Origin of the sequence: Leifsonia sp. P73, from assembly GCF_051059105.1 — a bacterium.
GTDB lineage: Bacteria > Actinomycetota > Actinomycetes > Actinomycetales > Microbacteriaceae > Leifsonia.
Window position 1 is genome coordinate 2,013,544 of sequence record NZ_CP194931.1, and the last position, 55,669, is coordinate 2,069,212.

The window sequence follows — 55,669 nt, forward strand, 5'->3', positions numbered from 1 at the left end:
CTCTGGAGGCCAAGACCCGGCCGGTCGGAACCGAGCGCGTCGTCATCGAGGTGCAGCCGCGCGGGAAGGGCTGCCTGGTGCGGATGGAGGAGCACGCGATCACCGGGATCGCCGCCCGCATCCCCACCCTCGTCGTCGACCCGATCCTGTGGGTGCGCAACCGGGAGGCGCTGCGCAGGCTCGAATGGGTGGCGCGCGGGATCAGCCGGCAGAAGGCGCGCTCCGGGAGCTGAGCACGTGACGAAACGTGCGTGAAACAGCGGCTGGCTAGCATCGCCGCATGACCACGCGCGTGTCCGCCGAGCCCGCCCGCTCCCCCGGCGTCGCCGAGCTGCTGCGCCTGAGCGACGAGTTCACCTTCGCGCTCTACCCGGCCGAGAGCTGCTACCTGCTCGACATCTCGGAGCTGGAGCGTCCGGGCGTGACCGTGTTCGTCGGCCGCGACGACGACGGCACGGCGCTCGGCATGGCCGCGCTCGTCCGGAAGACCGACGGCAGCGCCGAGCTCAAGCGCATGTTCGTCCACGCGGACGCGCGGGGACGCGGGCTGGCCGGCAGCCTGCTCGGCGCCGTGGAGGCCGAGGCCGCCCGCGCCGGCGTCGCGACCCTGCAGCTCGAGACCGGCCCGCTGCAGCACGCCGCGATCGCGCTGTACGAGCGCCGCGGCTACGCGCGCATCCCGAACTTCGGCGACTACGTGGGCGACCCGCACTCGGTCTGCTACGCGAAGGACCTCTGACCGGCGTCAGGTGCGCTGCGCGACCTTCTTCTTGAGGAAGATCAGCGGCAGCAGCCAGCCGCCGAGCGCGGTCACGACCCAGACGACGAGCGCGGCGAGGATCCAGGTCAGGACGTCGTCCACCCGGATGCCGCCCGGCAGCAGCGAGGCGACCAGCAGGGCGACGAGCGTCGACACCAGCCCGATCCCGCCGAGCAGCGCGGACGCGTACTTCCGGGCGAGATTGAAGATGAAAGGCGCGAGGATGCTCTGGGCCACCGCGAACACCAGCACGGCGACCAGGAGGCCCTCCCAGTCGAGGTGGAACCCGGGAAGCACCCAGGAGGCCACCAGCAGGCCGAGCGCCGCGGTGACCACGAAGATCGCCGCACGGATCAGGAATCTCACCATGCCCGAAGGGTAGCGGCCTCCCGAGCGGGCGAGAACACCCCTTCTCGCCGCCGCATCGGGCCGCTAGCCTGGCGCCACCGTCGAGCAGGGGGCCACCGTGACCGAGCAGAAGACCACGCCGCGAACGACCACCCTCCGGGGCTGGACGATCGCACTCCTCGTCCTGGGCTGCGCGCTCGTCCTCATCGCCGGCGGGACGATCGCCGGAGCCTTCGCGTTCGCCGCGATCTCGGCCGGCCGCAGCGGCACGTGCGACGCCGCCCAGGTCGCGGACGACGTGCTCCCGAGCGTGGTCACCATCGCCGTGACGGGCGCGCGCGGATCGAGCAACGGCAGCGGCGAGATCATCACGGAGGACGGCTACATCCTCACGAACAACCACGTCATCTCGGACGCGGCGTCCGGCGCGAAGCTCGCGGTGCGGTTCAGCGACGGCCACGAGCTCCCCGCCGAGCTCACCGGCCGCGACCCGAAGACCGACCTGGCCGTCATCAAGGTGAAGGACGACGAGCCGCTGCCGGTCATCGCGACGGGAGACTCCGGCTCGCTCGCCGTCGGCCAGCCCGTGGTCGCGCTCGGCGCCCCGCTCGGCCTCTCCTCGACCGTGACGGCGGGCATCGTCAGCGCGCTGGGGCGGACCGTCCCCGTGCCGAGCGACGACGACAGGAACGCCATCCTGGCCGGCGCCATCCAGACCGATGCGTCGATCAACCCGGGCAACTCGGGAGGCGCGCTCGTGGACTGCGCGGGCCGCCTCGTCGGCGTCCCCACGGCCATCGCGACGGTGCCGGGCTCCAACGGCCAGGCGAGCACCGGCAGCGTGGGGATCGGGTTCGCCGTGCCGGAGTCGCTGGCGCTGCCGATCGCGCACGAGCTGATCGCGCACGGCGAGGTCACGCATCCGGACGCCGGACTCACCGTGGTGCCGATCCCGCCCGCCGCGGCGGCCGCGTTCGGGGTGGACGGCGGGCTGTTCGTGCAGTCGGTCGTCTCGGGCGGCCCGGCGCAGCAGGCCGGCCTCCGGGTCGGCGACGTGGTCACCGCCGTGAACGGCAACCCGGCGACCGACATCGACGTGCTGACCGCGATCCAGGTCACCAGCAAGCCCGGCGACGAGATCAAGGTCGACTACCTCCGCGACGGCACATCCCACACCACCACAGTCACCCTCCGCTAGCCACCGGCCTCCGTCGAGGGGCACGTAAACGCCCCTAAAACGGCGTTTTAGGGGCGTCTACGTGCCCTTCGGCGGCTTGCGGAGCGGGTCAGCTGCCGCGGATGCGGCGGGAGAGCTCGGCGGCGGCGTCGCGGACGCGCGCGGCGAGCGCGTCCCAGTCGGCGGGCGGGATGTTCTCGCGGGGGAAGGTGACGGCGATCCCGGCGGCCGGCCAGCCCGCGTGGTCGCGCACCGACACGGCGACGGAGGCGAAGCCGGGTGTCACGTCGCCGTCCTCGGTGGCGTAGCCGCGCTCGCGCGCCTCCGCGACCAGCCGGCGCAGCTCGGCGTACGAGTGCGGGCCGGCGCCGGTGCGGTCCTCGAACGCGTCGGCGTCCGGGTACAGCGCGCGCAGCTGCCCGACGGGGAGCGAGGCCAGCAGCGCACGGCCGCTCGCCGTCAGGTGCGCAGGGAGGCGGACGCCCACGTCGGTGACGAGGCGCGGCCTCCGGGGGCCCGCTCCTCCACGATGTAGACGACATCCCTCCCGTGCAGCACCGCGACATGGCCGGACTCGCCGATCGCGTCCACCAGCGCGGCGACGATGGGCCGGCCGAGCCGGCTGAGCGGCTGCTGGCGGGAGAACCCGCTCGACAGCTCGTAGGCGGCGACGCCGAGGCCGTAGCGCCGCGCCTCGGGGAAGTGCAGGACGAAGCCGTGCTCGGTCAGCACGGTCAGCAGGTGGTAGACGGTCGAGCGCGGGAGGCCGAGGGCGGAGGCGATCCCGGCGGCGGGGACGGGGCCGCGCTGCGTGGCGAGGTAGGCGAGGACGCGAAGGGTGTTCTCCGCCGCGGGGACCTTGCTCATGGACGCTCCTGTCTGGTATCCCGGACACGGATGAGCCTAACCCCCGGGCGCGCCGGACGGCCTCCGGCGCATGATCGGAGCATGTCCGCCTTCACCACCGGTTCCACCCCCGCAACCACCTCCCGCGCCGCTGTCGACGCCGCGCCCGTCACCGTCGGCGCGCGCCCGCTCACCATCGCCGAGGTCGTCGCGGTGGCCAGGCACGACGCCCCCGTGCGCCTCGACGTCGCCGCGCTCGACGCCGTCGAAGCCTCCCGCGCCATCATCGAAGCGCTCGCCGACGACGTCGAGCCGCACTACGGGATCTCCACCGGCTTCGGCGCGCTGGCGACCACGTTCATCCCCGAGGAGCGCCGCGCGCAGCTGCAGGCCTCCCTCGTCCGCTCGCACGCGGCCGGGTCCGGCCCCGAGGTCGAGCGGGAGGTCGTCCGCGCCCTCATGCTGCTGCGCCTGGCGACGCTGATGACCGGACGGACCGGAGCCCAGCGCCGCACGGTCGAGACCTACGCCGCGCTGCTCAACGCCGGCATCACCCCGCTCGTGCGCGAGTACGGGTCGCTCGGCTGCTCGGGCGACCTCGCGCCGCTGGCGCACTGCGCGCTCGCCGCGATGGGCGAGGGCCAGGTGCGTGTCGACGGACGGCTCGTGGAGGCCTCCGACGCCCTCGCCGCCGCCGGCATCGAGCCCGTGGTGCTCGCCGAGAAGGAGGGCCTCGCGCTCATCAACGGCACCGACGGGATGCTCGGGATGCTCTCGCTCGCGCTGCACGACCTCGGCGCCCTGCTCACCACAGCCGACATCACCGCGGCGATGAGCGTGGAGGCGCTGCTCGGCACCGACGCCGTGTTCGCCGCCGACCTCCAGCGGCTGCGCCCCCAGGCCGGCCAGGCGGTCTCCGCCGCCAACCTCCGCGCGCTGCTCGCGGGCTCCCCGCTGGTGGCGAGCCACAAGGGACCGGAGTGCACGCGCGTGCAGGACGCCTACTCGCTGCGCTGCTCGCCGCAGGTGAACGGCGGCGCCCGGGACACGGTCGCCCACGCGACGATGATCGCCGAGCGCGAGCTGGCCTCCGCGATCGACAACCCGGTGCTCACGCCGGACGGGCGGGTGGAGTCGAACGGCAACTTCCACGGCGCGCCCGTCGCGTACGTGCTCGACTTCCTGGCGATCGTCGTCGCGGACGTCGCGAGCATGTCGGAGCGGCGGACCGACCGCTTCCTCGACCCGGCGCGCAACCAGGGGCTGCCGCCGTTCCTCGCGCACGAGGTGGGCGTGGACTCCGGCCTGATGATCGCGCAGTACACGGCGGCCGGGATCGTGTCGGAGCTCAAGCGCCTGGCGGTGCCCGCGTCGGCGGACAGCATCCCGTCGTCCGCGATGCAGGAGGACCACGTGTCGATGGGCTGGGCCGCCGCCCGCAAGCTGCGTCGCGCGATCGACGGCCTGACCCGCGTTCTCGCGATCGAGCTGATGACCGCCTCCCGCGGCGCCGACCTGCGCGCCCCGCTGCGCCAGGGCCCGGCGACCGGCGCGGTCACCGCGGCTCTGCGCGCGACCGTCCTGGGCCCCGGCCCCGACCGCCACCTCTCCCCCGAGATCGAGGCCGCCGTCGCCTTCGTCGCCTCCGGCGCCGCCGTCGCAGCCGCCTCCGCCACCACCCCCCTCCACTAACCCCCTCCATCTCTCCCGGAGTTATGCACGCGACACGCCGAGGCGAGGCGTACACAACTCCGGAACGGATGGTCATCGAACGTAAGGAGCACGACATGCAGGGATCGCGACCGGTGCGGGCGCCGCGCGGGACGGAGCTCAGCGCGAAGAGCTGGCAGACCGAGGCGCCGCTGCGGATGCTGATGAACAACCTCGACCCCGAGGTGGCCGAGCGGCCCGACGACCTGGTCGTCTACGGCGGCACCGGCCGCGCCGCGCGGAGCTGGGAGGCATTCGACGCGATCGTCGCCACCCTCCGCGACCTGGAGGCCGACGAGACGCTGCTCGTGCAGTCCGGCAAGCCGGTCGGCGTGTTCCGCACGCACGAGTGGGCGCCGCGCGTGCTCATCGCCAACTCCAACCTGGTCGGCGACTGGGCGACCTGGCCCGAGTTCCGCCGCCTGGAGGCCCTGGGCCTGACCATGTACGGCCAGATGACCGCGGGCTCCTGGATCTACATCGGCTCGCAGGGCATCCTCCAGGGCACCTACGAGACGTTCGCGGCCGTGGGCGACAAGCGGTTCGGCGGCTCCCTCGCCGGCACGCTGACCCTCACCGGCGGCTGCGGCGGCATGGGCGGAGCCCAGCCGCTCGCCGTCACCCTCAACGGCGGCGCCGTCCTCATCGTGGATGTCGACCGCACCCGCCTGCAGCGCCGCGTCGAGCACGGCTACCTGGACGAGCTGACCGACGACCTCGACGACGCCGTCGCCCGCGTCACCGCCGCCAAGGACGAGCGCCGCGCCCTCTCGGTCGGCCTGGTCGGCAACGCCGCCACGGTCTTCCCCGAGCTGCTGCGCCGCGGCGTCCCGATCGACATCGTCACCGACCAGACCAGCGCGCACGACCCGCTGAGCTACCTCCCCGAGGGCGTCACCGTCGAGGAGTGGCACGAGCGCGCCGCCGCCGACCCCGAGGCGTTCACCATCGCCGCGCGCCTCTCGATGGCGAAGCAGGTGGAGGCCATGGTCGGCTTCCTCGACGCCGGCGCCGAGGTGTTCGACTACGGCAACTCCATCCGCACGGAGGCTCAGCTCGGCGGCTACGACCGCGCGTTCGCCTTCCCCGGCTTCGTTCCCGCCTACATCCGGCCGCAGTTCGAGGAGGGCCGCGGCCCGTTCCGCTGGGCGGCGCTCTCGGGCGACCCGGCGGACATCGCCGCGACCGACCGCGCGATCCTGGAGCTGTTCCCCGACGACGAGAAGCTGCGCCGCTGGATCACCCAGGCCGGCGAGAAGGTCCACTTCGAGGGCCTCCCGGCCCGGATCTGCTGGCTCGGCTACAAGGAGCGCCACCTCGCGGGCCTGAAGTTCAACGAGATGGTCGCCTCCGGCGAGCTCTCGGCCCCGATCGTGATCGGCCGCGACCACCTCGACTCCGGCTCGGTGGCCTCCCCGTACCGGGAGACCGAGTCGATGAAGGACGGCTCGGACGCGATCGCCGACTGGCCGCTCCTCAACGCGCTGCTCAACACCGCCTCCGGTGCGACCTGGGTGTCGCTGCACCACGGCGGCGGCGTCGGGATCGGCCGCAGCATCCACGCCGGGCAGGTGGTCGTCGCGGACGGCACCCCGCTCGCCGCGCAGAAGATCGAGCGCGTGCTCACCAACGACCCGGGCACCGGCGTGATGCGGCACGTGGACGCCGGATACGAGCACGCAGCGGACGTCGCGCGCGAGCGCGGGCTGCGCATCCCGATGGCCGAAGCCTCCGACACCGTCTCGGGGCCGGTCGCCTGATGTCCCGCGCGACGCTGCTGACCGGGATCGGCGAACTCGTCACCCTGGACCCCGCCCACCCCGGACCGCTCGGCATCCTCCCCGACGCGGCCCTGCTGGAGGTGGACGGGCGGGTCGAGTGGACCGGGCCCGCGTCGGCGGCGCCGCGCGGAGACGCCGACGACGTCGTGGACGCGGGCGGCGCGGCCGTCATCCCCGGCTTCGTAGACAGCCACACGCACCTCGTCTTCGGCGGCGACCGCTCCGCGGAGTTCGAGGCACGGATGGCCGGCCGACCGTATTCCGCCGGCGGCATACGGAGCACCGTGGCCGCGACGAGGGCGGCCTCCGACGACGAGCTGCGCCGCCGGCTGGCGGGCTTCGTGCGCGAGCTGAACGCGCAGGGCACCACGACCTTCGAGATCAAGAGCGGCTACGGCCTGACCGTGGAGGACGAGGCCCGCATCCTCCGGCTCGCCCGCGAGGTCACGCAGGAGACCACATTCCTCGGCGCGCATGTGGTGCCGGCCGAGTACGCCTCGGACCCGGAGGCGTACGTGGACCTGGTCACCGGCCCGATGCTGGACGCCTGCGCGCCGTACTCCCGCTGGGTCGACGTCTTCTGCGAGACGGGCGCGTTCACCGTGCCGCAGTCCCGGCGCATCCTGGAGGCCGGCGCCGCCCGCGGCCTCGGCGTGCGCGTCCACGCGAGCCAGCTCGGCCCGGGGGACGGCGTCGCGCTGGCCGTCGAACTGGACGCCGCGAGCGTCGACCACGGCACCTACCTCACCGACCGCGACGTGTCCCTCCTCGCGGGCTCGCGGACGGTCGCGACCCTCCTGCCCGGCGTCGAGTTCTCGACCAGGCACCCGTACCCGGACGCCCGCCGCCTCCTCGACGCCGGCGTACGCGTGGCGCTGGCGAGCGACTGCAACCCCGGTTCGTCGTTCACCTCGTCCATGCCCTTCTGCATCGCCGTCGCGGTGCGCGACATGGGGATGACGGTCGCGGAGGCGCTGCGGGCGGCGACGCTCGGCGGCGCGGAGGCGCTGCGCCGGGAGGACGTCGGGCACCTGCGGCCGGGCGCGCGGGCGGACTATGTCGTGCTCGACGCGCCGTCGTACGTGCACCTCGCCTATCGGCCCGGGGTGCCGCTGGTGGCTCGCACGCACGTCGCCTGACGCGGTGATGGGTTACCCTGGAGTGTGACATTCCAGGACAATCCCACCGTGACTGATACCGATACCCGCGGACCACGTGCGCGCAAGGCAGCGCTGTTCCTGACGATCGTGGTCCTGGCGGTCTCCGCGGTGTTCGGCGCGGTGCTGATCGTCGTCGGCGACCAGGCGAACATCGCCGGCCGCGCCTGGCTGACGCTGCTGCTCGTCGGCGCCTTCGCCGGAGCCGTCGCGCTGGACGCGACAGTGTCGGACGGCCCCAACCGCTGGTACCTGCCGGCGTCGACCATCACGAACGCCGTCCTGGTCGCGGTGGGGCTGCTGAAGCTGTGGAACGGCGCCCTCCAGCCCGACGACACCTCTGACGCCCTGGTCTGGGCGGTGCAGTTCTGGCGCTTCGTGGGGGTCGTGGTGCTGGCGCGCCTGGCGCTGCTGCTGACGCAGGTATACGGACTGCGCTTCGTGACGCGGGCTACCTCGCGGGTGTCGTGGATCGGCGGAGTCGTCACGCTGGCTCTCGCCTGGGCGACGGCACTGGTGCTCGCCCTCCCGGCAATCCTCCCGGCGGCGACCTGGCCGGACTGGTGGTGGCGGCTGGCGTCGGCGACCACCCTCGTCGCGGCGGTGGCGGCGGTGATCCCGCTGCTCGTGCGGGCGTTCGAGGCGAAACCGGCGGAGCGCGGAGGCCGGTCGACGGGTCCGGAGCTGCGGAGTTATCCGCCGTATGCGTTCCCGGCGACGGGCGACGCAGTGCAGCCGCTGCGACCCGGCGCTGTTCCCCCTCCGCAGCAGGTGGGCGCGGTTCCACTACCGCCGCAGGCTGGCGCGGTCCCCGATGCGCCGCAGACGTATGCGCCTCAGCATTGGGCGCAGCCGGCCGAAACGCCACTGCCGCCACACTCAAGTGTGCATCGTCAACCGCAACAGCCGGGCGCTGCCCCGCCGCAGCCGGGCGCAGACCCTCAGGCCCAGCTGGTCGCCGCTCCGCCCGCGTCGAGCGTGCCTCCGCCGACCGCCTCCGGCTTCCCGCCGCCGCAGTAGACGCAGAGCCTCAGCGCGAGGCCAGGCCCGCGGCGGCCTCGAGGACGAGCAGCGCGGCCAGGCGCACCGTGCGCTGGTCGGGCGCGTCCGCGGTGGCGTCGACCTCCGCGATGTCGATGGAGCGGACGCGGGAGTCCGCACCCGCCAGCCGCGCGAACCTCCGCAGCTCCCACGCCGCCAGGCCTCCCGGTACCGACGCGGGGCAGCCGGGGGCGACGGAGCGGTCGCACACGTCCACGTCCAGGTCCACGTGGACGGGGCCGCCGGCAGCGCCCGCGACCTCCAACGCCTCGGCCATCACGTCGTCGATGGGGCGGCGGTGGAGGTCGTCGCGCGGGATGACGGTGATCCCGTACTCCTGCGCCCGCAGCGCGTACTCCGCCGAGTTGGCGAAGTCGGCGATGCCGATCTGCACGATCCGGCGGCCGTCGAGCCCGGCCTCCACGAGGCGGCGCACCGGCGAGCCGTTGGAGACGCCGTCGCGGAGGTCGTGGTGGGCGTCGAGCGTCACGAGCCCGGCTGTCGGCACGTCGTCACCCCAGGCGCCGAGCGCGGCCGGGACGGTGAGGGAGTTGTCGCCGCCGACCGCGACGGTCAGGCGCGAGCGCGAGACGGCCTCCTGCACCGCCTCGATCGCCCGGCGCTCGCCCTCGGGGCCGTCCGGCTCCTCCACGTCGCCGGCGTCGGCGAACCGCAGCGCCTCGACCGCCAGCTCGGGAACGTGCAGCGAGTACCGCCGCAACGCCTCCCGCACGGCGCCCGGCGTCGCGTGCGCGCCGGTCGGGGACAGCGACGTGCGCCAGGTCGGGAGGCCGACCATCGCCAGATCGACCTGCGCGTCCGGGAGGTCGGCCAGCGACGGCCAGGAGCCGGCGCGGGGCCACAGGGGATCGACGGAGAGGCTCATACCGCGACGCTAGCAACGCCCGCCCGCGACGGCGCGCGCCGCCCTGCCTCCGTTGTCTGGGATCCCGGACGCTTACCCTTCGCCACAGGATCGAGGGGCACGTAAACGCCCCTAAAAGTGCGTTTTAAGGGCGTTTACGTGCCCCTCGGCGGGATGGTGATGGGTGCGAAGTGACGTGGCCAGCTCAGAGCTGCCGGCCGCCCGCGGGGGTCGTGAACACCGGAGGCTCCGGCGACTCGCCGTCCGGGGCGCCTTCGCCCGGGGCGCCCGCAGCAGCATCGGCCGAGCCGCCGCCCTTCGCCGCCCGGCGGGCGATGCGACGCTCGCGCGCACCCTCCACCAGGTTGTACAGCGTCGGCAGCACCACGAGGGTCAGCACGGTGGACGAGATCAGGCCGCCGATCACCACGATGGCGAGCGGCTGCGAGATGAAACCGCCATGTCCGGTCACACCCAGCGCCATCGGCGTCAGGGCGGCGATCGTCGCGAGCGCGGTCATCAGGATGGGCCGCAGACGACGGGAGGCGCCGTGCACGACCGCGTCGCTGACCGTCAGACCGCGGGCGCGGTACTGGTTGACGAGGTCGATGAGCACGATCGCGTTGGTCACCACGATGCCGATCAGCATCAGCACGCCGATCAGCGACGCGACGCCGAGCGGGATGCCGGAGGCGAGCTGCAGCAGGATGGCGCCGGTCGCCGCGAACGGCACCGAGACCAGCAGGAGCAGCGGCTGGCGCAGCGAGCGGAACGTCGCCACCATGACGATGTAGACGATCAGGATCGCCGCCAGCAGCGCGAGCCCGAGCTGACCGAACGCGCTCGACTGGCTGGACGAGACGCCTCCGATCTTCGCCGTGGCGCCGGCCGGGAGGTCGGCGCTCTTGAGCGCGGCGTTGACGTCCGCGTTGGCGGTCGTCAGGTTGTCGGTGGCCGGCGTGGCCGTGACCGCAGCGGTGCGCAGACCGCGCTGGGTGGTCACCGTCGACGGGCCCTTGGCCTCGGCGACGGTCGCCACAGAGCTCAGCGGCACGACGCCCTTGGCGGTCGGGATCGGCAGGTCGGACAGCCCGGCGACCGTGGTCGGCGGGTTGTCGCTCTGCAGGTAGATGTTGAGCGTCGAGTTCTCGATCGCCACGGAGCCGATCTGGGTCGGCTGCATCGCCTGGGAGACGAGCGTGCCGACCGCCACCTCGCTGAGGCCGGCCTCCGCCGCCTTCGTCCGGTCGACGGCGACCGACACGTAGGGCAGCGACGCGCTCAGGTTGTCGGTGACCTGCTTGAGCGAGTCGTGCTTCTTCAGCTCCGTCACGACCGAGTCCGTCGCCTTCTGGAGGTCGGCGTTGGAGCTCGCGGTGATGTCCACCTCGATGTCGGTCGATCCGCCGAACCCGCTCGACGCGGACACCGTGATGTCGCCGGCGCCGGTGATCGACGCCATCTCGTTCTGGATCGTGGTCTGCAGCTTGTCCTGGTCGGCGTTCGCGTCGGTCGTGACCGAGAACGTCGTCGCGCCGCCTCCGCCGGTGAACGCGTCGCGCAGCGACGATCCGCTGGAGCCGATCGAGACCTGCACGGTCTTCACGCCGTCGGTGTGCAGGAGCTTGTCCTCCACCTTCCGCGCGGCGTCGTCCTTCGCCTGGAGGCTCGCGCCCGGGTCGAGGGTCTGCGACACGGTCAGCGAGTTCTGGCCGCTGGAACCGAGGAAGTTGGTCTTGAGCAGCGGGAACGAGAAGAAGGTCAGGACCAGCACGACCACAGCGGCGACGACGGTCAGCACGGAGTGCTTCAGCGTCCAGCGGATGATCGGGAGGTAGCCCTTCTGCAGGCGAGACGGGTGCTCGAGCTCGTCGTGCCCGGAGGTGGCGGCCTCCGCGACCGAGAGGTGAGCGGCCTCGTCGTCGAACTGCTCCCCGCCCTCGTGCTTGCGGGCCTTCGGCGCGCGCAGGAACCAGTACGCGAGCACCGGCACGATCGTGAGCGCGACGAGCAGCGAGGACAGCAGCGCGATGGTGACCGTCAGCGCGAACGGCCGGAACAGCTCGCCCGTGACGTCGCCGACGAACGCCAGCGGCAGGAACACCGCGACGGTCGTGATCGTGGACGCTGTGATCGCCCCGCCGACCTCCCGCACCGCGCGGATGATCGTGACCGCCCGGTCCACGCCGGGCACGAGTTGCCGTTTGATGTTCTCGATGACGACGATCGAGTCGTCCACGACGCGGCCGATCGCGATGGTGAGCGCGCCGAGCGTGATGATGTTGAGCGTGTAACCGCTCGCCCACATCACGATGAACGTGATGAGCACGCTGGTCGGGATGCTGACCACGGTGACGAGGGTGGAGCGCACCGACAGCAGGAACACCAGGATGACGATGACCGCCATCGCGAGGCCGAGCAGGCCCTCCTCGGCGAGTGAGTTGATCGACTGCGTGATGAACGGCGCCTGGTCGAAGACGACGGTGATCGTGGCGTTGTGGCCGAGCTTGGTCTCCAGGCCCGGGATGAGCGCGGACACCGCGTGGGACACCGCGACGGTGTTGGCGGAGGGCAGCTTGGTCACCGCGATGGTGAGCGCGGGCTTGCCGTTGACGCGGGAGAGCGAGCTGACCGGGTCGTCGTTCTGCACGACCGTGGCGACGTCGCCGATCGTGTGCGGCGTGGAGTTCGCGGCGGCCGCAGCGGCGGCGGCCTGGCTGGAGGCCGCGCTTCCCGCGGTCGCCCCTCCCGAAGCCGCGCCGGCGGCACCGCCGGTCGCGCCGGTCGCCCCCGGCGAAGCCGTCGCGCCCGTGGACGACGTGATGAGCGGCAGCGCCTGGATGTCCGCCACCGACGTGAGCTGCGCCCCCGACTGGATCGTGAGCGTCTGGCCGTTCTCGGTGATCGACCCGCCGGGCAGCAGCACGCCGTTCTGCTGCAGCGCGTCCTTGATCGCCGACGCACTGAGTCCCGCGGCCGCGAGTTTTGCGGTGTCGGGGGTGATGGTGATGCGCTGGCCGACCTCGCCGACGAGCTGTGCGTCGTTGACGCCGCTGACCGCCTTGATGTCGGGCAGGGCGAGCTTGGTGATGTCGTCGCCCAGGGTGCGCTGATCGGTGTCGCTGCTGACCGCGAGCTGGATGACGGGGAGGTCGTCGATGGAGCCGGAGAGCACCTGCGGGTTCACGCCGGACGGCAGGGTCGACTTGATGCGGTTGATGGCCTGGTCGATCTTCTGCTCGGCCGTCGCCAGGTCGGTGCCGTACGTGAACTTCGCCGTGATGATCGACTGGTTGGTGCTGCTGACCGCGGACGTGGAGTCGAGGTCGGGCACGCCCTGGATGGCGGCCTCCACCGGCGTGCTCACGTCATGGTTGACCACCTCGGGCGACGCGCCGGGGTAGCTCGACAGCACGACGAGCTGCGGGAACGTGATCGACGGCGCGAGCTCCTGCTTGAGGTTGCCGAGCGCGACCCCGCCGAAGATGGCGGCGACGATCGTGACGAGCGCGATGAGGGCGCGGTTCTTCATGCTGAGAACGGCGAGATAGTGCACGGAGGGTCCCCTCGGCGGATGTGATTGAACTGGCGGCGACGACGGAGGCGCTGGAGAAGTCTCTCATTGCAGGCTGTGCAATTTCCTCATGCCGTGGTATGACCTGAGCCCGGCACCGGGGTCCGACACGTCAGCGTCGGAGCCTCACTTCAGCCCCCGGATCAGCGTCACGAGCAGCGTCTCCAGGCTCTCGCGGAAGTCGATCCGGAAGCGCGCGAGCGCAGGGTCGAGCTCGTAGGCCTCCGCCATGCCGGGCGAGAGCCGGCAGGTCGACCAGATGCCGCCGATCCCGAGGGTCACCGCGCCGACGAAGACCAGCGTGCCGCGGGGGTCGTCGCCGATCCACGGCACCGCCAGCGCGCCGAGCCGGGCCGCGTCCGCCAGCAGCGCGCGCTTGTAGGCGAGCGCGACGGGACCGGAGATGTTGTGCTCCAGGATGCCGGGCGCGGCCGCGCACAGTTCCGCGAAGACGGGACGGGCGGCGGCGGTCTCCGCCACGGCCGCCGCGAGGGACTCGGGCGTGCGGTCGGCGGTGGCGGCCAGTCGCTCCTCCAGCGCGTCGAGCCAGGCCGCGAACTCGCGGCCGTAGAGCTCCAGCAGAACGGCCTCCCGCGACTCGAAGTAGCGGAGGACGTTCGACTTCGCGAGTCCGACACGGCGCGCGAGCTCGTTGAGGCTGAGATCGGCGACGCGGGTGTCGGCCAGCATGGCCGCAGCCGCCGTGAGGATGTCCTCCCTGCGCCGCGCGCGCTGCTCCTCGCTGCGCGCCCGGCTGAACGTCGCCTGGGACATCACCCTCCCTCTTGCTAACAGACCGGTGGTCTATTACTGTGATCCCTAACAGACCATCGGTTCATTATTTCACGACCCGCGGAGGAAATCGTGTACAACGTCCCCGACCAGACCGGACGCCACATCGTCGTCACCGGCGCCAACAGCGGCACCGGCAAGGAGGCCACCGCCCGGCTCGCCGCCGCGGGCGCCCGCGTGACCATGGCCGTGCGCAACCTGGAGAAGGGCGAGGCCGCGCGCGCCGAGCTCCTGGAGCGCGTCCCCGGCGCCGACCTCCGGCTGCGCAGGATCGACCTCGCCGACCTCGCCAGCGTGCGCGCCTTCGCGGACGGGATGCTGGCCGACGGCGAGGAGGTGGACACGCTCGTCAACAACGCCGGCGTGATGATCCCGCCGAAGCGGATCGAGACGGTCGACGGGTACGAGCTGCAGTTCCAGAGCAACTTCCTCGGGCCGTTCCTGCTGACGAACCTGCTGCTGCCGCGCCTCCTGGAATCGCCGAAGCCCCGAGTGGCGACGATGTCGAGCGGGACGGCCGACTTCGGCTCGATCCACTTCCGCGACCTCCAGTTCGAGCGCCGGTACAGCGCGCCACGCGCGTACGCGCAGTCCAAGCTCGCCGACCTCCTGATGACCCTGCGCCTCGCCCAGCTCTCCGAGGAGCGCGGCTGGGGACTGCTCAGCACGGCGGCGCACCCCGGTTACACGCGCACCAACCTGCAGACCGCCGGGCGCAACCTCGCCCGCGGGGACGAGAAGCAGCTCCAGCCGTCCAGCCGCACCCTCCTCCCCTCGCAGGGCGTGGAGCAGGGGGCCGAGCCGCTGCTGTTCGCCGCTGCCGACCCCGCCGCGGTGCAGGGCGCATACTACGGGCCGTCGCGGATGGCGCTGGTGGGGCCGACCCACCGGGCCCGCCTCCCGCGGAGTGCGCGTGGCCGCGACCTCCCCTCCTCGCTGTGGGCGGTGGCTGCGGAGCTGACGGGTGTGGATGCTCAGACCACGTTGGGGAGCGCCGTCGCGTCGTAGTACGGCGCGGGCTCCGCAGACGCCACCGCCCACGCACGCTCCAGCGCGGCGAAGGCACGCCGCGTCTCGTCCTCGCTGTACGTGATCGGCACGCGCAGGAACCGCTCGAACGCCCCGTCCAGCCCGAACCGCGGGCCGGCGGCGATGAGGAGGCCGTGGTTGCGCGCGGCGAGCGCAAGCGACGAGCTGACCGGCGCGCCGATCCCGATCCACGCCGCGAGGCCGCCGTGCAACCGGGGGATGCGCCACTCGGGGAAGACCTCCCCTGCCAGGCGGCGCACGGTCTCCCGCCCCGAGGCGAGCTGCACGCGGCGCTCCTCGAGGATCTCGGCCGCCTGCGGCAGCATCCGCGCGACCACGAGCTGCTCGATCATCGGCGTGCCGAGGTCGGTGGACGGCTTGGCCGCGATCAGCCGCTGGATCAGCGGGCGCTCGGCGCGGATCCAGCCGATCCGGAGGCCGCCCCAGAGGCTCTTGCTGGCTGAGCCGATGAGCAGCACCGGCGGGTCCCCCGCGTTGCGGTGAGCGTAGGTCGGCAGCGGCAGATACTCACCCGGCCGGTCGATGTCGAGGTCTGCCGTCGTCTCGTCGCCGACCACGACTGTCCCGTGCGCGGCCGCGGCGGTGAGAATGCGCTCGCGCGTAGCCGGCGACATGGACGCGCCGGTCGGGTTGTGGAAGTCCGGGATCAGGTACGCCAGCGCCGGGCTCGCCCGGCGGATCGCCTGCTCGGCGGCGTCGGCGTCCCAGCCGTCGTCCTCCGCCGGCTCCCGGCCGTCCGGGCCGAGGGCGTGCGGGGCGTCGTCCGGCGGCGTAACCGTGATCGGGAGGAGCCGGGCGCCCGCGAGCCGCAGGGCCTCCGTCGCGTGCGGGTAGGTGGGCAGCTCGACGAGCGCGCGGTCGCCGCGCGACAGGAAGGTGCGGGCGATGAGCGCGATGGCCTGCTGCGCGCCGACCGTCACGAGCACCTGGTCGGCCGTGGTCGGGAGGCCTCGCTCGGCGTACCGGTCGGCGATGGCCTGGCGGAGGTGCGGCAGGCCGACCGGGTCGTAGCCGGAGTCCGGGAGGAAGTGCGGCAGCTCCTCGGCGGCGGCGGCGCGGCGGCCGGGAGGGAGGCCGCGGCGGGCAGGGCCGCTTTGGTGAAGTCGAGCATCCCCTCGCCGCCGGTCATCGGCAGGGCCAGCGCGGGCCCGGGGAGGCGCGCGACGCTGCCGGAGCCGCGCACGCTGTCGAGGAAGCCGCCCTCGCGGAGCTGCCGGTAGGCCGAGCTGACCGTGGTGCGGCTCAGGTCGAGCCGGCCCGCGAGGTCTCGCTCGGCCGGGAGTCGCGTGCCGATCGGGATGCGGCCGTCCAGCACGAGCAGGCGGACGCGGTCGGCCAGCGACTGGTAGCCGGGGGCCGCACCGCGCCAGTCGCCGAGCAGGGCTTCGAGCGAGCGGGCGGAGAGTTGAGCGTCGGGCATGCGGGCCACTTTATCCGGATTGGCATCTTGATGTAAGGCCAATCGAGCGATTGGATTATCAGCATGTCCCGGTTCCTCCTCACCCGCCGCCTCGGCCAGCTCCTGGTCGGACTGTTCCTGTACGGCATCGCCATCGCGCTGATGGTGCGGGCGGGGATCGGCGTCTCGCCGTGGGACGTGCTGGCGCAGGGCGTTTCGTACAAGACGGGCATCCCGTTCGGGCTGGTGACCAACCTGGTCGGCCTCGTCGTGCTGGCCTTCTGGATCCCGCTGCGGCAGCGGCCGGGGCTCGGGACCGTGCTCAACGTCCTCCTGGTCGGGCCGAGCGCGCAGCTCGGGCTCTGGATCATCCCGCAGCAGACCGTACTGTGGGCGCAGGTGCTGGTGTTCGCGGCCGGGCTGCTCCTGCTCGCCGTCGCCACCGGCCTCTACATCGGGCCGAAGCTGGGGCCGGGCCCGCGCGACGGGCTGATGACCGGCCTCCACGCCCGCACCGGCCGGCCGATCTGGGCCGTGCGGACCGCGATCGAGGTCACCGTGCTCATCATCGGCTGGTTCCTCGGCGGCAACGTCGGCGTCGGGACGCTCGCGTTCGCGCTGCTCGTCGGGCCGCTGTGCAGCCTCACCCTCCCGTTCTTCGCCATCCGGCTGCCGGAGCCCGCGCCCGCGGACGCCGAGCTGGAGGGCGAGCTCGAAGGCACGGCGGAGCAGGGCCCCGGCCTCCGCGCGGAGGGTGCGGACGAGCGGGATGCCGTCCGTTTCGACGTGCGAGACGGCATCCTGCTCGAATCCGACGCGGCGACCCGTTCGCGCGCGGCCGACCGCGCGGCCTCCCCGCTGGTGCGCGGCCCGCAGCCCGACCGCGCCCCCGCCGAGCCGCCCGCGCCGCGCCCCGGCGCCCGCCTCATCGAGGCCCACTGGCTCGACGACCGCCTCACCTGCCGCACCCGCACCCGCACCCGCCGCGCCTAGGCAGCAAACTCTCCCGGAGTTATGTACGCGACACGCCGGGTGCGAACGTACACAACTCCGGAATCGATTGCTGGGTTACGCGAGGTGTGTGGCGGCGTAGACGCGGAGCGCGTCGCGCACGAAGGTGGCGCCCTCGGCGCCGCCGTAGTTGGCGGCGAAGCGCGGGTCGGCGACGTACATGTCGCCGAGCCCGGTCAGGTACGCGGCCGGCGGGGCGCCCGTGCCGTAGCCGGGCGTGCCCGGGATGTCGGCCAGCCAGTCGGCGTGCCGGCGGGCGAGCGCCTGCGCCTCCTCCGACGCCGGGTCGACCCCGCGCGCGGCGGCAGCCGTCCAGTCGGCGGCGAGCGCTTTCTGCCGCTGCTGCCAGCCGGCGCGCTCCTCGGCGGTCATCCCGCGCCACCAGCGGTCGGACGACGCATACGCCTCCTTCCCCCAGCGCTGCTCGACCTCCTCCTTGTACTGGGTGTGGTCGAAGCCGTCGAACATCTCCTCAGCCACGATCTCCCCTCCTTCCTCCACAGCGTGGATCGTCGACTCGACCGACGCGATCTGCCGCGCCAGCCGTTCCCGCTCGCCGCGCAGCCACGTCAGGTGGTCGCGCAGGGCGGGGACCGCATCCCGTCTGTCGTCGAGCACGCGGGCGATGGCCGGGAGGCCGAGCCCGAGGTCCCGCAGCAGGAGGATGCGCTGCAGCCGCACGAGGGAGTCGCGGTCGTAGTGGCGGTAGCCGTTCGCGGCGACCCGGCTGGGCGGGAGCAGGCCGAGCTCGTCGTAGTGACGCAGCGTCCTGCTCGTCGTGCCGGCGATGCGCGCGATGTCCTGGATGCTCCAGTCCACGGTCGCCTCCACCATGTCCGTCTCCTCTCGTGGGTGCAGAAACCACCGTAAAGGTTGACGTTACGTCAAGGTCAAGCGCGGCGCGATACTGTCGTGGATGTGCGCGAGCTCCGTTCCCTGACCACCGTCGCCCCCGGCATCCTGTTCGTCGAGGGCCCGGCCTCCAACTGGACCGTCTTCCACGGACGCGGGCACGTCGAGCTGGTGGACTGCGGCTACCCGGCCGACCGCCCGCTGGTCGAGGAGTCGATCCGCTCGACCGGGCTCGACGTGTCGGCGCTCACGCGCATCATCGTCACGCACGGGCACTCCGACCACCTGGGCGCGGCGCGCGACTACAGCGAGCGCTCCGGCGTGGAGGTGCTGGCCGCCGCGAGCGAGCTGCCGAACGTCCGCCGCGAGGTGACCGAGCAGGTCACCGTCGTCGACCTGATGCCGGTCGCCCTCCGCCGTGGCACCATCCCCTGGGCCGTCGCGGCCATCCGCGCGGGCGGCCTGGGCGACGTCGGAGTCCCGGCCGCGCAGGCGATCACGGCCGACGTGATCGCGCTGTCGACCGGCCACCGCCTGGAGGTGCTGCCCACTCCCGGCCACACGACGGGCCACGCCTGCTTCTTCGAGCCGGACGCCGAGGTGCTCGTCACGGGCGACGCGCTCGTGACCGGGCACGCGCTGCTCGCCGACGCGGGGGAGCTGCAGCAGCTGCCGGCGTTCTTCCATCACGACGCCGACGGGGCGCAGGCGAGCGCGCGGCGGCTCAGCCTGTGCGACGCGCGCTGGGTGCTGCCGGGCCACGGGCCGGCGGTGCAGTTGTAGCGAGCGTTACCGCTTCGCCTTGACCGGCGCTGCCGAGTCCTGCGTCGTCCGCTCGTCGGCGGCCACCGGCGGCACCGCCAGCTCCCCGGGCGCTGCGAACTCGCTCTCCCCGAGCGTGATCGGCGTGTTGTGGATGTGGATGCGCGCACGCGCCGCCGACGCCGGCGCCAGCGGACGCCGCGCGACCGGGCGCACCGGCTCGCCGCGACGGTCCTGACCCGGCAGCGGGCGGGACCGGCGGCCGTAGATCAGCGACGACGAGTCGAGCAGCCACGGCACGAGCGCGACGGTGACGCCGTGGCACAGCATGAGCTGCTTGCTCAGCCGGCGGGCGCGGTGGTTGTGCAGCAGCGACTCCCACCAATGGCCGACGATGTACTGCGGCAGGTAGACCGTCACGACCTCGGAGCCGTGCTCCTCGCGGCGGTGCTTCAGGTACTTCATCACCGGGACGCCGAAATCGCGGTACGGCGAATCGATGACGGTGAGCGGTACGTGGATGTTCTGCTCGATCCACTGTCGCTGCAGCTTCTCGGTGGCCTCCTCCTCGATGGAGACATGCACGGCCTCGATCGAGTCGTGGCGGGCGGCGATCGCGTAGTCCAGCGCCTTGAGGGCCGGCTTCTGCATCTTGCCGATCAGCACCACCGCGTGGTCGCCGACGCTGCCGAAGGTCGTGACCGGGTCGACCTCGATCTCCTTCTCGACGTCCCGGTAGTACCGGTTCACGCCGAGCATGAGGAACCAGAGGATCGGCATGAAGATGAAGACGAGGTACGCGCCGTGCGTGAACTTCGTGATCGTGACGACGATGAGCACGACGAAGGTCAGCGTCGCGCCGAAGGCGTTGATGCAGAGCGACCGGACGATGCTGCTGCGCTCGCGCTGGCTCAGCACCGCGGCCCCGTCCTTGCCGCTGCCGCGCAGCATCGAGACCCAGTGCTTCACCATCCCGGACTGGCCGAGGGTGAACGACACGAACACGCCGATGATGTAGAGCTGGATGAGTTGCGTCAAGTTCGCCTGGTAGACGAGCAGCAGGACCGTCGCGGCGAGCGCCAGCAGGATCATCCCGTTCGAGTAGACCAGGCGGTCGCCGCGGGTGTTGAGCGCCTTCGGGGCGTACGAGTCGCGGGCGAGCACCGAGCCGAGCAGCGGGAAGCCGTTGAACGCGGTGTTCGCGGCGAGCAGCAGCACGACCGCGGTGGCGGCCTGCACGATGAAGAAGAAGAAGGTGTTGTTGCCGAACGTCGCCGCGGCGATCTGCGCGATGAGCGAGCGCTGCGGGGAGGTCGCGCACTGCGCCCAGCCCTGGAGGTCGCACGGGTTCTCCGCGTAGTGCACGCCGCTGATCAGCGCCGTGACGGTGAGGCCGGCGAACAGGACGATCGCGATGCCGCCCATCAGCGCGAGCGTGGTGCGGGCGTTGCGGATCTTGGGGGTGCGGAACGCGGGCACGCCGTTGGCGACGGCCTCCACACCGGTCAGCGCGGAGCAGCCGCTGGAGAACGCGCGCAGGAGCAGCAGCACCATCGCGGCCTGCGTGATGCTGCTGGAGTGCACGGTGAAGCCGGCCGACTCGGCGACCGGCGCGTGGCCGAACGCGGTGCGGACCAGCGCCGTGACGACCATCACGAAGATGCTGCCGATGAAGATGTAGGTGGGGAGCGCGAACGCCTTGCTCGACTCCCGCACGCCGCGGAGGTTGACCGCGACGAGGATGATCACGCAGACCACGGCGAGCTCCACCCGCCACGATGCGAGGAACGGCAGCGCCGAGATCACGTTGTCCACGCCGGACGCGACCGACACGGCCACGGTCAGCACGTAGTCGACCAGGAGGGCGGAGGCCACGACCAGGCCGGCCTTCTCACCGAGATTCTTGTGCGCCACCTCGTAGTCGCCGCCTCCCGAGGGGTAGGCCTTGACGAGCTGGCGGTAGCTGAGCACCACCGTGATCATCAGGACGACGACGGCCGCCGCGACCCAGGGGGCGAACGTCAGGAACGACAGGCCGCCGAGCAGCAGGATCATCAGGAGTTCCTGCGGAGCGTAGGCGACGCTGGAGAGTGCGTCTGACGCGAAGATCGGGAGCGCGAGGTGCTTCGGGAGTAGCTGTCCTTCGAGTTTTTCGCTCGGAAGCGGGTCGCCGATCAGCCACCGCTTCGGGGATCTCCCCTCATTTGTCACGAGGGACGAGAATACTCGCTGCCAAAACGCTGTCAAATCGGCGCGTCGCGTCGGCGCCGGACGGCGATTCCGCGAACACTGGGTCCGCACCCCGCGGAGCATCCGTTGCCGCGGATTCTCGCGGGAGTCGGCTCGTCATCGGCCTCACTGGGAGCGAGATGAGCATGAGCTGGGACTTTCTGGAGATCTCTTCCGAAAACCGCTCTCACCGGGCGGTTCAGCCGCGGCCGATCGCCTCGACGATCGCGCGCCGCACGCGGGTCAGCTCCTCTTTGAGAAGGGGCACGACGTTCTCCGGGAGCGCGCCGCGAGCGGCCTGCGAGCGAAGGTCCGTGCGCAGCTGCTGGCGGAACTCGTTGATCGCGACCTCCGCCTCCCGTGCCGCGGCGTTGGCGGCCGAGCGGGCGTCGCGGCCTGCCTCGCGCGCCTCCTGCCGCGGGTCGACCCGCGTGGCGTCGCGCTTCGCCTCCCGCGCCGCCGAGGCCAGCTCGGCGCGCAGGGTGCGCATGGCGTCGTTCACGCCCGCGCGGACCTCGTCGGCGAGCCGGCGGACGGAGTCGGTGACCTCGTCCTCGATCGCGTCCAGCTCGGGCTCGCGGGCGGCGAGCTCGGCACGCCCGGCGTCGGTGATCGCGTAGACGGTCTTGCGGCCGTCGGTGGTCTTGGTGACCAGCCCCTCCTCCTCCAGCTTCGCCAGCCGGGGGTAGATGGTGCCCGCACTTGGCACGTAGGTGCCGCCGAACCGGTCGCTCAGCGCCTGGATCAGCTCGTAGCCGTGGCGCGGCTCCTCCGCCAGGAGACTCAGCAGGTAGAGCCGGAGGCTGCCGTGGGCGAAGACGGGAGTCACGCCGACGCCTCCCCGCGAGCCGTCGAGCTGCGGAGCACCGAGACGGCGCCGGAGACGGAGTTGACGGTGATGTCGACCCAGGAGCCGTCGAGGCTGCCGGTGGTCGCGGTGTACCCCTTTCCGGCGGAGCCGACGACCATCACGTTGTCGAGCTGGACGCGGCCGGACACGGTGTTCGCCCGGTAGCGGGCGCCGAGGGCCTCCGGGATGCGGATGGTCGTGTCGCCCGAGACGGTGTTGATCTGCACCTCGTCCGGGGTGCCGGCGAGGTCCACCATGATGTCGGCGGAGACACCGTCGGCGCTGAAGCGCGGGATCGTGCCGGTCGCGGTGATGTCCCCCGAGACCGTGTGCGCGCTGATGCGGCCGGTGTGGCCGCGCGCGGACAGTTCGCCGCTGACCGAGTTGAGCTCGAGGTTGCCCACGAGGCCGTCGATGACGACATCGCCGGAGACCGTGCTGAGCCGGGCGTCGGTCTTCAGGCCCGAGATGAGGGCGCCGGCGGAGACCACGCCGAACTTGAGGACGACGTCGCGCGGCACCAGCACGCTGATGTCGGCGCGGGCGCTGGATCTCATCGACTTGAAGACGTCGATGAAGTTGTCCCAGCGCAGCTGCGGGTGGTCGATCTCCAGACGGTCCTCGTCGATGCTGACCTTGAGGTCGCGGCCGGACACCGAGTGGACCTCGACCCGCGCTCCCGGCTCGTCGTGTCCGATGATGTCGATCTGGCCGCCCAGCAGCCCGACCTTGAGGGAGCGGACCAGCTCCACGTCGATCGTGCGGTTCTCGCCGGGCTGGATGAGCCACTTCTCCTGTGCCATGCTCCTGCGCTCCTTGCTTCGGTGACTCGCGATATATCGCGATTGTTGACGTATTCACGATATATCGCGAGTTGAACAAGCGCAAGCGCCCGCTCCCAATCTCAGGGTCGGCTCAGGGACATCCCCCACCCACCCCTCCATCAATTCCGGAGTTGTGCACGCAACACGCCGGGCCGCGGCGTACATAACTCCGGAATTGATGGAGGGGGTCAGCGGCGCGGGCGGGCGAGCCAGGGGTGCAGGAGGCGCGTGACGAACGGGAGCAGGTAGTACGTCATGGTCGGCGTCAGCAGGAGGGTCGTGATGAGCACGGTGGCGAGCGGCCAGAGCTGGTGCCAGCCGGGCACCAGATAGAACGTGACGTAGGTGAAGGCCAGCGAGAGCGGGAAGAATCCGAGCCAGATTGTGACGGCCTGCTTCCAGCGCGGCGGGGCGGCGGGGACGCCGGGCTCCGGCTCGTCGAACCAGCCCTCGATGCCGGTGCGGCGCTCCACGCGCGACACCTCGACCAGCTCGCGGCCCTCGTACAGCCACTCGGCGCGGGCCTCCGAGGACTCCCAGACCTCCAGCGACGCGGCGTCGGCGAAGCGGTACAGCATGTGCCACTCGTGCGAGTGGGCGTTCGCGCGCACCCAGCCGGAGCCGAGGAAGCCCTCATAGCCGTTGGCGAGGTTGACGCCCGCCTGGACCCAGTGCGTCACCTCGGGGAGGCGATCGGGGTCGACCCTGCGGGTGATGGAGACGGTGACGGGGATGCGCGGGGGAAGCCCGGGTTCTGCGCTTGTGGCGCGGAGACGTTCGGCTCTTGTGGAGTCATGCGTCCATTGTCGCCGCCGCGGGTTACGACCGCGTTTCGGCGCCGGCGGCGCTCAGCGCGGCCCGAGGAGGGTGCCGCCGTCGCGCACGACGAGCTGGGGCGTCACCAGGCGGTGCCGCGGGTCGTCGACGCTGGATCGCGCCCTACCGCCGTGGGCGCCGGTCAGCAGTTCGAGCACGCCCGCGGCCACCTCGTCCAGCGGCTGGCGCACGCTGGAGAAGCCGAGTGACGCTGCCACCGGGGTGTCGTCGTAGCCGATCACCGGGATGCGGCCTCCCGTCGCCGTCAGGGCGCCGAGCGCCAGCGAGTCGGAGGCGCAGACGACGGCCTCCACGTCGGCGCGAGCGGCGAGCGTCCGCATGGCCTCCGCGCCGAAGGTCACGCCGTCCTCGGAGGCCTCCTCCAGCGTCGAGAGTGTCGCAGCGTCGACCGCGTGCGCCTCCCGCATCGCCTCCAGCCACCCCGCCCGGCGGTCGTCGCCGGTGCCGGAGCCGGCCGGCCAGCCGAGGTAGCCGATCCGGCGGAGGCCGCGCGCGAGGAAGTGGTCGGTCGCCTCGTGCAGCCCCGAGCGGCCGTCCACGTCCACCCACAGGTGCAGCGGATCGGTCATGTCGTCGATGCCCCACGGCCGGCCGAACGTGACGAACGACTGGCCGTGCTCGATCAGCCACTCCGTGCGTGGGTCGCCGTGGAAGGTGGAGGTCAGCACGAACGCGTCCACGTCCGCGCCGTCGGAGAGCCGGCGGAACTGCTCGATCTCGTCCTCCGGGCCGTCCGCTGTGAAGAGCAGCACGCGCAGGCCCTTGCGGTCGGCCTGCTCGGTGAGGGCGTGCAGGAAGCGGTCGAGCACGCTGCCCGAGATGCCGTCCCTGGTCATCGGGTCGAGCCGGATGCCGATGGTGGAGCTCTTCTGCGTGCGGAGCCGGCGGGCGGAGGCGTGCGGCCGGTAGCCGAGCGAGCGGATGGCCTCCTCGACGCGCTCGCGGGTCTCCGGGCGGACGATCGCCGGGGTGTTCAGCACGTTGGAGACGGTCTGCCGCGAGACGCCCGCGGCGTCGGCGACGTCGCTGACGGTCGGCTGTGCGCCCATGCTGGCTCCTTCCCCGGCGCGCTCCGGCCCGGTCGGAGACGCCGTCTCAGACCTTACCGCTGCGCGTTCGCGCTGGCCCGCTGCCCCGCTTGACACGTCCCGAAGGCCGTGACTATGGTGACAGCGTCCCCGTTTGATCGTTCAAAATGCACTGTAGCATCATCGAATTTGATCGATCAAAGAGGAGTCCCACCCGGAACGAGACCATAGGAGGTCGGATGCGCGCAGAGCAGCGGGCGATCCCAGCGCTCCCTCCGCGATGTCCTCCACAGGTCCGCGTCCCACGCGAACGTTCCACGACTTCGGCGACCGACACCGCGTGAGCCCGGCCGTTCGGGCACACTCACACCAAGGAGAGAAACACATGCGAAGAATCACATCCCGCTGGCTCGCGGGCGGCGCCGTCGCCGCTGCGGCCGCACTCGCCCTCACCGCCTGCGGCTCCGGCTTCGGCGGCAGCGGCAGCGGCAGCAGCGACACCGGCAAGCTGACCTCGTCGAACAAGGCGCTGACGGTCATGATCGGCTCCTCCGGCGACGCCGAGACGGCCGCCGTCAAGTCCGCCGTCGGCGACTGGTCGAAGAGCTCCGGCACCAAGGCCAGCGTCGTGGCGGCGAGCGACCTCAACCAGCAGCTCTCGCAGGGCTTCGCGGCGAAGAAGCCGGCGGATGTGTTCTACCTCTCGACCGACGCGCTCGCCGGCTACGCCTCCAACGGCTCCCTGCTCGCGTACGGCGACCAGCTCGGCAACAAGGGCGACTTCTACCCGAGCCTGGTCAAGTCCTTCACCTACAACGGCAAGTTCTACTGCGCGCCGAAGGACTTCTCCACGCTCCAGCTCATCATCAACAAGGACATGTGGAGCGCCGCCGGCCTCACCGACAGCGACATCCCCAAGACCTGGGACCAGCTCCAGGCCGTCTCCAAGAAGCTCACCGGCAACGGCCACGTCGGCCTCGGCATCTCGGGTGAGTACGCTCGCATCGGCTCCTTCATGGTGCAGGCGGGTGGCAACCTGATGAACGACGACAGCACCAAGGCGACCGCGAACAGCGACGCCAACGTCAAGGCGCTCGACTTCGTCAAGACGATGCTCAACGCGGGCGACCTCAAGTACGCCAAGGACCTCGGCGCGGGCTGGGGCGGCGAGGCGTTCGGCAAGGGCCTGGCCGCGATGACCATCGAGGGCAACTGGATCACCGGCGCCATGAAGTCGGACTACCCGAACATCAAGTACCAGGTCGCCGAGCTCCCCGCCGGCCCCGCCGGCAAGGGCACCCTCCAGTTCACCAACTGCTGGGGCATCGCCGCCGACAGCCCCAACCAGGCCGCCGCGCTCAAGCTCGTCGAGAAGCTGACCAGCAAGAGCGACCAGCTCGCCTTCTCGCAGGCGTTCGGTCCGATGCCGTCGATCAAGTCGGCCGCGAGCGAGTGGAAGTCGGCCAACCCCGACCTGGTGCCGTTCCTCAACGCCGCCGACTACGCCAAGGGCGTGCCGACCGCCAAGGGCGCGGCCGACGTCGTGACCGACCTCAACAGCAAGCTGGAGACGCTGGCCACGAGCGACCCGAAGACGATCCTCGACGCCACGCAGAAGAACCTCGAAGCGCTGAAGTAAGGATCGCAGACACCATGTCGCAAGCCACGAGTCGGTCTCGCCGTTCCGGAATCCGGCGCGGCGAGGCCGCCTCGGGGTGGTTGTTCACCGCCCCGGTCATCCTGCTGCTCGGCGTGTTCCTCGTCATCCCGGTGCTCATGGCGCTGTGGGTCAGCTTCTCCGACTGGGGAGGGCGCGGCAGCCCCTTCGCCTCCGACGTGAACTTCGTCGGGCTCAAGAACTACTCGACCCTGCTGGCCGGCGGCGGGCTCGCCGAGTCGGACTTCGGCATGGCGCTGAAGAACAACGCCTGGTACGTCGTCCTGGTCGTCCCGATCCAGACGGCCATCGCGCTCTTCCTCGCGGTGCTCGTCAACCGGGCCGTCCTTCGCGGGCGCGGCTTCTTCCGCACCGCCTTCTACTTCCCGTCGGTGACCAGCTCGGTCGCCATCACCGTGCTGTGGCTGTTCCTGTTCAGCACGACGGGCGCGGTGAACAAGGTGCTCTCCTGGTTCGGCGTCAACGGGCCGAACTGGTTCAACGACCCGAGCGGCATCATCCACAACCTCCTCGGCCTGTTCGGCGTCACCAGCGGGCCCGCCGCCCTCACCCAGAACACGCTGCTCGGCGTCTCCTGGTGGGACTGGCTGGGCGGGCCGTCCGTCGCGATGACGGCGTACATCATCATGGCCGTGTTCACCACGAGCGGCACGTTCATGCTGCTCTTCATCGCGGCCCTGCAGAACCTCGGCGGCGACATCACCGAGGCCGCCATGATGGACGGCGCCAACGGCTGGCAGCGCTTCTGGCGCATCACCCTCCCCCAGCTCCGCCCGACGCTCTTCACCGTCCTCACCCTCGGCCTCATCGGCTGCTGGCAGGTCTTCGACCAGATCTACACCGGCAGCAAGGGCGCGCCGAGCAAGACCACGCTGACCCCGGCGTACCTCTCGTACCAGACCTCGTTCACGAATCAGGAGTGGGGTCAGGGCGCCGCGATCGCGTTCATCCTGTTCATCATCATCGTGCTGTTCACGATCTTCCAGCGCTGGGTGCTGCGCGAGCGCACAGTGTCCAAGCGGCGCATGCGGCCGTACGACGCGCTGGTCATCGCGGCGACCGCGCCGAACAACTCGTCCGGCTCCGCCATGAAGGGAGGCCAGCGATGACCGCCACCACGACCACCACCTCCCCCGCCACCGCGACCTCGCCGGGCGCTCAGGCTCCGCGTCCGGTGCGCCGGCGCCGCCGCACGAGCGGCAGCATCGCCGCTACGTCCGTCAGCTACGCCATCCTGGTCGTGCTCGCGGTCGTGTACATCATGCCGTTCCTCATCCAGGTGGCCACGTCGTTCAAGACCGACGCGGACGCGACGGCCAACCCGGTGTCGCTCATCCCCCAGGTGTGGACGACGGCGGCGTACACGAAGCTGTTCCTCAACTCGGACTTCCCGATCTGGTTCATGAACTCGGCGATCGTCACGGTGTTCGTAACCCTCGGCCGCGTGTTCTTCGACTCGCTCGCCGGCTACGCCCTCGCGCGGCTGCACTTCCGCGGGCGCGGGTTCGTGTTCGCCGCGCTGGTCGCGGTCATGTCGGTGCCGATGGTCGTGCTGCTCATCCCGAAGTTCCTCGTGATCAACCAGCTCGGCATGTACGACTCGTACACCGGCATGATCCTGCCGCTGCTCACGGACGCGGCAGGCGTCTTCATCATGAAGGGCTTCTTCGAGTCGATCCCGGCGAGCGTGGAGGAGCAGGCGCGCATCGACGGTGCAGGCACCTTCCGGGTGTTCTGGTCGATCGTGCTGCCGATGGCGCGGCCCGCGCTCATCACGATCATCATCCTGTCGTTCCAGGGGTCGTGGAACGAGCTCGCGCACTTCATCGTGTCGACGCAGGACCCGGCCCTCACCACGCTGACCAAGGGCGTCGCGGGCCTGGCGAGCGGCCAGCTCAGCCAGGGCAGCCAGTACCCGATCAAGCTCGCCGCCGCCGCGATCATGACCATCCCGGTCGCCGTGCTGTTCTTCGTCTTCCAGCGCCGCATCATGAACTCCAGCGACGGAGCGGTGAAGGAGTGACGGCCATCGCACCGACCATCCTGGCCACCTGCGGAGGCCTGGTCGCCGGAGACTGGACGGACTCGCTCTACGGGCCGCTCCTGCACCACGCGATCGAACTGGCGCAGGTCGTCGGACGCCGGCCCCGGGTGACCCATGTCAACACCGCGGGCGGCGACCAGCGGCACGTCGAGGGCGCCGAGCTGGAGGCCGCGCGCCTCGCGGGCGTCGAGGCCAGCCACGTGCGCTTCTTCCCGCACCCGAACACCCCGGACCTGCGGGAGCACATCCTCTCCCAGGACGTCGTGTGGGTCAGCGGCGGGAGCCTGCTCAACCTGCTGGCCGTCTGGCGCGCCCACGGGCTCGACGAGATCCTGACCGAGGCGTGGCAGCGCGGCGTCGTGCTGGCGGGCGGCTCGGCGGGCGGCCTGTGCTGGCACGAGGGCGGCACGACGGCCTCCCGCGGCCCGGACATCTCCGCGCTGGCCGACGGGCTCGGCCTGGCGCCGGGTTCGCTCGCGGTGCACTACGACTCCGACCCGCGCAGGCGGCCGGCGCATCAGGCGGCGGTCGCCTCCGGCGAACTGCCGGGCGGCTACGCCCTCGAAGAAGGCACCGGGCTCGTCTACCAGGGCACCACGCTCGTGGACGTCGTCTCCGAGCGGGAGGGCGCGGCGGTCTGGCACGTGCAGCCGACGGACGCCGATGGGCGGCGCGGTCTGACCGAGACGCGGATCGAGCCGCGCGTGCTCCCTGAGCTCCCATCCCCTACATGCCCACTCCCACTCATATCCCCGATCGAGGAGGCGCGAACGCCACGATGACCCAGCCGCTCCAACCCCTGCTGCACGACAGCGTCGTGGTGCTCACCGCGCCCAGCCAAGCCTGGTCCGCCGCGGACGGCGCCATCGACGGCGGCGGGATCCACGGGTTCTTCCACTCGGACCTCCGGGTGCTCGACCGCATCCTCCTGACCGTCGGCGGCGACGTGCCCGAGCACATCGCCACCGCCGGCCCCGACGCCGCGAGCGCGGTCTTCACCTTGCTCGCCCGCCGGATCGACGATGCCACGGCCGACCCGCGCGTCCGGCTGGACCGCACGCGCACGGTCGTGGCGGGGAGCCTGCGGGAGCGGATCGTGCTGCGCAACGCCCTCCGCACCCCGATCGCGACGACCGTCGAGGTCGCGGTCCGCGGCGACTTCACGCCCATGCAGACGATCAAGGCCGGGCTGGCGGGCGCGGAGCACCCCGTGTCGGCCGAATCCGCCGAGGAGGGCGTCGTCTTCCGCTCAGGCCCCGTGACCGCGCGGCTGGTCGCGCCCGAGGCGCGCGTAGCGGTCGACGGCCAGGACGCCGCGCTCGTCTGGGACGTCGAGGTGCCGGCTCACGGCGAGGTCGCACTGGGGTGGACCATCGACGTGGACGACCCGACCGCGGTCGTCGCGGGCGCGGCGCCCTCGGCCGAGTGGGCCGCGTTCCGGGCCACCACGGGCGACTCCCGCCTCGCGTCCTGGCTCGACCGGGCGCTCGCCGACCTCCAGTCGCTGCGGATGTCCACCACCGCGCGCCCGGACGACACCTTCCTCGCCGCCGGCGCCCCTGGTTCTTCACGCTCTTCGGCCGCGACTCGCTGTGGGCCGCGCGTCTGCTGCTGCCGCTCGGCACCGACCTCGCCGCCTCCACGCTCCGCGTGCTGGCGCACTTCCAGGGCACGGAGACCGTCGCCGAGACCGCCGAGCAGCCCGGCAAGATCATGCACGAGCTGCGGCCGGCCGCGCTCACCATCCCGGGCGAGGGCGTCGTGCTGCCGCCGCTCTACTACGGCACGGTCGACGCGACCGCGCTCTGGATCAGCCTCCTCCACGACGCGTGGAAGTGGGGCCTGCCCGACGACGAGGTGCGCGAGCTGCTGCCCGCGATGCAGGCGGCGCTCGCCTGGATGCGCGACTACGGCGACAGCGACGGCGACGGCTTCCTCGAGTACGTGGACACCACCGGTCACGGCCTGGCCAACCAGGGCTGGAAGGACTCCGGCGATTCCATTCAGTGGAAGGACGGCACCCTCGCGGACGGTCCGATCGCGCTCTGCGAGGTCCAGGGCTACGCCTACGAGGCCGCAGTCGGCGGCGCCGAGCTGCTCGACGCGTTCGGCCTGGAGGGCGCCGACGAGTGGCGCGACTGGGCCGCGCAGCTCAAGACCCGCTTCGCCGAGACGTTCTGGATCGACGACCCGGCCGGCGCCTACCCCGCCGTCGCGCTCGACGCCGCCAAGCGCAAGGTCGACACGGTCACCAGCAACATCGGCCACCTGCTCGGCACCGGCATCCTCACCCCGGAGCAGTCGACCGTGATCGCGCGCCGGCTGGCGTCGCCCGAGCTATCGTCCGGCTACGGTCTGCGCACGATGTCGACGGACTCCGGCGGCTACTGGCCGCTCAGTTACCACGGCGGCTCGGTCTGGGCGCACGACACCGCGATCGCGATCGTGGGGCTGTCGCGTGACGGCCACACGGCAGAGGCCGACCTCCTCGCCGACGGCCTGCTGGCCGCGGCGGACGGCTTCGGCTACCGGATGCCCGAACTCCACTCGGGCGACTCCGCCGAGCAGAGCAGCGCGCCGATCCCGTACCCGGCCGCCTGCCGCCCGCAGGCCTGGTCGGCGGCCGCGGCGGTCGCGGTCCTCTCCGCCCGCCTCGGCCTCCGCGCCGACGCTCAGACGGGCTCGCTCGACGTCCGCCCGACGCCCGGCGCCGGCGGCATCCGGGTCAGCGGCCTCCGCTTCGCGGGCGCCCCCCGCGACCTGGAGGTCTGACCCCGCAGATTCGTGCCGAATGTCGCCTTAGCCGCGGCGAAAAGCGACATTCGGCACGAATCCGACGTCGAACAGGGCTAGATCTGGGCCATGATCTGGCGGGCGATGACGCGGCCGGCGCGGTTCGCGCCGATCGTGCTCGCCTGCGGGCCGTAGCCCGCCAGGAAGATGCGCGAGTCCTGCCACGAGGCACCGGACGCCACCGTGAGGCCGCCGGCCTTCTCGCGCAGCTTCAACGGCGCGAGGTGCCTCAGCTCCGGGCGGAAGCCGGTCGCCCAGATGATCGTGTCCGCCTTCGTCGCCGAGCCGTCCGCCCAGACGACGCGGTCTGGCTCGATGCGGGAGAACATCTCCCGCTCCACGAGCAGCCCGCGGTCGATCCCGGCCGCGACGCGGCGCGTGCGCGGCACGCCCGTTCCGCTCACGATGCTGGGCAGCGCCAGGCCCGCGCGGGCCGCCGCGTCCTGGGCGGAGACCGCGGCCACGCCGCCCTCGATCGTCAGTTCCGACTCGTTGCGGAAGTCCACCGGGCGGCGCGTCGCCCAGGTCAGGCTCTCGGCGACGCCCTCCAGCTCCAGCAGGAAGCCGATCGCGCTCGTCCCGCCGCCGACCACCACGACCGCCTGCCCGGCGAGCTCCTCCGCCGACACGTACGACGACGTGTGTACGTGACGGCCCGCGAAGTCGTTCATCCCCGGATACCACGGGATGAACGGCGCCCCCCAGGTGCCGGACGCGTTCACGACGACCCGGGTGCGCGTCTCGCCGCGGTCGTGCGCGACCACCAGGTCCGCGCCCCGGTCGTACACGCGCGAGACCGTCACCGGCCGCTGCACCTCCAGGCCGTAGTGCTCCTCGTAGCGGCGGTAGTAGCCGGCGACGATGTCCTTGGCCGGGAGGGCGCGGTCGGCGGTCTCGAAGCTGAGACCCAGCTCCGCCATCCCTGGGAGGTCGTTCACGTGGTGGGCGCTGCCGAGACGCAGCGCGTCCCACCGGTGCTGCCAGGCTCCGCCGGTGCCCGGGCCGCGGTCGAGGATGACGAAATCCTGTCCGGGGACCAGCTCGAACCGGCGCAGGTAGTAGGCGACCGCCAGCCCGGCCTGCCCGGCGCCGACGATCACCACCTGGGTGTCGGTCATGCCACTGATCACGCGCTCATTCCATCATCCGACGCTGTGCGGGAACTCGGGGTCCACGAGGGTCACCATGCTAAACTCGACGCTAGTTTTCACTATTTCTGTTGGATCCCCGGGTGCCATTCCCCGGGCAGGACCAAAAGGGGGTCACGCATGGGGCGCGGCCGTCAAAAGGCAAAGCACACCAAGATCGCTCGTCAGTTGAAGTCGTTCAGCCCGAACGTCAACTACGACGCGCTCGAGCGTGAGCTCACCGGACATTCCCACCACGACGACGAGCACCAGTACGACGCGTGGGCCGACTACGACCCGGATGGCGACGACGACACCTCAGGGTACGACGACGCCGACGAGGACGAGTACGAGGACACCGAGTCCGAGACGCCCAAGCGCGCCTGAGCGCGACCAGGTCATCCCCGCGATCACCCGAGCGGGCGGCGTGACCCGCTGACGATCCGTCGACCGAACGTCCGCGCGCTCAGAGCCACCCCTGCCGCGTCGCGATCGCGACCGCCTCGGAGCGGTTGCGGGCGCCCGTCTTGCCGATCGCGCTCGACAGGTGGTTGCGCACGGTCCCGTCGCTGAGGTGGAGGCGGCGTGCTATGTCGGTGATCGTCCCGCCCTGGCCCGCCACCGCGAGAACCTCGGCCTCCCGCACCGTCAGCGGCGAGGCCCCTGACGCCAGCGACTCGGCGGCCAGCGCGGGGTCGACGACGCGCAGGCCGGAGGCGACGCGGCGGACGGCGTCGGCGAGCTGGCCGGAGGGAGTGTCCTTCACGATGAACCCCGCGGCGCCGGCCTCCATCGCCCGCCGCAGGTAGCCCGGGCGGCCGAAGGTCGTCACGATCAGGGAGCGGCACGACGACAGGTCACGCGCGAGCTGCGCCGCGACCTGGATGCCGTCGAGCCCGGGCATCTCCACGTCGAGCAACGCGACGTCGGCGGCGGAGGTGCGCGCGGCGTCGAGCACCTCGTCGCCGCGGCCGACCTGCGCCACGACCTCCAGGTCGCTTTCGAGGGCGAGGAGGGCGGCGAGGGCGCCGCGGACGAGGGCCTGGTCGTCGGCGAGCAGCAGGCGGATGGTCACGCGGTCCTCCTCACCGTCAGTAGGGTCCCGCCGCGCGGCCCGGCCTCGACTGTCACCGCGGCCCCGAACTCGCGCGCCCGGTCGGTGAGCCCGGCGATCCCGGACCCGCGCACGAGCTCGCGCCGCTCCGCGCCGAGCGGGGCCGCCCCCGGCCGTCGTCCTCGATCCGCAGGACGTCCGGCTCCACTGTCACCCAGCAGTTGCGCGAGCCCGAGTGCCGGATCACGTTCGTCACGCCCTCCCGCAGCACCCAGCCGAACAGCTCGCGCAGCTCGGGCGCGACGTCCTCGCCGTTGCGCGGCAGGTGCGCCTGGATGTCGGCGGCAGCCAGTCCCGCCTGGGCGGCGGCGAGCTCGGTGGACAGGCTCATCTCGCGGTAGCCGGCGACGGCCGCGCGCAGGTCGGCGAGTGCCGAGCGGGTGAGGCGCTCGATGTCGGCGAGCTCGTCCTCCGCGCGCCGCGGGTCGACGGGGATCAGCCGGCGTGCGAGCTCGGACTTCACCGTCACCACGGTCAGCGAGTGGCCGAGGACGTCGTGCATGTCGCGCGAGAACCGGGCGCGCTCGTCTACGACGGCCAGCCGCGCGATCTCTCCCTGCGCGTTCCGCAGTCTCCGCAGCGTGTCGATCTGGCGGGCGAACGCGCTCATCATGATGCCGATCGAGACCGTGATCAGGGCGATGAACCAGGCTTCCGCGAAGGTGCCCGTGAGCAGGAACACGATGACCTGCACGGCCCCGAGGGAACCGATGATGGTGTTCGCGACCCAGGTGCGCGCGATCGACATCCCGGCGACGCACGCCACGTAGACCCAGGTCCAGAGCGTGTCGACGCCGATGAACGGGAGGAGGGTCAGCGTGAGCGCGAAGTAGGCCAGCACGCCGATCAGCCGGGTCCGCTCGCTCTCCCACCACAGGATCGGCGGGAGGGCCAGGAAGCCCACGTAGACCACCGCGAGGAGCGCGGTCGCGACGATCTTCGTGCTGAGGGCGCCGGACGACGTCCAGAGGCCCGCGATCACGGAGATCTGGTAGAGCAGGCCGATCACCGCGCCCGGGTACCAGCGGTAAGCCGAGCGATGCGTCAGCCGTGCCCACACCCCGGTGGGCCGGTACTCCTCGACCTCGCTGCTGAACACGTCCCTAACCCTAGCCAGCCGGCGCCCCGGCTCAGCCGCGCGCCGCGTCGCGCCGGTAGCGCCACACGATCAGCGCGCCGAGGGCGAGCGTCCACGCGGTCAGCACGAGCGCGGGTGTGAGGGCGTCGCCGCTCTGCAGCGCGCCGAGCTGCCCGACCCGGTTCAGCCAGTACGACGGGACGGCCTGTGCGACGTTCGCGACCCAGGCGGGGAAGATCTGCAGCGGGATCCACAGACCGCCCAGCACGGCCATCCCCATGAACACGGCCATGAACAGCGGCTGCGCGAACTCCGGCTTGGCGAACTGACCGATCAGGATGCCGAGGAGGGCGAACGGCACGACGCCGGCCCAGATCGCCAGGCAGGCAAGCATCCAGCTCATCGCAGGGAGGACCGGGTGGTAGAGCGCGATCGACACCCCGACGATGACCACGATGCTGAGCAGCGCGAGCGCCAGGGCCGCCACCAGCTTGGAGATCAGGTAGCCGGTGCCGGTGAGCGGGGTGACCCGGAGCTGCCGGTTCCAGCCGAGCGAGCGCTCGGTGACGATGTTGAACGCCTGCGAGAGGGCGGCCATCATGCCGCCGTACGCGGACACCTGGATGGTCGTGACGACGATCCACGGGAGGTGGGTGACGGCGTCGACCTGCCCGCGGCCGCCGAACGTGCCGCCGAAGGCCAGCAGCATGACGAGCGGGACGGCGAGGGTGAAGATCATGGCGCGCATGTTCTTGAGCTGGCGCAGGGACTCGCGGCCCAGGTAGGCGATGCTCATCGGAGTGCTCCTTCGGAGAGAGTGTGCGGGGTCGGCGCGGTCGCGTCGTCGCGCGACTCGGTGAGGGCGAGGAACGCGTCGTCCATCGTGTGCGCGGTGACCTCGATGTCGTGGAGGTCGTCGTGCGCGGCGAGGAGGGCGCGGAGGGTGGCGTCGGAGTCGTCGCTGACGATCGTGAGGCGGCCGTTGCGCTGGTCGACCGAGCGGACGCCGGGGAGGGCGCCGAGCGCTGCGGCGACCTCCGGTGTCCAGGCGAAGCCGGCGGTGGCGGCGATCCGGCGTCCGGACACGACGGCCTTCACCTCGGCGGGGGTGCCGTCGGCGACCACCCGGCCGCGGGCGAGCATGACGATCCGGTCGGCGTAGGCGTCGGCCTCGTCGAGGTAGTGCGTCGCGAAGACGACGGTGCGGCCCTGGTCGGTGAACTCCCGCATCGAGAGCCAGAAAGTGCGCCGGGCCTCCACATCCATCGCCGCGGTCGGCTCGTCGAGGAACAGCAGGTCCGGGTTCGAGACGACGGCGACGGCGAACCGCGCGCGCTGCATCTGGCCGCCGGACAGCTTGGCGACGCGCCGCTTGGCGATCTCGGTGCAGCGGGCGCGTTCGAGGGCTTCGGCGACGCTGAGCGGATGCCGGTGCGCCGACGCGACGAGCGCCACGGACTCCGCGACGGTCAGGGTGGGGAGCAGCGCGCCGCCCTGCAGCATCGCACCGACCTCCCCTCCCGGATCGCCGCGCGGGGGTCGCCGCCGAACAGCTCGGCGGTGCCGGCGGTCGGACGCGCCAGGCCGAGCGCGAGGTCGATGGTGGTGGACTTGCCCGCGCCGTTGGGGCCGAGGAGGGCGATGACCTCCCCCGCGTTCACGGTGAGGTCGACGCCGTCGACGGCGGTGAGCGACCCGAAGGTCTTGCGGAGGCCGCTGAGGCGGATGGCTGGTGAGGTGTTCACCGTTTCAGAGTGCCGGGCGGGCGGCGGGGCCGCGCAGGGGCGCGTCAGGGATTCGGCGTGACGTTTGTCATGGGCCGTGTCAGACCAGACCGTCACGGGGGCGCACCGACCGGAAGAGGCCGATGACGCCCGCGACGCCGCCGACCGTGATCAGACCGGCGGCGAGGAGGAGCAGGAGGTCCTGGCCGACCGGCGCGCTCGCGAGCGGCGTGTGCGCGGTCGGGTCGCCCTGTGGGAGCGCGGAGGCCGCGCCGGCCGCACCGCCGCCTCCCGTGCCTCCCACGGCGGCCGACGCCGGGGCCGCGGCCGGGACCGCCGGAAGCGACACCATCGTGACGGCGCCGCTGACGTCCGCCGTCGCGTGCTGCAGGACCACGAAGAACACGGAGGCCGGCGAGCCGGGCGCGCGGGCGGGCAGGCTGACCGTCGTGGTCGCGGCCGCCTGGCCGGCGGCGAGCGCGAGGGTGCCGGACGCGGCGACGTAGTCGGGCCCGGCGTGCGCGGTGCCGTCGACGGTCGCGAAGTCCACGGTGACCGGGGCGGCGCCCGTGCGGGTGACGTGGACGGTGACGGACGTGCTGCCGGCGACGACGCTGTCGGCCGCGACCGAGAGTGCGCCGGATGGCGGGGTGACGGTGACGGGCGCGGTGGCCGTCGCGGGGCGGAGGGTGGAGCCGCTCGCGGGAGTGAAGGTCGCGGTGATCGTGTGCGGGCCGGCCGGGGCGGTCAGGTCGGCGCGTGCGACACCGCCAGCGCCGACGGGCGCGGTCGAGGCGGCGGTCCCGTCGATCGCGAAGTCGACGGTCCCGGCCTCCGGCGGCCCGAGCAGGAAGCGGGTGACGGTCGCGGACACGGCGACGGTGCCGGAGGTCGTCGCCGGTGCGCTGAGCACGATCGCGGTGGCGTCGGTGCAGGCCGGGGCGGAGGCGTCGATGGTGACCGACCGGCCGCCCAGCGTCCAGATCAGGGACGGCTCGGCTGCGGCATCCACCGTCAGCAGCCACGCGCCGTGGTGCTCGCCCGGCAGGAAGGATGAGGGCTGGCCGCGGTCGGCGGCGCCCGGTGAGAGGTCGTCGCCGCCGGAGCCGGGAGTCAGCGTGACCGGGGCGGAGGCCGACGACCAGTAACCGAGGACCACGGTGCGCGAGGTCACGGCACCGAGCGGGGCGTCCTGCACGCAATCGACGAGCGGGGTGAGCGCGTCGGACGCAGTCGGCGCCGCCGAAGTCGGCGCTGAAGTCGGCGTCGGTGTCGGTGTCGCGAACGCCGGCGCCCCCGCGAGCGCCACGGCGACGAGCGCCGCCCCCAGCGCACACGCCAAGCGGAGGCTGGCATGGGGGGTCACAGCGGCCACTCTAGCGGGACGCCGCGACCCCCCGCGCCTCCACGAACGGGTCACGTCGTGCGGGCTTGCGAACGGAGGAGATCAGGCGGCCGGAGGGGCCGGATGGCGGTCAACGGAGGTAATCTGCCCGTTATTGAGGGAGAAGTCCTCCGTTAGCCGCGGGGCTCAGCCTGCGTAGGTGCCGACCAGGCGGACGGCGCCGCCATCGACGCCCTTGGCGCCCTGCTCGAAGCCGGCCAGGTCACGCGCGGTCGTGGAGACCACGCCGGCCCGCCAGGTCGGGATGCCGCCCGCGGTGATCGCGGCCGCGATCACGTCGGCGGCCTCCGGGGCGACGACGGCGAACATCCCGATGCCGAGGTTCCAGGTGCCCTCCGACGACTCCAGGGTGCTGCCGGCCAGGTCGCTCAGCACGCGGAACACCGGGAGGGGCGACCAGGTCGAGCGGTCGACCTCCACCCACGAGCCGACGGGGAGGACGCGCGCCAGGTTCGCGGCGATGCCGCCGCCGGTGACATGGCTGAGCGAGTGGACGGCGCCCGCGAGCGTCGAGGCCTCCAGCACGCGCAGCAGCGGAGACGTGTAGAGGCGCGTCGGCTCCAGGAGGGCCTCGCCTACGGTGCCGCCGAACTCGTCCAGCCGGTCGGTGAAGGCGATGCCGCGCTGCGCGAGGATGTGCCGCACGAGCGAGAAACCGTTGGAGTGGATGCCGGACGACGCCAGCGCCAGCACCACGTCGCCGTCGCGGACGCGCTCGGCGCCCAGCAGCTCGTCGGCCTCCACCGCGCCGACCGCGGCGCCCGCGACGTCGTAGTCGTCCGGGCCGAGGAGACCGGGGTGCTCGGCGGTCTCGCCGCCGACCAGCGCGGTGCCGGTCTCCTCGCAGGCGCGGGCGATCCCGGCGACGATCGCAGCGATCCGCTCGGGGACGACCTTGCCGCACGCGATGTAGTCGGTCATGAACAGGGGACGCGCGCCCACCACGACGATGTCGTCCACGACCATCCCGACCAGGTCCTGGCCGATGGTGTCGTGCTTGTCGAGCGCCTGCGCGATCGCGACCTTGGTGCCGACGCCGTCGGTGGAGGTGGCGAGCAGCGGGCGGCGGAAGGCCTTCAGCGCGGACACGTCGAACATGCCCGCGAAGCCGCCGACCCCGCCCAGCACCTGCGGGCCCTGCGTGCGCGCGACCGCGGCCTTCATCAGCTCGACGGCGCGGTCGCCCGCGGCGGTGTCGACGCCGGCGGCGGCGTAGGAAGAGGACGAGGATGCGGTGGGGTCGGTCACCGCTCCATCGTATCCGGGGCTCCTACCCCGCGCCGACCGCGGTCACCGTGCGGCCGTGCAGCGGCTGGACCGGGCGGTGGTTCGCCGGGTGGGCGCCGGTCAGTGCGTCGAGTTGCGCCTTCGAGAGCGTGGTGGGCGTGAGGAAGACGTTCCAGCTGACTCCCTCGGTGCAGGGCGGGGTGGTCAGCGAGCCGGTGTAGCGGGCGCTCGCGCCGGAGGCGGGAAGCAGCGCAGCCGGGTCGATGACGGATGGCCCGGCGTTCGCAGCCCCGGAGCTGTCGTGCAGGTCGCCGAGCGCAGCGTTGCTCTCCCCTCCGTCAGGAGGACGCCGAGCACCGCGACCTCCCCGCCGGGCGCCCGGTGCACCAGGTGCAGCTCCGCGTCGGCGTGCACCCCGTCCACGGTGTGCTCGCTCGCGGCGTGGAAATGGAACTGCTTCAGCTGATAGATCCTGCCGCCGAGTTCGATCGAGCCCGCCTCCGCGTCCCGGGGAACGGCCTCGATCGCATGTCCGTTGTCCTCGACTTCGAACGGGGTGGGACCGTAGTGCACCCCGACCGGCGCGGCCGAGCCGTCGGGCTCCAGCTCGGCGGTCACGATGTCGACAGGCGACTGCCGGGCGGCGGCCCAGTCGGCGCAGGCGGGAGCGACCCCCGCCCAGTGCCCCGGGCCGTCCGCCCCGCTGTACGACCACGAGGTGAGGGTCGGGGTCGGCGTGCTCGTCCCCGCGGGAGCCGAGCAGCCGGCCGTTCCGAAGGCGACCAGGGCTGCGACGACGAACGCGGCGGGGCGGCGGGGTGGAGCTGGAGTCACCCGGGAAACGTTACATCATAAATTTGTGTCGGGGCGCCTACTCCTGGCGCCCCGGGTCGCCGAACGCGATCAGGCGCTCGTACTCCGAGTCCGGACCCGGCTCGCAGCCGTCGCTCGTCGCGTCCGCGCCGTCGTCGGTGTCCGCGACGGTCGCCGCGCGCTCCTCCGGACGCTCCAGGAGGTTCTTGCCCAGGTGGTGCGCGTCCGGCAGCTCGATCGGGTACACGCCGGTGAAGCACGCGGTGCAGAGGCGCTCGCGCGGCTGCTCGGTCGCGGCGATCATGCCGTCCTCCGACAGGTAGCCGAGCGAGTCCGCGCCGATCGACTGGCGGACCTCGTCCACGCCGAGGCCGGTCGCGATGAGCTCGGCACGGGAGGCGAAGTCGATGCCGTAGAAGCACGGCCAGGTGATGGGCGGGCTGGAGATGCGTACGTGCACCTCGGCCGCGCCGGCCTCCCGCAGCATCGAGACGAGCGCGCGCTGCGTGTTGCCGCGCACGATCGAGTCGTCGACCACCACGAGTCGCTTGCCCTTGATGACCTCCTTCAGCGGGTTCAGCTTGAGCTTGATGCCGCGCTGGCGGATGGTCTGCGACGGCTGGATGAAGGTGCGGCCGACGTAGGAGTTCTTGACCAGGCCCTGCCCGAACGGGATGCCGGACGCCTGCGCGTAGCCGATCGCCGCCGGGGTGCCGGACTCGGGCGTCGGGATGACCAGGTCGGCCTCCACCTCGTGCTCGCGGGCGAGCTGGCGGCCCATCTCGACGCGGGCCTCGTAGACGCCGCGGCCGGCGATGGTGGTGTCGGGGCGGGCGAGGTAGACGTACTCGAAGACGCAGCCGGCGCGCTTCTCGGCGGCGAACCGCTGGGTGCGGAGGCCGTTCTCGTCGATCACGATCAGCTCGCCCGGCTCCACCTCGCGCACGAAGCTGGCGCCGACGATGTCGAGCGCCGCAGTCTCGGAGGCCACCACCCAGCCGCGCTCCAGGCGGCCGAGCACCAGCGGGCGGACGCCCTGCGGGTCGCGCGCGGCGTACAGGGTGTGCTCGTCCATGAAGACCAGGCAGTAGGCGCCGCGCAGCCGGGGCAGGACCTCCAGGGCCGTTGCCTCCAGCGTGTGGTCGAGGTCGCCGGTGAGCAGCGCGGTGACCACCGCGGTGTCGGTCGTGTTGCCGCGGGACAGCTCGCCGTCGAGCTGCGGGTAGCGGTCGTGCACGAGCTGCATGAGCTCGGCGGTGTTGGTCAGGTTGCCGTTGTGGCCGAGCGCGACGGTTCCGCTGGAGGTGCGGCCGAGGGTGGGCTGCGCGTTCTGCCAGCTGGAGGCGCCGGTAGTGGAGTAGCGCGTGTGGCCGACGGCGATGTGGCCGGTCAGCGAGTTGAGCGCGTTCTCGTTGAAGACCTGGGAGACCAGACCCATGTCTTTGTAGATGAGGATCTTGCTGCCGTCGCTCGTCGCGATGCCCGCGGACTCCTGCCCGCGGTGCTGCAGGGCGTAGAGGCCGAAGTAGCTGAGCTTGGCGACCTCCTCGCCGGGCGCCCACACTCCGAAGACACCGCAGGCGTCCTGCGGCCCCTTCTCACCGGGCAGAAGATCATGACTCAGGCGACCGTCGCCTCCGGCCACAGCGGGCCCCTTTCGTCAGGGTGTCGGGATGTTCAGCTGTCGACGGACGGGCGGGAGCCGTTGCTCTGCGCGTCGTCCGGTCGTGGACCCGGCTCCGCGCCGCGCTCGGTGTCGAGCTCGGCGCCGGCGTCGGGAAGGCGCACGTCGATTCTATCCGCCTGGACGGTGCGCGCCCGGCGGGTGACCGCGCGGTCGATCAGGAGAGCGACCAGCGCGCCGACGGCGACGCCGATCGTCGCGCAGATCGCCAGCAGGAAGCCGAAGACCTGGCCGCGGTCGTAGGTGGGGTTCGCGGGGAACGCGAAGGTGAGGATGAGCGCGATGATGCCGAAGACGACGGCGCCGGTGAGCATGAAGCGGAAGTAGCGCGGCGAGCGGTGGACGCGCACCTCGGCCTCGGTGACGGTGGCGTCGACCTCCGGGTCGGGGGCGGGCTGCCCTGGTTCGGCGGCGGCGGCGTGCGCCTCTTCGGGCACGGCGGACTCCTCCGGGTTCGAGCTCATGCCTCCATTGTCGCGCACCGTAACTGAGCGGATGCCCACTGCGACGCGGGCTTCGGGCGCTGTCAGAAGCGGAGAGGAAGGAGGCCCTCCAGGCTCGCCCGCTGGCCGGACGCGTGCACGGAGCCGGACGCGATCCCGGCGTCCCAGGTGAGGCTCCCGGAGGCCAGCGCCAGCCAGGTCGCGGCGTCGGTCTCGATCACGTTCGGCGGGGTGCCGCGGGTGTGCCGCGGGCCGGGGATGCACTGCACGGCGCCGAACGGCGGCACCCGCACCTCCACGGTGTTGCCCGGCGCCCGCTCGGCCAGGAGCTGGAGGAGGTAGCGCACGGCCGTCGCGGTCGTGTTCCGGTCGGCGCCCTCCGCCAGCGCGCCGCGGACCGCCGCGCCGCCGACCTCGTCGCTGATCTTCGCTCTCGCCATGCCCCCCATCCTCGCACCCGCCCCCCGACCATCGTTTCCGGAGTTGTGTACGCGACACGCCGCGCCCCAGCGTGCACAACTCCGGAATCGACGGCGGGTCAGCCGCGCCCTCTAGCATGGGTCGGGTGAAGATTCTGGTTCTGGGTTCCGGTGCCCGCGAGCACGCCATCATCACTGCGCTCCTGGCCGAGGAGGCCGGGCATGCGATCATCGCGGCCCCCGGCAACGCCGGAATCGCCGCCGACGTCCCCGTCGAGACCGGCCTCGACCCGCTGGATGGAGCGGCCGTCGCCGAGTACGCGATCGAGAACGGCATCGAGCTCGTCGTGATCGGCCCGGAGGCCCCCTGGTCGCCGGCGTCGCCGACCCGCTGCGCACGCGCGGCATCCCGGTGTTCGGCCCCGGCCGTGCAGCCGCGCAGCTGGAGGGCTCCAAGACCTTCGCGAAGCGGATCATGGAGGAGGCCGGCGTCCCGACCGGCCGGGCCGCCCGGGCGAGCACCCTCGCCGAGGCCGAGCGCGCGCTGGACGAGTTCGGCGCACCCTACGTCGTGAAGGCGGACGGACTGGCCGCGGGCAAGGGCGTCATCGTCACCTCCGACCGCGCCGCGGCCGTCGAGCACGCCCGCCACTACCTCGGTCAGGGCGGCGTGCTGATCGAGGAGTTCCTCGACGGCGAGGAGGTGTCGCTGTTCCTGGTCAGCGACGGCCACACCGTCCTCCCGCTCAGCCCGGCGCAGGACTACAAGCGCCTCCTCGACGGCGACGCCGGCCCGAACACCGGCGGGATGGGCGCCTACTCGCCTCTGCCCTGGCTGCCGGAGAACTTCGTGGACGAGGTCATCGACACGATCGCCCTCCCGACCGTCCGGCAGCTCGCGGCCGAGCAGACGCCGTTCATCGGCCTCCTCTACTGCGGGCTGATCGTGACGTCGAAGGGCATCCGCGTGATCGAGTTCAACGCGCGCTTCGGCGACCCGGAGACGCAGGTCGTGCTGCCACGGCTGGTGACGCCGCTGTCGTCGCTGCTGTACGCGGCGGCGACGGGCGAGCTGTCCGGGATGCCGCGGCCGGAGTTCGCGCTCGACACCGCCGTCACCGTGGTGCTCGCGAGCGAGGGGTATCCGGAGGCGCCGCAGACCGGGCGGCCGATCTCGGGGCTGGACGAGGCGGCGAAGGTCCCGGAGGTCACCATCGCGCACGCCGCGACCGCCCTGGATGACGCGACCGGCGCGCTGCTCGCGACCGGGGGCCGTGTGCTCTCGGTCGTCGCGCGCGGCACGACCTTTGACGAGGCGCGCGAGCGCGCGTACGACGCGGTCGCGCGCATCCACCTGCCCGGCGCGCAGTACCGCACCGACATCGCCGCCCGCGTCGCGCACTCCTGACGCAGCCGGGCCTCCATCCCTTCCGGAGTTGTGTACGCAACACGCCGTTTAGAGGCGTACACAACTCCGGAATTGTTGGATGCGGAGTGGCTACGCGAGGAGGCGGGTCAGGAAGGGGTTCGTGAAGCGGGACTCGGGGTCGAGGGAGGCGGCTAGGGCGCGGAAGGCGTCCAGGCGCGGGTAGAGCGCGGGGACGACGCCGTCGACGTCGAGGTACAGCTTGCCCCAGTGCGGGCGGGCGCCGAGGGGCAGCAGCGCGGCCTCCAGCGCCGGGAGCACGGCCTCCACGCCGGCCTGGTCGCGGAACCACGTGAAGTGCAGGCCGACCACGTCCGTGCCGTAGGCGCTCGACAACCACAGGTCGTCGGCCGCAACCGTGCGGATCTCGCTGATCTGCAGCAGCGGCGCGATCAACGGAGCGAGCTCGCGCACCGCCTGGATGGCCTCCACCGCCCGCGCCCGCGGCACCAGGTACTCGGACTGGATCTCCTCGCCGTTGGACGGCGTGAACTCGAACCGGAAGTGCGCGAGGCGCTCGCTCCACGGGCCGACCACTCCGAGCTGCTCCGTCGTGTTGCGGACGTCCATCGCCGCGATCATGTGCCGCGCCTCCGTGAGAGCGGGCGCGCCGAAGAAGTCGTCGCCGATCGTCGTCTCCGCGCCGTCCAGCTCCTTCAGCCAGGCGAGCGAGACGGTCTCCTCGTCCCAGGTCGTGAAGAGGGAGACGCTGTACGCCGCCGACGTGACCTCGTCGAGCCGCGAGGTCACGGCCTCCCACGGGACGTCGCCGAACAGGCGCTGACGGGCGTCGAAGGTCGGCCGGATGTCGAGCACGACCTCCGTCACCACCCCGAGGGCGCCGAGCGAGACCGCCGCGCCCTCGAAGCCGGCGTCGCCGCGCGCGAACTCCACGAGCTCGCCCGAACCGGTGAGGATGCGCAGCGCGGCGACCGCGGTCGACAGGTTCCCGTTGCGGTCGCCCGAGCCGTGCGTCGCCGTCGCGATCGCGCCGGCGACGGAGATGTGCGGCAGCGACGCGAGGTTGTGCAGCGCCCAGCCCGCCGCCTGGAGCTCGCGGGCGAGGTCGCCGTAGCGCACGCCTCCGCCCACGGTCACCGTGCGCGCCTCCGCGTCGATGCGGATGTCCGCCGGGAGGCCCGCCGTGCTGACCAGCACGCCGTCGGTGTCGGCCAGGTCGTTGAACGAGTGCCGGCTGCCGAGCGCCCGCACCGAGGTCGCGCCCGTCACGACCTCCCGCAGCTCCTCGACGCTGGTCGGGCGCGCGATCCGCTGCGCGCGGTACTCGTGGTTTCCTGCCCAGTTCTTCTCCACCAGGGTCCCTTCTCGACGTCGACGGCGGTGTCCGCAGGGTCCCAGTCTAGGGATGTGACCGTGCACATCTCGCGCCTGCGCGCGGCCGGAAATCGGTCATTGCCGGGCTGAGTACGGCTGTGTATCGTCTGCCGTGAAAGCGGGACCGGCCCGCTGACGGAGGCGTGAGATGGCTGAATTCGAGTACGGCCCGGCGGAGTTCATCGTCGCCCAGTTCGACAACGACAGACCGTCGCCCGGGGTGGTCCAGGCCATCCTCGACCTGGTGGAGAGCGGCACGGTCCGGCTGCTCGACCTCCTGTTCGTGATGCGTCACGCCGACGGCGGGATCGAGATCGTGGAGCTGGAGGAGATCGGCGACGAGATCGGCATGGCCGACATCACCCTGGACGCCGGCGGCCTCGCGGGGGCGGAGGACGTGGACTCGATCGCCGAGCTGATCGAGCCGGGCACGACCGGCGCGATCCTGGTCATCGAGCACCTCTGGGCGAAGGACCTCGCCAGCAAGTTCTTCCAGGCGGGCGGTCTGGTGGTCCACAGCGAGCGCATCCCGGCGCCGGTCGTCAACGCGGTCGTGGCCGGGGAGTTCGAGGACTACGCGGAGTCCGACGCCGATGTCGAGACGGTCGAGAGCTGAGGAGTGGGGACATGCCTTTGGGACGAATGGGACGCCCGGGACTGATCGGGATGGCGGCCCGCACGGCCGTCGTGGCCGGGACGGCGACCGCCGTGTCGGGCAACGTGCAGCGGCGGCAGGCGCAGCGCCAGCAGGACAAGTACGAGCAGCAGGCGTACGAGCAGGAGCAGCAGCAGGCGCAGATGCAGCAGGCGGCGCAGCAGGCGGCGGCGCAGCAGCAGGCCGCGGCGGCGCCTCCCGCTGACGACATGATGGCGAAGATCCAGCAGCTCGCCACCCTGCACTCGCAGGGGATCCTGTCGGACGAGGAGTTCGCCGCCGCGAAAGCGAAGCTCCTGGCCTGACGCGCACACCGGCCCCGTCGAGGGGCACGTAAACGCCCCTAAGACGCCGTTTTAGGGGCGTTTACGTACCCCTCGGCTCAGTGGGTGGTCGGCTCAGCGGCGGAAGCCGGGGTGGCCGTCGGGCGGGACGGTGGAGGCGGCGGCGAGCTTCGCGAGCAGCGCGGCGAGCGCGACCTGCTCGTCGTCGTCCAGCGGGGACAGCACATCACCCTGGTGCGCCTCGGCGACCTCCCGCAGCCGCGCGAGCATCCGCTCACCGTCCGGCGCGAGGGTGAGCACGTTGTTGCGGCGGTCGCCCTCGCTGCGCTCGCGGACGACGAACCCCTTCGCCTCGAGCTCGTCGACCAGCGCGACCAGCCGGCTCGGGACCGTCCCGAGCTGCTCCGCGAGCTCGCGCTGGCTGAGCCCCTGGCGCCGCCCGAGCACGCGGATCGCGCCGGCCTCCCGTGGCGTCAGGCCCAGGGCGGCGACACGCTCGGCGAAACGGTCCGCGGCATCCGCGCCGAGCTGGGCGAGCAGGAACGCCGTGCGCGGCGGTGCGCCGCGGCGGGCGCGCTGTGGGAGGGATGTCACAGAATCCAGAATAGCGCTTGCGCGTAACGATTACACAGTGTAATCATTTCAATTATGAACGATATCCAACCGACTCCCCGTCGTCGCCGACCGGACGGCCCGCCCCTGGGCATCCTCGCGGTCATCCACGCCGGCCTGTTCCTGCTCGCGCTGATCGTCGGGTTCGCGCTGTCCGGCGCGGGGGCGTTCCTCTCGCCGTTCGCCGGCGCGGACGCGGTCGCCGCGCACGCCCACGCTGATTGGGCGGCCATCCGCGTCGCCGCGATGCTGCAGTTCGGCTCCGCTGTGCCCCTCGGCATCTACGCCGCCACCGCGTTCGTCCGCCTGCAACGTCTCGGGGTGCGCGTCCCGGGCCCGGCGATCGGCTTCACGGGCGGCCTCACCGCGTCGATCCTGCTGATTGTGTCGGCGTTCGGCACCTACCTGCTGAGCCGCCCCGAGCTGACGTCGGACCCGCGCCTGGCGCTCACGTTCTCGTTCCTGGCGTTCGTCTCCGGTGGCGTCGGCTACGTCGTCGGCCTCGGCCTGCTGATCGCCGGGATGGCGGTGCCCGGTGTCATCCTCGGGCTGTTGCCGCGCTGGTTGGCGTGGGCGGGGCTGGTGGTGGCGGCGCTCTCGGAGCTGTCCTTCCTGTCCCTGGCCGTGGAGCCGCTGCAGTTCCTGATCCCGATCGGGCGCTTCGCGGGGATCGCGTGGCTGATCGCGGCCGGGTTCCTACTGCCGTCGGACCGGCGCGAGGTGCGGGATCGGGCGGGGACGCGCGAGGAGGTGCGGCCGTGAGTGAGGTGCCTCGCGTCGCGTTCGTCCTCGGCGCGAACGGAGCCATCGGCAACGCGATCTGCCGGGCGCTCGGCGCAGACGGCCTCCTCATCGCCCCGGCCGCACGTGACGCCGACGCACTGCGCACCCTCCAGGACGAGCTCGTCGCGTCCGGCATCGCCTGCCCGGAGACCTTCCCGCTCGACGCCACCGACGACGACGCGCTGGAGGCCGCCATCGCCGCGGCGGCCGGGCTCGGCGACGGGCTCTCGGTCGCCGTGAACAACGTGGGCCGCGGCCACATGCCCACCCCGCTCGCGGACATGCCCGCGGACGTGTTCGACCAGATCATCGCGGTGAACTTCCGCACGGTGGCTGTCGCGATGCGCGCCGAGGTGCTGGCGCTGCGGGCCTCCGCCGGACCGCGCGCCATCGTGAACATCACGTCCACAGCCGGGACCCGCGGCGCCCCCGGGATGTCGGCGTACGCGGCGGCGAAGCACGCGGTGATCGGCTTGACCCTGACGACGGCGCTGGACGAGGCGCGGTCGGGCATCCGGGTGAACGCGGTCGCGCCGGGCCCGATCATGTCCGGCGGCAACCTCCGGCTGGACGACGCGACGCGCGAGCGGATCGGCGGGTACGTGCCGGTGGGGCGGATGGGTACGCCGGAGGAGGTCGCCGCGGCCGTCGCGTGGTTGGCGTCGCCTGCGGCCTCGTATGTGACGGGCGACGTGCTCGCGGTCGACGGCGGTCGCACGATCTGACGCCGGCGCGACCCCTACGATGGACGGGTGAGCGAACTGGCAGGCTGGAAGCACATCTACTCCGGGAAGGTCCGCGACCTCTACGTCCCCGAGGGGGCCGACGGGCTGGACGACACGGCCGCCGTCCTCGTCGTGGCATCCGACCGGGTGAGCGCGTTCGACCACGTTCTCGAGCCCGGCATCCCGGGCAAGGGTGAACTGCTTACGACGCTGAGCCTGTGGTGGTTCGACCGTCTGGCGAGCGTCCCGAACCACCTCATCCCGGATCACGCGCTGGAGGGAGACCGCGTCGTCGAGCGGATCCCGGCCGAGGTCGCGGGCCGCGCGATGCTCGTGAAGCCGCTGGACATGTTCCCGATCGAGTGCGTCGTCCGGGGCTACCTGACCGGCAGCGGCTGGGCCGAGTACCAGGCGACGCAGAGCGTCTGCGGCGTCCCGCTCCCGGCCGGGCTCACGGACGGCGACCGGCTGCCGGAGCCGATCTACACCCCGGCGTGGAAGGCCCCGCTCGGCGCACACGACGAGAACATCAGCTTCGAGCGCACGGTCGAGCTGGTCGGCCCGGAGGTCGCCGACGAGCTCCGCCGGCTGTCGCTGGAGGTGTACGCGCGCGGCGCGGCCATCGCCGAGGAGCACGGCGTCATCATCGCGGACACGAAGTTCGAGTTCGGCGCCGACCGCGCCACCGGAGAGATCACGCTCGCGGACGAGGTGCTGACCAGCGACTCCAGCCGCTACTGGGACGCCACCGTGTTCGCCACGGCCGCGACCCCGTCCGCGCGGATGGCGAGCTTCGACAAGCAGATCGTCCGCGATTGGCTCGCCGCCAACTGGGACAAGCAGGGCACGCCGCCCGAGCTCCCCGCCGAGGTGGTGGAGCGCACTGCCGCGCGATACCGGGAGCTGCTGGAGCGGTTGACCGGGAGGTAGGGGCCTCCCGCTAACGCGACCTTCGCGCGCCGCTCGCCGGCACCGCCGGCCCGGCGCGCGGCTCCGCCACCGCCTCGCGCGCGTCGAGCCGCCCGCCGATCGCCCTCAGCGCGGCGAGGATGGTCGCCACGTCGACCAGTTCCTGGATGAGCGCGCCTGCCGTCGCCGGGATGAAGCCGAACGCCGCGATCAGCATCAGCACGACCGACACCGCGATCCCGAGCCAGATGCTCTGGAGGGCGATCCGGACGGTGTCCGTGCCGATCCGCACGGCGCGGGCGACGCCGTGGATGTCGTCCACGAGGATCACCGCGTCGGCCGACTCGCTCGCCGCGGTCGCGCCTTTGGCGCCCATCGCGATCCCGACGTCCGCCGCGGCGAGCACGGGGGCGTCGTTGACGCCGTCGCCGACCATGATCACGGGCCGCTCGGCGACGCCTGCGACCTCGGCGACCTTGTCGGCCGGCAGACACTCCGCGCGGACCCGGGTGATGCCGAGTTCCCCGGCGATGTGCTCGGCGGTCTCGCGGGCGTCGCCGGTGAGCATCATCGTGTTCATGACACCGAGCGCTGACAGCTCGCGGAGCGTGGCCGCCGCGTTCGACCGGAGCCGGTCGCTCGCGAGCAGCGTGCCCGCGAACCGGCCGCCGATCGCGACGTAGACCGCCAGCTCGCCCGGCGCGATCGGGGTGCGCACCGCGTCGGGCGCGTGCGCGGCGACGAACGCGAACTTGCCGACCACGACCTCCCTGCCGTCGATGTCAGCCATGACGCCGTTGGTCGCGGCCTCCTGTGCGGAGGCGGCCTCGCGCAGCTCCAGACCGCGCTCCCGGGCCGCCGTGATGAACGACGCCGCGAGCACATGGGACGAGTACTGCTCGGCGCTGGCCACCGCGGCTAGCAACTCGTCCGCGCCGAACGGCGGCTGCGGGCGCACGTCGCTGAGGGCCGGGGCGCCGTAGGTGAGTGTGCCCGTCTTGTCGAACACAGCGGTGCGCGCCCGCGCCAGCTGCTCCAGCACACCGCCGGATTTGACGATGATGCTGTTGCGCGCGCCCCGGCTCATCCCGCCGATGAACGCGACGGGGGCCGCGATGAGCAGCGGGCACGGCGTCGCCAGCACGAGCACTTCGGCGAATCTCACCGGGTCGCCACTCAGCCACCAGGCGATCGCGCCGAGCGCCAGCGAGAACACGGTGAACGGCACCGCGTAGCGGTCGGCGAGCCGGACCACGGGCGCCTTGCTCTCCGCCGCCTGCGCGACCAGCGCGACGATCTGCTGGTACTGCGAGGACGCGGCGGTGGAGGTCGCCCGCAGCTCGACGGCCTCCTGCCCGTTCACGGACCCGCTCAGCACCTCGTCGCCCGTCGTCTTCTCGACCGGGATGCTCTCCCCGGTGATCGAGGCCTGGTCGAACGCCGCCCGCGCGGAGAGGAGGATGCCGTCGACCGGGACGATCTCGGACGGCCGGACGAGCAGGGCATCCCCCACCTCCACCTGGTCGACCGGCACCTCCTGATAGCCGCCGTCGACCACGAGATGCGCCAGCTGCGGCGCGCGGGTGAGCAGGGCGTCGAGCTCGCGTTTCGCCCGGCGGTTGGCGTAGTCCTCGAGCGCGTCGCCGCCGGTCAGCATGAGCACGACGATCAGGGCGGCCACGAACTCGCCGACCAGCACCGTGGCGACGATCGCCGTGATGGCCAGGATGTCGAGACCGAACCGGCCGTGCGCCATCGCGCGGACCATCCCGACCGCCTGCCACACGGCGACGGCGAGCGCGTAGACGCTGAACAGCCACTGCACCAGCCAACCGGCGCCCGCGAGCGCGAGGATGACGCCGACCACCCCGATGCCCAGCGTCATGGTCACGACCCAGTACCGGCGGGCCAGCCGCGCAATCCGTCTCATCACACCTCCCGGAACCATCCTTGGGCAGCGGGTCGCCTCGCAGAAGACCTGACCTGGATCCGTGGAGAACTCGCCAGGGAGGCGGGGCTGTGGAGGAGAAGTGCATTCCCCCACGCGCATGAGCGCGGCGGTAGCGTCGCGACATGGAAACCACCGGCACCGACGCTCTCCTGCTCCCCACCGCCGACGTCGCGGACGCCGCCGTGCGCCTCGGAATCCCCGTCGCCGCGGCCCCGGTCGCGCTCCTCGCGCTGCTCCCGGGCCGACCTTTCCACGGCCCCGCCGTACCCGTCACGCACCTCGGCAGCGTCGACGTGCTCCTGGAGACCATCGACGACGCTCCTCCCGGTGCGGTCCTCGTCGTCGACAACGGCGGCCGGCGCGACGAGGCCTGCGTCGGCGACCTGATGCTGCTGGAGGCGCGGGAGGCCGGCCTCAGCGGCGCGGTGATCTGGGGCCTGCACCGTGACACCGCACAACTGCGGGAGATCGGCCTGCCGCTGTTCAGCCTGGGCGCGAACCCGTTCGGCCCGCGCCGGATTCCGCCCGCGGGTATCGCGATGCGCAGCGCGATGCTCGACGGGGTCGCGGTCACGCCGGGCGACTGGATCGTGGCCGACGACGACGGCGTCCTGGTGGTCGGCGGCGACCGGCGGAACGAGCTCTTCGCCGAGGCGCGGCGCATCCAGACGGTGGAGGGCGCGCAGTCCGACCGGATGCGGGCCGGGACCTCGCTGCGCGCCCAGCTCGACTTCGCGCGCTACCGCGAGCTCCAGAGGTCCGACCCGTCGCTCACCCTCCGCCGCTACCTGGCCGAGACGGGCGGCGCGATCGAGACCTGAAATACGCGGAGCCCCTCGCGCGTTGCACTACGCATGCCCGAACCGCTTCCTGCCGACTCCGCGATGGGTGCGGTGACCCTCCGGGTCGCCGACCTCGACGCGATGACCGCCTACTACCGCGACGCCGTGACGCTCTCCGTGCTGGCCGCGGAGGGGGCCGCGTCATCCTCGGCCGCGGCGCGACGCCGTCGGTGATCCTGGAGCACGCGCCCGAGCTGAAGCACGCCTCCCCGGGTGAGGCCGGGCTGTTCCACACGGCGATCGTGTTCGACAGCCAGGAGGCCCTCGCCGCCGCGGTGTACTCGGTCGCGCGCCGCGCCCCCGGCACGTTCACCGGGAGCGCGGACCACCTGGTCTCGCAGGCCTTCTACTTCACGGACCCGGAGGGCAACGGCGTCGAGCTGTACTGGGACCGCGACCGCAGCCTGTGGAGCTGGACGCACGGGCAGGTGGAAATGGACACGCTCTACCTCGACCCGAACGCGTTCCTCCGCGAGCACCTCAGCGAACGCGGGTCGGCGCTGGCCGAGCTGCCGGCGCTGGACGGCTCGACCGCGGACGACCCGCGCTTCGGCGACGCGGTGGTCGGCCACGTGCACCTCTCGGTCGGGGACGTCACCTCGGCCCGCGCGTTCTACGTCGACCGGCTCGGGTTCGAGGCCACGGCCTCCCTCGGCTCGTCGGCGCTGTTCGTGTCGGCGGGCGGGTACCACCACCACATGGCGATGAACACGTGGAACAGCCGTGGCGCGGGCGTGCGGCGGCTGGCGCTCGGGCTCGGGGAGGTGCAGTTGCGCCTCCCGGGTGCGGATGATGTGGGGGCGCTGACCGAGCGGATGCGGCACTACAAGGTGCCGACTCGGGACGATGGGCGGTCGGTGGCCTTCGACGACCCGTGGGCGAACGTCGTGCGCGTGGTCGCGGAGGCGTAGGCAGCGGAGAAGATCGCGCGGCGCGCCGCCCGGATGCAGTGAAGGGAGGACTCCCGAGCCGGATCGGCTGGGGAGTCCTCCCTTCTTCACGCGGAGGTTCTCCGCGGGTGCGGCTACTCGGTCGCGGGGGCGGAGTGGATTCCGTGGTGCTCGTCGCTGTCGCGGCGCGTCTCCGCGACAGCCTCGGCGGCGTGCGCCCCGTGCTGCACCGCATCCACCGGTCCGGCCGCGGCGTGCGCGCCGTGAGCGGGTGCGGCGGACTCGGCGACGCCCACCGGCTGCTCGGCCGCACCGGCGGCGGCAGGCGCACCGGCGGCGGCAGCGGCCCCCGGCCCCCAGGCCGGCGGCTTCGGCTTCGCCCACCAGACGACGATGAGCGCGCCCAGGAAGGCGACGGCCGCGGGCAGGAGCAGCGCCTCCGACATCGCCTGGGTGAAGCCGGCGTGCAGGAAGCTCGGCAGCTCCGTCCCCGTGGTCGCGGTCGGCGCCGCGCCGCTCGGGGCCTTCGGGAGGTCGGCGGCGAGGCGGCCGGTGATGAGCGCGGAGATGGACGCGCTTCCGAGGACGGCGCCGATCTGGCGCGTCGTGTTGAACACGCCGGAGCCGGCTCCGGCCTGGTTCATCGGGAGGTTGCGGGTGGTGACGGCCGAGATCGGTCCCCAGACGCCCGACATCGCGATGCCCAGCAGCGCGCTCGGGATGAGCAGCCACCAGATGCTGACGTCGGGGGTCAGCATGCGCGAGTAGAGGAACAGCGCCAGCGAGAACAGCACCAGGCCGGGGGTCGCGATCAGCTTCGGGTTGATCCTGTCGATCAGCTTGCCCATCAGCGGGGCGAGCACGCCGGAGAACACGGCGGTCGGGGCGAGCATCAGCGCCGACTGGGTCGGGGTGAGGCCGCGCACGGTCTGGAAGTAGAACACCAGCGGGAGCGCCATACAGGTGACCGCGAATCCGACCGTCGTGATCGCGCCGTTCGACAGCGAGAAGTTGCGGTCGCGGAACAGCGGGAGCGGCAGCAGCGGCTCCTTCTTGTTGAGCGCCTGCCACACGACGAACGCGATCAGGACGACGATGCCCGCGATGATCAGGCCCCACACCGAGAACGGGCCGTCCCCGATGACACCCCAGTTGTACGTGCCGCCCTCCTGGATGCCGAACACCAGCAGGAACATGCCGACCGCCGAGAGCACGACGCCGAGGATGTCGAACGCGTGGGTGTGCGTCGGGAGCTTCGGGACGAGCCGCATCGCGAGGATGAAGGCCACGATGCCGACCGGGACGTTGATGAAGAAGATCCACTCCCAGCCGAGCCAGTCGACCAGCACGCCGCCGAGCAGCGGGCCGATCAGCGTGGCGACGCCCGCGACGGCGCCCCAGAGGCCCATCGCGGCGCCGCGGCGGTCCGGCGGGAAGATGCGCGTGATGACCGCCATCGTCTGCGGGGTCATCAGCGAGGCGCCGAGGCCCTGGACGACGCGGGCGGTGATCAGCATCCCGATGCCGCCGCCGGGCAGGACACCGGAGAATCCGCACCAGGCCGAGGCCAGGGTGAAGATGACGAGGCCGATCAGGTACATGTTCTTGGGGCCGAAGCGGTCGCCGAGGCGGCCGGTGATCAGCAGCGGGACGGCGTACGCGAGCAGGTAGGCGCTGGTGACCCAGATGACCGCGTTGTAGTCCGTACCGAGGTTGAGGCCCTTCATGATCGACGGGTTGGCGACCGACACGATGGTCGTGTCGATCAGGATCATGAAGAACCCGATGACGAGCGCCCAGAGGGCGGGCCACGGCTTCAGTTGGCGTTCCATGTGATTCTTTCTCTCAGTGCTTCTTCTCCTCGTCCCAGGAGATGGCTCCCGAGGCGAGGTCGTCGATGAGGGCTTCGAGGGCGGCGGCTTCGGCCTCCGCCGTCGTGCGCAGGTACCGCACGTCGAGCCAGTACTTCTCGGGCAGCCCCTTCGCGCGGACCCGGTGGATCCCGTCGTCGAGGAGGGCGATGTCGGCGCGCATGAGGCCGACGCGGTTGCGGAGGAGGTCGATCACGGTGTCGACCGGGAGGTTGTGCGCCTCCCCGAGGCCGAGCGGGAACTCGGGGAACTCGTTGACCGGGGTCGCGATGATGTCCGCGACGCGTTCGCCGAGCGCCTGGGTGCCCTCCTCCGTGATCTCGTAGGTGGTGCGCTCCGGGCGGTTGCCCTCGCGCTCGGTGCCGGTCGCGCGCACGAGCCCCTGCCGGGCCAGGCGGTCGACCGTGTGGTAGAGCGAGCCAGGCCGCACCTTGACGAGCCGGTCCTCCGAGCGCAGCACGAGCGTCTGATACATCTCGTACGGGTGCGTCGGCCCCTCGGCGAGCAGCGCGAGCGCTGCCACGGCGAGCGGGGTGAGGGTCGGGGAGTGCGGCATGGGTTCTCGGGCAGACGCTTTCGATGAATGGATGATCGGAAAGGATTATTCCATGTGGAATAGTACGCCAGGGGCATTTTCGGAGTCAAGCGCCCGTCGATCGGTCGTTGTCACGATCCGCTGCTTAGTCGCCGGACGGCAATGGTCCGATGCAACTAGGTGGACTAGCTACGCAGCGCCTGCGACTGGATATGGGCTCCACGTGGCGGCTAAAAAATATTCCGACAACTGGATAGCTAGATGATCTAGCTAGCGCTATGATCGTTCCACCCTCACACCCCGAGTGGAAGGAGACGACGATGGGCGCTCTGATCTACGACGGACAGTCGTTCGAGTTCGACGACCGCGCGCTCGCGCACCTGCAGGCCGTCATCACCATGAAGCTCCG

General features: G+C 72.0%; 51 protein-coding genes and 5 pseudogenes (2 of these 56 running past the window's edge). 26 read left to right on the forward strand and 30 right to left on the reverse strand.

Translation table 11 applies throughout. The features are described 5' to 3' along the window. A protein-coding gene (locus ACQ86L_RS10230; protein ID WP_434318787.1) for an SRPBCC family protein crosses the window boundary here: on the forward strand, positions 1-233 show its 3' portion. 226 nt of this gene lie to the left of the window's left edge; only the last 233 of its 459 coding nucleotides appear in the window; the start codon falls outside the window, past its left edge; the stop codon is at positions 231-233. A gap of 47 nt (positions 234-280) precedes the next feature. After that, positions 281-739 carry a GNAT family N-acetyltransferase gene (locus ACQ86L_RS10235; RefSeq protein ID WP_434318788.1) on the forward strand — a complete coding sequence of 153 codons (459 nt, stop codon included), beginning with the start codon at positions 281-283 and terminating at the stop codon, positions 737-739. Positions 740-745: 6 nt separating this feature from the next. Here the strand turns inward: ACQ86L_RS10235 and ACQ86L_RS10240 are convergent, their stop codons facing one another. Further along, the gene (locus ACQ86L_RS10240) at positions 746-1,129 is read right to left on the reverse strand and encodes a phage holin family protein (protein ID WP_434318789.1); all 384 of its coding nucleotides are present in this window, start codon (positions 1,127-1,129) and stop codon (positions 746-748) included. A gap of 97 nt (positions 1,130-1,226) precedes the next feature. On the opposite strand from ACQ86L_RS10240, the gene ACQ86L_RS10245 reads away from it, so the two are divergent. Further along, positions 1,227-2,306 (forward strand): S1C family serine protease, encoded by a 1,080-nt coding sequence (locus ACQ86L_RS10245; RefSeq protein ID WP_434318790.1) that lies wholly within the window; start codon positions 1,227-1,229, stop codon positions 2,304-2,306. 88 nt (positions 2,307-2,394) lie between these two features. Here the strand turns inward: ACQ86L_RS10245 and ACQ86L_RS10250 are convergent. After that, positions 2,395-3,152, reverse strand: a pseudogene (locus tag ACQ86L_RS10250) (IclR family transcriptional regulator). An 81-nt stretch (positions 3,153-3,233) separates the two neighbouring features. On the opposite strand from ACQ86L_RS10250, the gene hutH reads away from it, so the two are divergent. The 4 genes from hutH to ACQ86L_RS10270 all read left to right on the forward strand — a co-directional run bounded on the left by hutH (position 3,234) and on the right by ACQ86L_RS10270 (position 8,799). Next, complete coding sequence (gene hutH, locus ACQ86L_RS10255; RefSeq protein WP_434318791.1) at positions 3,234-4,823, forward strand: histidine ammonia-lyase; 1,590 nt, start codon at positions 3,234-3,236, stop codon at positions 4,821-4,823. 95 nt (positions 4,824-4,918) lie between these two features. Continuing rightward, entirely contained in the window at positions 4,919-6,601 is a 1,683-nt protein-coding gene (gene hutU, locus ACQ86L_RS10260; RefSeq protein ID WP_434318792.1) for a urocanate hydratase, read from the forward strand. Then, positions 6,601-7,761, forward strand: a complete 1,161-nt coding sequence (hutI, locus tag ACQ86L_RS10265) for an imidazolonepropionase (protein ID WP_434318793.1) — start codon at positions 6,601-6,603, stop codon at positions 7,759-7,761. The genes hutU and hutI overlap by 1 nt, the downstream gene beginning before the upstream one ends. A 48-nt stretch (positions 7,762-7,809) precedes the next feature. Continuing rightward, positions 7,810-8,799, forward strand: a complete 990-nt coding sequence (locus tag ACQ86L_RS10270) for a hypothetical protein (RefSeq protein ID WP_434318794.1) — start codon at positions 7,810-7,812, stop codon at positions 8,797-8,799. 10 nt (positions 8,800-8,809) lie between these two features. Here ACQ86L_RS10270 and ACQ86L_RS10275 read toward each other — a convergent pair whose 3' ends face one another. The 3 genes from ACQ86L_RS10275 to ACQ86L_RS10285 all read right to left on the reverse strand — a co-directional run bounded on the left by ACQ86L_RS10275 (position 8,810) and on the right by ACQ86L_RS10285 (position 14,033). Next, on the reverse strand, positions 8,810-9,706 hold the full coding sequence (locus tag ACQ86L_RS10275) for an arginase family protein (RefSeq protein ID WP_434318795.1): 897 nt from the start codon (positions 9,704-9,706) through the stop codon (positions 8,810-8,812). Between the two features lie 184 nt (positions 9,707-9,890). Next, a complete protein-coding gene (locus tag ACQ86L_RS10280) occupies positions 9,891-13,241 on the reverse strand; it encodes an efflux RND transporter permease subunit (RefSeq protein WP_434318796.1) in 3,351 nt (1,116 codons plus the stop codon). 144 nt (positions 13,242-13,385) lie between these two features. Then, complete coding sequence (locus ACQ86L_RS10285) at positions 13,386-14,033, reverse strand: TetR family transcriptional regulator (RefSeq protein WP_434318797.1); 648 nt, start codon at positions 14,031-14,033, stop codon at positions 13,386-13,388. A gap of 90 nt (positions 14,034-14,123) precedes the next feature. Between ACQ86L_RS10285 and ACQ86L_RS10290 the strand changes: the two genes are divergently transcribed. Beyond that, positions 14,124-15,059 (forward strand): SDR family oxidoreductase, encoded by a 936-nt coding sequence (locus ACQ86L_RS10290; RefSeq protein WP_434318798.1) that lies wholly within the window; start codon positions 14,124-14,126, stop codon positions 15,057-15,059. Here the strand turns inward: ACQ86L_RS10290 and ACQ86L_RS10295 are convergent. Next, positions 15,026-16,096, reverse strand: a complete 1,071-nt coding sequence (locus tag ACQ86L_RS10295) for a PLP-dependent aminotransferase family protein (protein ID WP_434318874.1) — start codon at positions 16,094-16,096, stop codon at positions 15,026-15,028. The genes ACQ86L_RS10290 and ACQ86L_RS10295 overlap by 34 nt on opposite strands. After that, the gene (locus ACQ86L_RS10300) at positions 16,018-16,521 is read right to left on the reverse strand and encodes a GntR family transcriptional regulator (protein ID WP_434318799.1); all 504 of its coding nucleotides are present in this window, start codon (positions 16,519-16,521) and stop codon (positions 16,018-16,020) included. Before ACQ86L_RS10300 ends, ACQ86L_RS10295 begins: the two co-directional genes overlap by 79 nt. Before the next feature lie 63 nt (positions 16,522-16,584). Here ACQ86L_RS10300 and ACQ86L_RS10305 point away from each other — a divergent pair, with 63 nt between their 5' ends. Next, positions 16,585-17,493, forward strand: coding sequence for a YczE/YyaS/YitT family protein (locus ACQ86L_RS10305; protein WP_434318800.1), 909 nt, complete (start codon positions 16,585-16,587; stop codon positions 17,491-17,493). Between the two features lie 75 nt (positions 17,494-17,568). Here the strand turns inward: ACQ86L_RS10305 and ACQ86L_RS10310 are convergent, their stop codons facing one another. Next, positions 17,569-18,330: a MerR family transcriptional regulator gene (locus tag ACQ86L_RS10310; RefSeq protein WP_434318875.1), complete on the reverse strand. Its 762-nt coding sequence runs from the start codon at positions 18,328-18,330 to the stop codon at positions 17,569-17,571. Positions 18,331-18,429: 99 nt separating this feature from the next. On the opposite strand from ACQ86L_RS10310, the gene ACQ86L_RS10315 reads away from it, so the two are divergent. Continuing rightward, positions 18,430-19,146 (forward strand): MBL fold metallo-hydrolase, encoded by a 717-nt coding sequence (locus tag ACQ86L_RS10315; protein WP_434318801.1) that lies wholly within the window; start codon positions 18,430-18,432, stop codon positions 19,144-19,146. 6 nt (positions 19,147-19,152) lie between these two features. Here ACQ86L_RS10315 and ACQ86L_RS10320 read toward each other — a convergent pair whose 3' ends face one another. The 5 genes from ACQ86L_RS10320 to ACQ86L_RS10340 all read right to left on the reverse strand — a co-directional run bounded on the left by ACQ86L_RS10320 (position 19,153) and on the right by ACQ86L_RS10340 (position 24,914). Further along, positions 19,153-21,303: an APC family permease gene (locus ACQ86L_RS10320; RefSeq protein ID WP_434318876.1), complete on the reverse strand. Its 2,151-nt coding sequence runs from the start codon at positions 21,301-21,303 to the stop codon at positions 19,153-19,155. A gap of 250 nt (positions 21,304-21,553) precedes the next feature. Beyond that, entirely contained in the window at positions 21,554-22,183 is a 630-nt protein-coding gene (locus tag ACQ86L_RS10325) for a PadR family transcriptional regulator (protein WP_434318802.1), read from the reverse strand. After that, positions 22,180-23,007, reverse strand: a complete 828-nt coding sequence (locus ACQ86L_RS10330; RefSeq protein ID WP_434318803.1) for a DUF4097 family beta strand repeat-containing protein — start codon at positions 23,005-23,007, stop codon at positions 22,180-22,182. The genes ACQ86L_RS10325 and ACQ86L_RS10330 overlap by 4 nt, the downstream gene beginning before the upstream one ends. 209 nt (positions 23,008-23,216) lie before the next feature. Continuing rightward, positions 23,217-23,708 (reverse strand): antibiotic biosynthesis monooxygenase, encoded by a 492-nt coding sequence (locus ACQ86L_RS10335; protein ID WP_434318804.1) that lies wholly within the window; start codon positions 23,706-23,708, stop codon positions 23,217-23,219. Between the two features lie 168 nt (positions 23,709-23,876). Continuing rightward, positions 23,877-24,914, reverse strand: coding sequence for a LacI family DNA-binding transcriptional regulator (locus tag ACQ86L_RS10340; RefSeq protein ID WP_434318805.1), 1,038 nt, complete (start codon positions 24,912-24,914; stop codon positions 23,877-23,879). 364 nt (positions 24,915-25,278) lie between these two features. On the opposite strand from ACQ86L_RS10340, the gene ACQ86L_RS10345 reads away from it, so the two are divergent. The 6 genes and pseudogenes from ACQ86L_RS10345 to ACQ86L_RS10370 all read left to right on the forward strand — a co-directional run bounded on the left by ACQ86L_RS10345 (position 25,279) and on the right by ACQ86L_RS10370 (position 31,387). Beyond that, positions 25,279-26,532, forward strand: a complete 1,254-nt coding sequence (locus ACQ86L_RS10345; RefSeq protein WP_434318806.1) for a sugar ABC transporter substrate-binding protein — start codon at positions 25,279-25,281, stop codon at positions 26,530-26,532. A gap of 14 nt (positions 26,533-26,546) precedes the next feature. Next, a complete protein-coding gene (locus ACQ86L_RS10350) occupies positions 26,547-27,680 on the forward strand; it encodes a carbohydrate ABC transporter permease (RefSeq protein WP_434318807.1) in 1,134 nt (377 codons plus the stop codon). Then, positions 27,677-28,594, forward strand: a complete 918-nt coding sequence (locus ACQ86L_RS10355) for a carbohydrate ABC transporter permease (RefSeq protein WP_434318808.1) — start codon at positions 27,677-27,679, stop codon at positions 28,592-28,594. Before ACQ86L_RS10350 ends, ACQ86L_RS10355 begins: the two co-directional genes overlap by 4 nt. After that, a complete protein-coding gene (locus tag ACQ86L_RS10360) occupies positions 28,591-29,397 on the forward strand; it encodes a Type 1 glutamine amidotransferase-like domain-containing protein (RefSeq protein ID WP_434318809.1) in 807 nt (268 codons plus the stop codon). Before ACQ86L_RS10355 ends, ACQ86L_RS10360 begins: the two co-directional genes overlap by 4 nt. Next, positions 29,394-29,924, forward strand: a pseudogene (locus ACQ86L_RS10365) (glycogen debranching N-terminal domain-containing protein); the annotation flags it as partial. The gene ACQ86L_RS10360 and the pseudogene ACQ86L_RS10365, both read left to right, overlap by 4 nt. A gap of 116 nt (positions 29,925-30,040) precedes the next feature. Further along, a complete protein-coding gene (locus ACQ86L_RS10370) occupies positions 30,041-31,387 on the forward strand; it encodes an amylo-alpha-1,6-glucosidase (RefSeq protein ID WP_434318810.1) in 1,347 nt (448 codons plus the stop codon). A gap of 77 nt (positions 31,388-31,464) precedes the next feature. On the opposite strand, the gene ACQ86L_RS10375 is transcribed toward ACQ86L_RS10370, so the two are convergent. Then, positions 31,465-32,526, reverse strand: coding sequence for an NAD(P)-binding domain-containing protein (locus ACQ86L_RS10375; protein ID WP_434318811.1), 1,062 nt, complete (start codon positions 32,524-32,526; stop codon positions 31,465-31,467). A gap of 150 nt (positions 32,527-32,676) precedes the next feature. On the opposite strand from ACQ86L_RS10375, the gene ACQ86L_RS10380 reads away from it, so the two are divergent. Beyond that, positions 32,677-32,922, forward strand: coding sequence for a DUF3073 domain-containing protein (locus ACQ86L_RS10380; RefSeq protein ID WP_434318812.1), 246 nt, complete (start codon positions 32,677-32,679; stop codon positions 32,920-32,922). 79 nt (positions 32,923-33,001) lie between these two features. Here ACQ86L_RS10380 and ACQ86L_RS10385 read toward each other — a convergent pair whose 3' ends face one another. The 11 genes and pseudogenes from ACQ86L_RS10385 to ACQ86L_RS10435 form a co-directional block, all read right to left on the reverse strand. Further along, a complete protein-coding gene (locus ACQ86L_RS10385) occupies positions 33,002-33,610 on the reverse strand; it encodes a response regulator (protein ID WP_434318813.1) in 609 nt (202 codons plus the stop codon). Between the two features lie 52 nt (positions 33,611-33,662). Then, positions 33,663-34,748 carry a sensor histidine kinase gene (locus ACQ86L_RS10390; RefSeq protein WP_434318814.1) on the reverse strand — a complete coding sequence of 362 codons (1,086 nt, stop codon included), beginning with the start codon at positions 34,746-34,748 and terminating at the stop codon, positions 33,663-33,665. A gap of 31 nt (positions 34,749-34,779) precedes the next feature. After that, positions 34,780-35,523 carry an ABC transporter permease gene (locus ACQ86L_RS10395; RefSeq protein ID WP_345833615.1) on the reverse strand — a complete coding sequence of 248 codons (744 nt, stop codon included), beginning with the start codon at positions 35,521-35,523 and terminating at the stop codon, positions 34,780-34,782. Continuing rightward, positions 35,520-36,568, reverse strand: a pseudogene (locus ACQ86L_RS10400) (ABC transporter ATP-binding protein). Before ACQ86L_RS10400 ends, ACQ86L_RS10395 begins: the two are co-directional and overlap by 4 nt. Next, complete coding sequence (locus ACQ86L_RS10405; protein WP_434318815.1) at positions 36,552-37,817, reverse strand: Calx-beta domain-containing protein; 1,266 nt, start codon at positions 37,815-37,817, stop codon at positions 36,552-36,554. The pseudogene ACQ86L_RS10400 and the gene ACQ86L_RS10405 overlap by 17 nt, the downstream one beginning before the upstream one ends. 165 nt (positions 37,818-37,982) lie before the next feature. Next, positions 37,983-39,104 carry a phosphoribosylformylglycinamidine cyclo-ligase gene (gene purM, locus ACQ86L_RS10410; protein ID WP_434318816.1) on the reverse strand — a complete coding sequence of 374 codons (1,122 nt, stop codon included), beginning with the start codon at positions 39,102-39,104 and terminating at the stop codon, positions 37,983-37,985. Positions 39,105-39,126: 22 nt separating this feature from the next. After that, a complete protein-coding gene (locus tag ACQ86L_RS10415) occupies positions 39,127-39,390 on the reverse strand; it encodes a carbonic anhydrase family protein (protein ID WP_434318877.1) in 264 nt (87 codons plus the stop codon). Next, positions 39,288-39,917, reverse strand: coding sequence for a carbonic anhydrase family protein (locus tag ACQ86L_RS10420; RefSeq protein WP_434318817.1), 630 nt, complete (start codon positions 39,915-39,917; stop codon positions 39,288-39,290). Before ACQ86L_RS10420 ends, ACQ86L_RS10415 begins: the two co-directional genes overlap by 103 nt. A 37-nt stretch (positions 39,918-39,954) precedes the next feature. After that, positions 39,955-41,541 carry an amidophosphoribosyltransferase gene (purF, locus tag ACQ86L_RS10425; RefSeq protein ID WP_434318818.1) on the reverse strand — a complete coding sequence of 529 codons (1,587 nt, stop codon included), beginning with the start codon at positions 41,539-41,541 and terminating at the stop codon, positions 39,955-39,957. A gap of 32 nt (positions 41,542-41,573) precedes the next feature. Further along, complete coding sequence (locus ACQ86L_RS10430) at positions 41,574-42,044, reverse strand: hypothetical protein (RefSeq protein WP_434318819.1); 471 nt, start codon at positions 42,042-42,044, stop codon at positions 41,574-41,576. Between the two features lie 62 nt (positions 42,045-42,106). Next, on the reverse strand, positions 42,107-42,463 hold the full coding sequence (locus tag ACQ86L_RS10435) for a sterol carrier family protein (RefSeq protein ID WP_434318820.1): 357 nt from the start codon (positions 42,461-42,463) through the stop codon (positions 42,107-42,109). Positions 42,464-42,588: 125 nt separating this feature from the next. Here ACQ86L_RS10435 and purD point away from each other — a divergent pair. Beyond that, positions 42,589-43,850: pseudogene (purD, locus tag ACQ86L_RS10440) on the forward strand (phosphoribosylamine--glycine ligase). A 90-nt stretch (positions 43,851-43,940) separates the two neighbouring features. Here the strand turns inward: purD and ACQ86L_RS10445 are convergent. After that, positions 43,941-45,185 (reverse strand): FAD-binding protein, encoded by a 1,245-nt coding sequence (locus ACQ86L_RS10445; RefSeq protein WP_434318878.1) that lies wholly within the window; start codon positions 45,183-45,185, stop codon positions 43,941-43,943. A 166-nt stretch (positions 45,186-45,351) separates the two neighbouring features. Between ACQ86L_RS10445 and ACQ86L_RS10450 the strand changes: the two genes are divergently transcribed. Both ACQ86L_RS10450 and ACQ86L_RS10455 read left to right on the forward strand, forming a co-directional pair. Continuing rightward, entirely contained in the window at positions 45,352-45,819 is a 468-nt protein-coding gene (locus ACQ86L_RS10450) for a DUF6325 family protein (protein WP_345833606.1), read from the forward strand. 11 nt (positions 45,820-45,830) lie between these two features. Beyond that, positions 45,831-46,163, forward strand: coding sequence for an SHOCT domain-containing protein (locus ACQ86L_RS10455; protein WP_434318821.1), 333 nt, complete (start codon positions 45,831-45,833; stop codon positions 46,161-46,163). A gap of 93 nt (positions 46,164-46,256) precedes the next feature. On the opposite strand, the gene ACQ86L_RS10460 is transcribed toward ACQ86L_RS10455, so the two are convergent. Beyond that, entirely contained in the window at positions 46,257-46,736 is a 480-nt protein-coding gene (locus ACQ86L_RS10460) for a MarR family winged helix-turn-helix transcriptional regulator (RefSeq protein ID WP_434318822.1), read from the reverse strand. A gap of 54 nt (positions 46,737-46,790) precedes the next feature. Between ACQ86L_RS10460 and ACQ86L_RS10465 the strand changes: the two genes are divergently transcribed. Genes ACQ86L_RS10465 through ACQ86L_RS10475 form a run of 3 tightly spaced genes read left to right on the forward strand, consistent with a single transcriptional unit; the run spans position 46,791 to position 49,192 of the window. Then, entirely contained in the window at positions 46,791-47,516 is a 726-nt protein-coding gene (locus ACQ86L_RS10465) for a hypothetical protein (RefSeq protein WP_434318823.1), read from the forward strand. Next, positions 47,513-48,262 (forward strand): SDR family NAD(P)-dependent oxidoreductase, encoded by a 750-nt coding sequence (locus ACQ86L_RS10470; RefSeq protein ID WP_434318824.1) that lies wholly within the window; start codon positions 47,513-47,515, stop codon positions 48,260-48,262. The genes ACQ86L_RS10465 and ACQ86L_RS10470 overlap by 4 nt, the downstream gene beginning before the upstream one ends. Before the next feature lie 27 nt (positions 48,263-48,289). Continuing rightward, positions 48,290-49,192 (forward strand): phosphoribosylaminoimidazolesuccinocarboxamide synthase, encoded by a 903-nt coding sequence (locus ACQ86L_RS10475; protein ID WP_434318825.1) that lies wholly within the window; start codon positions 48,290-48,292, stop codon positions 49,190-49,192. Positions 49,193-49,202: 10 nt separating this feature from the next. Here ACQ86L_RS10475 and ACQ86L_RS10480 read toward each other — a convergent pair whose 3' ends face one another. Further along, positions 49,203-51,101 carry a heavy metal translocating P-type ATPase gene (locus ACQ86L_RS10480; protein ID WP_434318826.1) on the reverse strand — a complete coding sequence of 633 codons (1,899 nt, stop codon included), beginning with the start codon at positions 51,099-51,101 and terminating at the stop codon, positions 49,203-49,205. Positions 51,102-51,244: 143 nt separating this feature from the next. Between ACQ86L_RS10480 and ACQ86L_RS10485 the strand changes: the two genes are divergently transcribed. Next, positions 51,245-51,943 carry an RraA family protein gene (locus tag ACQ86L_RS10485; protein ID WP_434318827.1) on the forward strand — a complete coding sequence of 233 codons (699 nt, stop codon included), beginning with the start codon at positions 51,245-51,247 and terminating at the stop codon, positions 51,941-51,943. Between the two features lie 33 nt (positions 51,944-51,976). Next, positions 51,977-52,875, forward strand: a pseudogene (locus ACQ86L_RS10490) (VOC family protein). Positions 52,876-52,988: 113 nt separating this feature from the next. On the opposite strand, the gene ACQ86L_RS10495 reads toward ACQ86L_RS10490, so the two are convergent. After that, the gene (locus tag ACQ86L_RS10495) at positions 52,989-54,686 is read right to left on the reverse strand and encodes a DHA2 family efflux MFS transporter permease subunit (protein ID WP_434318828.1); all 1,698 of its coding nucleotides are present in this window, start codon (positions 54,684-54,686) and stop codon (positions 52,989-52,991) included. A gap of 13 nt (positions 54,687-54,699) precedes the next feature. After that, positions 54,700-55,281, reverse strand: coding sequence for a PadR family transcriptional regulator (locus ACQ86L_RS10500; protein WP_434318829.1), 582 nt, complete (start codon positions 55,279-55,281; stop codon positions 54,700-54,702). Between the two features lie 299 nt (positions 55,282-55,580). On the opposite strand from ACQ86L_RS10500, the gene ACQ86L_RS10505 reads away from it, so the two are divergent. Beyond that, positions 55,581-55,669: the 5' portion of a hypothetical protein gene (locus ACQ86L_RS10505; protein WP_434318830.1), read on the forward strand. It continues 220 nt past the right edge of the window; the window shows 89 of its 309 coding nt (coding positions 1-89); it begins with the start codon at positions 55,581-55,583; the stop codon falls past the right edge of the window.

What these genes read in the sequence shown, in the direction of transcription:
- ACQ86L_RS10235 (WP_434318788.1), top strand. Translation starts at nt 281, where the DNA reads ATGACCACGCGCGTGTCCGCCGAGCCCGCCCGCTCCCCCGGCGTCGCC.
- ACQ86L_RS10240 (WP_434318789.1), bottom strand. Translation starts at nt 1,129, where the DNA reads ATGGTGAGATTCCTGATCCGTGCGGCGATCTTCGTGGTCACCGCGGCG.
- hutH (WP_434318791.1), top strand. Translation starts at nt 3,234, where the DNA reads ATGTCCGCCTTCACCACCGGTTCCACCCCCGCAACCACCTCCCGCGCC.
- hutU (WP_434318792.1), top strand. Translation starts at nt 4,919, where the DNA reads ATGCAGGGATCGCGACCGGTGCGGGCGCCGCGCGGGACGGAGCTCAGC.
- hutI (WP_434318793.1), top strand. Translation starts at nt 6,601, where the DNA reads ATGTCCCGCGCGACGCTGCTGACCGGGATCGGCGAACTCGTCACCCTG.
- ACQ86L_RS10275 (WP_434318795.1), bottom strand. Translation starts at nt 9,706, where the DNA reads ATGAGCCTCTCCGTCGATCCCCTGTGGCCCCGCGCCGGCTCCTGGCCG.
- ACQ86L_RS10285 (WP_434318797.1), bottom strand. Translation starts at nt 14,033, where the DNA reads ATGTCCCAGGCGACGTTCAGCCGGGCGCGCAGCGAGGAGCAGCGCGCG.
- ACQ86L_RS10300 (WP_434318799.1), bottom strand. Translation starts at nt 16,521, where the DNA reads ATGCCCGACGCTCAACTCTCCGCCCGCTCGCTCGAAGCCCTGCTCGGC.
- ACQ86L_RS10305 (WP_434318800.1), top strand. Translation starts at nt 16,585, where the DNA reads ATGTCCCGGTTCCTCCTCACCCGCCGCCTCGGCCAGCTCCTGGTCGGA.
- ACQ86L_RS10330 (WP_434318803.1), bottom strand. Translation starts at nt 23,007, where the DNA reads ATGGCACAGGAGAAGTGGCTCATCCAGCCCGGCGAGAACCGCACGATC.
- ACQ86L_RS10340 (WP_434318805.1), bottom strand. Translation starts at nt 24,914, where the DNA reads ATGGGCGCACAGCCGACCGTCAGCGACGTCGCCGACGCCGCGGGCGTC.
- ACQ86L_RS10345 (WP_434318806.1), top strand. Translation starts at nt 25,279, where the DNA reads ATGCGAAGAATCACATCCCGCTGGCTCGCGGGCGGCGCCGTCGCCGCT.
- ACQ86L_RS10350 (WP_434318807.1), top strand. Translation starts at nt 26,547, where the DNA reads ATGTCGCAAGCCACGAGTCGGTCTCGCCGTTCCGGAATCCGGCGCGGC.
- ACQ86L_RS10355 (WP_434318808.1), top strand. Translation starts at nt 27,677, where the DNA reads ATGACCGCCACCACGACCACCACCTCCCCCGCCACCGCGACCTCGCCG.
- ACQ86L_RS10375 (WP_434318811.1), bottom strand. Translation starts at nt 32,526, where the DNA reads ATGACCGACACCCAGGTGGTGATCGTCGGCGCCGGGCAGGCCGGGCTG.
- ACQ86L_RS10380 (WP_434318812.1), top strand. Translation starts at nt 32,677, where the DNA reads ATGGGGCGCGGCCGTCAAAAGGCAAAGCACACCAAGATCGCTCGTCAG.
- ACQ86L_RS10395 (WP_345833615.1), bottom strand. Translation starts at nt 35,523, where the DNA reads ATGAGCATCGCCTACCTGGGCCGCGAGTCCCTGCGCCAGCTCAAGAAC.
- ACQ86L_RS10430 (WP_434318819.1), bottom strand. Translation starts at nt 42,044, where the DNA reads ATGAGCTCGAACCCGGAGGAGTCCGCCGTGCCCGAAGAGGCGCACGCC.
- ACQ86L_RS10435 (WP_434318820.1), bottom strand. Translation starts at nt 42,463, where the DNA reads ATGGCGAGAGCGAAGATCAGCGACGAGGTCGGCGGCGCGGCGGTCCGC.
- ACQ86L_RS10450 (WP_345833606.1), top strand. Translation starts at nt 45,352, where the DNA reads ATGGCTGAATTCGAGTACGGCCCGGCGGAGTTCATCGTCGCCCAGTTC.
- ACQ86L_RS10455 (WP_434318821.1), top strand. Translation starts at nt 45,831, where the DNA reads ATGCCTTTGGGACGAATGGGACGCCCGGGACTGATCGGGATGGCGGCC.
- ACQ86L_RS10465 (WP_434318823.1), top strand. Translation starts at nt 46,791, where the DNA reads ATGAACGATATCCAACCGACTCCCCGTCGTCGCCGACCGGACGGCCCG.
- ACQ86L_RS10480 (WP_434318826.1), bottom strand. Translation starts at nt 51,101, where the DNA reads ATGAGACGGATTGCGCGGCTGGCCCGCCGGTACTGGGTCGTGACCATG.
- ACQ86L_RS10485 (WP_434318827.1), top strand. Translation starts at nt 51,245, where the DNA reads ATGGAAACCACCGGCACCGACGCTCTCCTGCTCCCCACCGCCGACGTC.
- ACQ86L_RS10495 (WP_434318828.1), bottom strand. Translation starts at nt 54,686, where the DNA reads ATGGAACGCCAACTGAAGCCGTGGCCCGCCCTCTGGGCGCTCGTCATC.
- ACQ86L_RS10500 (WP_434318829.1), bottom strand. Translation starts at nt 55,281, where the DNA reads ATGCCGCACTCCCCGACCCTCACCCCGCTCGCCGTGGCAGCGCTCGCG.